The sequence below is a fragment of the Bradyrhizobium sp. SZCCHNR1093 genome, assembly GCF_032381175.1.
Lineage (GTDB): Bacteria > Pseudomonadota > Alphaproteobacteria > Rhizobiales > Xanthobacteraceae > Bradyrhizobium.
Genome location: NZ_JAUHJJ010000003.1, coordinates 687,637 through 745,307, shown reverse-complemented (window position 1 = coordinate 745,307; position 57,671 = coordinate 687,637). Strand labels below are relative to the sequence as shown.

At 65.5% G+C, this 57,671-nt stretch carries 46 protein-coding genes, 1 tRNA gene and 1 pseudogene (2 of these 48 only partly in view); 19 read left to right on the top strand and 29 right to left on the bottom strand.

The window, feature by feature from the left end:
* The 3 genes from QX070_RS14415 to QX070_RS14405 form a co-directional block, all read left to right on the top strand.
* Positions 1-543, top strand: partial view of a TRAP transporter substrate-binding protein gene (locus QX070_RS14415; protein ID WP_315737666.1) — the 3' portion only. It extends 459 nt beyond the left edge of the window; the window shows 543 of its 1,002 coding nt (coding positions 460-1,002); the start codon falls outside the window, past its left edge; it ends in the stop codon at positions 541-543.
* Entirely contained in the window at positions 536-1,141 is a 606-nt protein-coding gene (locus QX070_RS14410; RefSeq protein ID WP_315737665.1) for a TRAP transporter small permease, read from the top strand. Before QX070_RS14415 ends, QX070_RS14410 begins: the two co-directional genes overlap by 8 nt.
* Before the next feature lie 88 nt (positions 1,142-1,229).
* Positions 1,230-2,534, top strand: coding sequence for a TRAP transporter large permease subunit (locus tag QX070_RS14405; RefSeq protein WP_315737664.1), 1,305 nt, complete (start codon positions 1,230-1,232; stop codon positions 2,532-2,534).
* Between the two features lie 6 nt (positions 2,535-2,540).
* On the opposite strand, the gene QX070_RS14400 is transcribed toward QX070_RS14405, so the two are convergent.
* Positions 2,541-4,244 (bottom strand): methyl-accepting chemotaxis protein, encoded by a 1,704-nt coding sequence (locus tag QX070_RS14400; RefSeq protein ID WP_315737663.1) that lies wholly within the window; start codon positions 4,242-4,244, stop codon positions 2,541-2,543.
* A gap of 126 nt (positions 4,245-4,370) precedes the next feature.
* On the opposite strand from QX070_RS14400, the gene QX070_RS14395 reads away from it, so the two are divergent.
* Positions 4,371-5,816, top strand: a complete 1,446-nt coding sequence (locus QX070_RS14395) for a deoxyribodipyrimidine photo-lyase (RefSeq protein ID WP_315737662.1) — start codon at positions 4,371-4,373, stop codon at positions 5,814-5,816.
* Positions 5,817-5,888: 72 nt separating this feature from the next.
* Positions 5,889-6,182 carry a histone gene (locus QX070_RS14390; RefSeq protein WP_315737661.1) on the top strand — a complete coding sequence of 98 codons (294 nt, stop codon included), beginning with the start codon at positions 5,889-5,891 and terminating at the stop codon, positions 6,180-6,182.
* Positions 6,183-6,418: 236 nt separating this feature from the next.
* Here QX070_RS14390 and QX070_RS14385 read toward each other — a convergent pair whose 3' ends face one another.
* Positions 6,419-6,862 carry a hypothetical protein gene (locus QX070_RS14385; RefSeq protein WP_315737660.1) on the bottom strand — a complete coding sequence of 148 codons (444 nt, stop codon included), beginning with the start codon at positions 6,860-6,862 and terminating at the stop codon, positions 6,419-6,421.
* A gap of 224 nt (positions 6,863-7,086) precedes the next feature.
* Between QX070_RS14385 and QX070_RS14380 the strand changes: the two genes are divergently transcribed.
* Both QX070_RS14380 and QX070_RS14375 read left to right on the top strand, forming a co-directional pair.
* On the top strand, positions 7,087-7,347 hold the full coding sequence (locus QX070_RS14380; RefSeq protein WP_315737659.1) for a hypothetical protein: 261 nt from the start codon (positions 7,087-7,089) through the stop codon (positions 7,345-7,347).
* Positions 7,348-7,463: 116 nt separating this feature from the next.
* A tRNA-Arg gene (locus tag QX070_RS14375) sits at positions 7,464-7,540 on the top strand.
* Between the two features lie 110 nt (positions 7,541-7,650).
* Here the strand turns inward: QX070_RS14375 and QX070_RS14370 are convergent.
* From QX070_RS14370 to QX070_RS14350, 5 genes are all read right to left on the bottom strand, one after another.
* Positions 7,651-18,195 carry a LysM domain-containing protein gene (locus QX070_RS14370; protein WP_315737658.1) on the bottom strand — a complete coding sequence of 3,515 codons (10,545 nt, stop codon included), beginning with the start codon at positions 18,193-18,195 and terminating at the stop codon, positions 7,651-7,653.
* Between the two features lie 14 nt (positions 18,196-18,209).
* On the bottom strand, positions 18,210-19,625 hold the full coding sequence (locus QX070_RS14365; RefSeq protein ID WP_315737657.1) for a hypothetical protein: 1,416 nt from the start codon (positions 19,623-19,625) through the stop codon (positions 18,210-18,212).
* Positions 19,622-23,245: a hypothetical protein gene (locus QX070_RS14360; RefSeq protein ID WP_315737656.1), complete on the bottom strand. Its 3,624-nt coding sequence runs from the start codon at positions 23,243-23,245 to the stop codon at positions 19,622-19,624. Before QX070_RS14360 ends, QX070_RS14365 begins: the two co-directional genes overlap by 4 nt.
* 7 nt (positions 23,246-23,252) lie before the next feature.
* Complete coding sequence (locus QX070_RS14355; protein WP_315737655.1) at positions 23,253-24,005, bottom strand: hypothetical protein; 753 nt, start codon at positions 24,003-24,005, stop codon at positions 23,253-23,255.
* Between the two features lie 224 nt (positions 24,006-24,229).
* Positions 24,230-24,625, bottom strand: a complete 396-nt coding sequence (locus QX070_RS14350) for a hypothetical protein (RefSeq protein ID WP_315737654.1) — start codon at positions 24,623-24,625, stop codon at positions 24,230-24,232.
* Positions 24,626-24,978: 353 nt separating this feature from the next.
* On the opposite strand from QX070_RS14350, the gene QX070_RS14345 reads away from it, so the two are divergent.
* Complete coding sequence (locus QX070_RS14345) at positions 24,979-26,379, top strand: acyltransferase (RefSeq protein ID WP_315737736.1); 1,401 nt, start codon at positions 24,979-24,981, stop codon at positions 26,377-26,379.
* A gap of 204 nt (positions 26,380-26,583) precedes the next feature.
* Here QX070_RS14345 and QX070_RS33025 read toward each other — a convergent pair whose 3' ends face one another.
* A complete protein-coding gene (locus tag QX070_RS33025; protein WP_409999165.1) occupies positions 26,584-26,823 on the bottom strand; it encodes a hypothetical protein in 240 nt (79 codons plus the stop codon).
* A gap of 472 nt (positions 26,824-27,295) precedes the next feature.
* Here QX070_RS33025 and QX070_RS14340 point away from each other — a divergent pair, with 472 nt between their 5' ends.
* Positions 27,296-27,478, top strand: coding sequence for a hypothetical protein (locus QX070_RS14340; RefSeq protein WP_315737653.1), 183 nt, complete (start codon positions 27,296-27,298; stop codon positions 27,476-27,478).
* 163 nt (positions 27,479-27,641) lie between these two features.
* Complete coding sequence (locus tag QX070_RS14335) at positions 27,642-27,836, top strand: hypothetical protein (protein WP_315737652.1); 195 nt, start codon at positions 27,642-27,644, stop codon at positions 27,834-27,836.
* Between the two features lie 72 nt (positions 27,837-27,908).
* On the opposite strand, the gene QX070_RS14330 is transcribed toward QX070_RS14335, so the two are convergent.
* From QX070_RS14330 to QX070_RS14315, 4 genes are all read right to left on the bottom strand, one after another.
* Positions 27,909-28,355 (bottom strand): host attachment protein, encoded by a 447-nt coding sequence (locus QX070_RS14330; protein ID WP_315737651.1) that lies wholly within the window; start codon positions 28,353-28,355, stop codon positions 27,909-27,911.
* A gap of 67 nt (positions 28,356-28,422) precedes the next feature.
* The gene (locus QX070_RS14325) at positions 28,423-28,836 is read right to left on the bottom strand and encodes a DUF3775 domain-containing protein (RefSeq protein ID WP_315737650.1); all 414 of its coding nucleotides are present in this window, start codon (positions 28,834-28,836) and stop codon (positions 28,423-28,425) included.
* 204 nt (positions 28,837-29,040) lie between these two features.
* On the bottom strand, positions 29,041-29,505 hold the full coding sequence (locus QX070_RS14320; RefSeq protein WP_315737649.1) for a hypothetical protein: 465 nt from the start codon (positions 29,503-29,505) through the stop codon (positions 29,041-29,043).
* A 114-nt stretch (positions 29,506-29,619) separates the two neighbouring features.
* The gene (locus QX070_RS14315; RefSeq protein WP_315737648.1) at positions 29,620-30,324 is read right to left on the bottom strand and encodes a hypothetical protein; all 705 of its coding nucleotides are present in this window, start codon (positions 30,322-30,324) and stop codon (positions 29,620-29,622) included.
* Positions 30,325-30,546: 222 nt separating this feature from the next.
* Here QX070_RS14315 and QX070_RS14310 point away from each other — a divergent pair, with 222 nt between their 5' ends.
* The gene (locus tag QX070_RS14310) at positions 30,547-30,930 is read left to right on the top strand and encodes a VOC family protein (protein ID WP_315737647.1); all 384 of its coding nucleotides are present in this window, start codon (positions 30,547-30,549) and stop codon (positions 30,928-30,930) included.
* Positions 30,931-30,946: 16 nt separating this feature from the next.
* Here the strand turns inward: QX070_RS14310 and QX070_RS14305 are convergent, their stop codons facing one another.
* From QX070_RS14305 to QX070_RS14265, 9 genes are all read right to left on the bottom strand, one after another.
* Positions 30,947-31,408, bottom strand: a complete 462-nt coding sequence (locus QX070_RS14305; protein ID WP_409998103.1) for a hypothetical protein — start codon at positions 31,406-31,408, stop codon at positions 30,947-30,949.
* Between the two features lie 145 nt (positions 31,409-31,553).
* Positions 31,554-34,235, bottom strand: a complete 2,682-nt coding sequence (locus QX070_RS14300; RefSeq protein ID WP_315737646.1) for a PAS domain-containing protein — start codon at positions 34,233-34,235, stop codon at positions 31,554-31,556.
* A gap of 113 nt (positions 34,236-34,348) precedes the next feature.
* Positions 34,349-35,152: an NUDIX hydrolase gene (locus tag QX070_RS14295; protein WP_315737645.1), complete on the bottom strand. Its 804-nt coding sequence runs from the start codon at positions 35,150-35,152 to the stop codon at positions 34,349-34,351.
* A gap of 2 nt (positions 35,153-35,154) precedes the next feature.
* Complete coding sequence (locus QX070_RS14290; protein WP_315737644.1) at positions 35,155-36,108, bottom strand: dihydrodipicolinate synthase family protein; 954 nt, start codon at positions 36,106-36,108, stop codon at positions 35,155-35,157.
* 76 nt (positions 36,109-36,184) lie between these two features.
* On the bottom strand, positions 36,185-37,063 hold the full coding sequence (locus QX070_RS14285) for an SDR family oxidoreductase (RefSeq protein WP_315737643.1): 879 nt from the start codon (positions 37,061-37,063) through the stop codon (positions 36,185-36,187).
* Positions 37,064-37,203: 140 nt separating this feature from the next.
* Positions 37,204-38,064, bottom strand: coding sequence for a MaoC family dehydratase (locus QX070_RS14280; RefSeq protein ID WP_315737642.1), 861 nt, complete (start codon positions 38,062-38,064; stop codon positions 37,204-37,206).
* A 331-nt stretch (positions 38,065-38,395) separates the two neighbouring features.
* Positions 38,396-38,785 carry a Zn-ribbon domain-containing OB-fold protein gene (locus QX070_RS14275; RefSeq protein WP_315737641.1) on the bottom strand — a complete coding sequence of 130 codons (390 nt, stop codon included), beginning with the start codon at positions 38,783-38,785 and terminating at the stop codon, positions 38,396-38,398.
* Positions 38,785-39,933 (bottom strand): thiolase domain-containing protein, encoded by a 1,149-nt coding sequence (locus QX070_RS14270; RefSeq protein ID WP_315737640.1) that lies wholly within the window; start codon positions 39,931-39,933, stop codon positions 38,785-38,787. The genes QX070_RS14275 and QX070_RS14270 overlap by 1 nt, the downstream gene beginning before the upstream one ends.
* Positions 39,934-40,752: 819 nt before the next feature.
* On the bottom strand, positions 40,753-41,256 hold the full coding sequence (locus QX070_RS14265; RefSeq protein WP_315737639.1) for a DUF4262 domain-containing protein: 504 nt from the start codon (positions 41,254-41,256) through the stop codon (positions 40,753-40,755).
* A 182-nt stretch (positions 41,257-41,438) separates the two neighbouring features.
* On the opposite strand from QX070_RS14265, the gene QX070_RS14260 reads away from it, so the two are divergent.
* Positions 41,439-42,491, top strand: coding sequence for an alpha/beta hydrolase (locus QX070_RS14260; protein ID WP_315737638.1), 1,053 nt, complete (start codon positions 41,439-41,441; stop codon positions 42,489-42,491).
* 112 nt (positions 42,492-42,603) lie between these two features.
* Complete coding sequence (locus tag QX070_RS14255) at positions 42,604-43,581, top strand: sensor histidine kinase (RefSeq protein WP_315737734.1); 978 nt, start codon at positions 42,604-42,606, stop codon at positions 43,579-43,581.
* 38 nt (positions 43,582-43,619) lie between these two features.
* Here the strand turns inward: QX070_RS14255 and QX070_RS14250 are convergent, their stop codons facing one another.
* The 3 genes from QX070_RS14250 to QX070_RS14240 form a co-directional block, all read right to left on the bottom strand.
* Complete coding sequence (locus QX070_RS14250; protein ID WP_315737637.1) at positions 43,620-44,099, bottom strand: hypothetical protein; 480 nt, start codon at positions 44,097-44,099, stop codon at positions 43,620-43,622.
* A 534-nt stretch (positions 44,100-44,633) separates the two neighbouring features.
* On the bottom strand, positions 44,634-48,125 hold the full coding sequence (locus QX070_RS14245) for an indolepyruvate ferredoxin oxidoreductase family protein (RefSeq protein ID WP_315737636.1): 3,492 nt from the start codon (positions 48,123-48,125) through the stop codon (positions 44,634-44,636).
* 317 nt (positions 48,126-48,442) lie between these two features.
* On the bottom strand, positions 48,443-49,087 hold the full coding sequence (locus tag QX070_RS14240; protein ID WP_315737635.1) for a trimeric intracellular cation channel family protein: 645 nt from the start codon (positions 49,085-49,087) through the stop codon (positions 48,443-48,445).
* A 155-nt stretch (positions 49,088-49,242) separates the two neighbouring features.
* Here QX070_RS14240 and QX070_RS14235 point away from each other — a divergent pair, with 155 nt between their 5' ends.
* Positions 49,243-49,647 carry a hypothetical protein gene (locus QX070_RS14235; RefSeq protein ID WP_315737634.1) on the top strand — a complete coding sequence of 135 codons (405 nt, stop codon included), beginning with the start codon at positions 49,243-49,245 and terminating at the stop codon, positions 49,645-49,647.
* Positions 49,648-49,819: 172 nt separating this feature from the next.
* Complete coding sequence (locus tag QX070_RS14230) at positions 49,820-50,137, top strand: hypothetical protein (protein WP_315714522.1); 318 nt, start codon at positions 49,820-49,822, stop codon at positions 50,135-50,137.
* A gap of 103 nt (positions 50,138-50,240) precedes the next feature.
* On the opposite strand, the gene QX070_RS14225 is transcribed toward QX070_RS14230, so the two are convergent.
* The gene (locus tag QX070_RS14225; RefSeq protein ID WP_315737633.1) at positions 50,241-51,059 is read right to left on the bottom strand and encodes an isocitrate lyase/phosphoenolpyruvate mutase family protein; all 819 of its coding nucleotides are present in this window, start codon (positions 51,057-51,059) and stop codon (positions 50,241-50,243) included.
* A 48-nt stretch (positions 51,060-51,107) separates the two neighbouring features.
* A complete protein-coding gene (locus QX070_RS14220) occupies positions 51,108-51,422 on the bottom strand; it encodes an NIPSNAP family protein (RefSeq protein ID WP_315737632.1) in 315 nt (104 codons plus the stop codon).
* Positions 51,423-51,497: 75 nt separating this feature from the next.
* Between QX070_RS14220 and QX070_RS14215 the strand changes: the two genes are divergently transcribed.
* Positions 51,498-52,196, top strand: coding sequence for a winged helix-turn-helix domain-containing protein (locus tag QX070_RS14215; RefSeq protein WP_315737631.1), 699 nt, complete (start codon positions 51,498-51,500; stop codon positions 52,194-52,196).
* Positions 52,197-52,320: 124 nt separating this feature from the next.
* Positions 52,321-52,446, top strand: a pseudogene (locus QX070_RS14210) (alpha/beta hydrolase); the annotation flags it as partial.
* A 62-nt stretch (positions 52,447-52,508) separates the two neighbouring features.
* Here the strand turns inward: QX070_RS14210 and QX070_RS14205 are convergent.
* From QX070_RS14205 to QX070_RS14195, 3 genes are all read right to left on the bottom strand, one after another.
* The gene (locus QX070_RS14205; protein WP_315737630.1) at positions 52,509-52,868 is read right to left on the bottom strand and encodes a twin-arginine translocation signal domain-containing protein; all 360 of its coding nucleotides are present in this window, start codon (positions 52,866-52,868) and stop codon (positions 52,509-52,511) included.
* A 448-nt stretch (positions 52,869-53,316) separates the two neighbouring features.
* Positions 53,317-53,784: a hypothetical protein gene (locus QX070_RS14200; protein WP_315737629.1), complete on the bottom strand. Its 468-nt coding sequence runs from the start codon at positions 53,782-53,784 to the stop codon at positions 53,317-53,319.
* Between the two features lie 230 nt (positions 53,785-54,014).
* Positions 54,015-55,547 (bottom strand): acyl-CoA carboxylase subunit beta, encoded by a 1,533-nt coding sequence (locus QX070_RS14195; RefSeq protein WP_315737628.1) that lies wholly within the window; start codon positions 55,545-55,547, stop codon positions 54,015-54,017.
* A gap of 125 nt (positions 55,548-55,672) precedes the next feature.
* Here QX070_RS14195 and QX070_RS14190 point away from each other — a divergent pair, with 125 nt between their 5' ends.
* The gene (locus QX070_RS14190) at positions 55,673-56,110 is read left to right on the top strand and encodes a DUF4260 domain-containing protein (protein ID WP_409998844.1); all 438 of its coding nucleotides are present in this window, start codon (positions 55,673-55,675) and stop codon (positions 56,108-56,110) included.
* Between the two features lie 42 nt (positions 56,111-56,152).
* A protein-coding gene (locus tag QX070_RS14185; RefSeq protein WP_315737627.1) for an alkaline phosphatase D family protein crosses the window boundary here: on the top strand, positions 56,153-57,671 show its 5' portion. It continues 83 nt past the right edge of the window; only the first 1,519 of its 1,602 coding nucleotides appear in the window; its start codon is at positions 56,153-56,155; its stop codon lies off the right edge, out of view.

Here is a 57,671-nt window from a genome sequence, read left to right as displayed (position 1 = left end):
CACCTCAAGGCCAAGGTTTCCGACGTCGCCGGGCTGAAGAACATCAAGATCCGCGTGCCCGACAAGAACGCGGTCGACATGCTCAACGCCATCGGCATGGCCGCTGTCATGATCCCCTGGGGCGAGACGATCCCGGCGCTGGCCTCGGGCGCCGTCGCCGGCGTCTCGACCTCGTCGGTATCGGGTGTCGACGGCAAGTTCTGGGAGTTCCTCAAATACGTCTACCCGACCAACCATGTGTGGTCGTCGCAGATGCTCAACGTGAACCTGGATTCCTGGAAGGCGCTGGCGCCCGAGCAGCAGACAATCATCACCGACGTCGCCGCGAAGATGGAGCCGACCTTCTGGGCCAACTCGGTCAAGGCCGACGTCGACAGCCTCAACCGGCTCAAGGAAGGCGGCATGGAAGTCGTTGCGGTCTCCGACGCCATGATGACGGAAATCCGGACCAAGACCGCGCCGCTGATGGACGCCTTCCTCAAGCGCGTGCCCGCCGCCGAAGTGCCGGTGAAGGCCTATCTCGCCGAGATGAAGCGTGGCTGAGGGCCTCGTGGAGCCGTCGCCGGGCCAGACGGCGAGCCTCAACGCAGCGGCGCCGGCGCCGCTGCGCATCCTGCTCGACGTCATCGACCGGCTCGGCCGGCTCGATGGCTGGATCGGCGGCGGTTGCCTGCTGACGCTGACGTTGCTGATGCTTGCCGAGGTCACGACGCGGGCACTGTCGAACGTGCTGCCGTTCTTCCCGCCGACGATCTCGATCGCCTGGGAATACTCGTCCTACCTGATGGCGGCCTCGTTCACCTTCGGCGCCGCCATGACGCTCCGCGTCGGCGGCCACATCCGCGTCGTGCTGCTCCTGAAGAACGTGCCGGCACCGCTGCAGCGCGCGATGGAGGTGCTGGCGGCAGCCGCCGGCTTCGCCTTCATGGCGTTCCTGACCTGGGCGATGACGAAGTTCGCCTTTGGCTCGTTCATGCGCGGCCAGGTCTCGACCTCGAGCGACACGCCGCTGTGGTTTCCGCAGGCCGTCGTCACCTTCGGCATGCTGCTGCTGACCCTGCAATTCCTCGCGCGTGCAATCCAGGCCGCGCTGGGGCTGCCCGTGGAGGATCACCGGATGAAGGCCTCGCCGGTCGAATGAAAACGTCCTCCCTCCGTCATGCCCGGGCTTGTCCCGGGCATCCATGTCCCTCCCCGCCCGCCCCACTCACCGCGGACTCCGTCGCCTCATGACCATCGAAGTCATCGCCCTGTTCGCCATCCTGTTCGCGCTGCTCGCCGGCGGCCTGTGGATCGGGCTCACGCTCGCGCTCACAGCGACCTTGCTGCTGGCGATGTTCCGCTCGATCCCGCTCGACAAGCTGCTTCCGCAATATGCCTGGAACATCCTGACCACCCAGGAGCTGCTGGCGCTGCCGCTGTTCATCCTGATGGGCGAATTGCTGTTCCGCACTCGGCTGTCGCGCTCGCTGTTCCAGGGCCTGGCGCCGTGGGCCGGCCTGCTGCCGGGCCGCCTGCTCCACGTCAACGTCATCGGCTGCACCATCTTCGCCGCGATCTCCGGCTCGTCGGCGGCGACGACGCAGGTGATCGGCCGGATGTCGCTCAACGAGCTGCTGCGCCGCGGCTATTCGCGCGACATCGCGATCGGCTCGCTCGCCGGCGCCGGCACGCTCGGCTTCCTGATCCCGCCGTCGAACATCATGATCATCTATGGCGTGCTCGGCGACGTCTCGATCCTCAAGCTGTTCACCGCCGGCGTGCTGCCGGGGCTGCTGCTGGCCGGCACCTTCATGGGCTGGGTGATGCTGCATACGACGCTGAGGCCCGCCATGGTGCCAAAGGCGGAGGCGCTGCTGTCGCAGGTGCCGTGGGCGGAGCGCTTCGCCGCGCTGAAGGACCTCGCCCCTGCCCTGTTCCTGATCGCCTGCGTGCTCGGCTCGATGTATGGCGGCCTCGCCACGCCGTCGGAGGCCGCCGCCGTCGGCGTGCTCGGCGCGGCGCTGGTCGCCTATTTTCAGGGGTCGATGTCGCTGCAGGTGGTGCGCGACGTGATGATCGGCTCGGTCATCACCTGCTCGATGATCGCTCTGATCGTGCTCGGCGCGTCGATCCTGGGCAATGCCGCGGCCTTCCTCGGCATCCCGCAAGCCGTGGCCACCTTCGTGAAGGGGCTCGGCCTGTCACCGTTCATGCTGATCGCCGTCCTGATCGTGTTCTACCTGATCCTCGGCTGCTTTCTCGACGGCTTCTCGATGATCGTGATGACGCTCCCGATCGTGCTGCCGATCGTGAAGGGCGCCGGCTTCGACGAGGTCTGGTTCGGGATCTTCCTGGTGCTTGCCGTCGAGATGGCCCAGATCACGCCGCCGGTCGGCTTCAACCTGTTCGTGATTCAGGGACTGACGGAGGACGGTCTCGGCTACATCGCCCGCGTGACCGCCCCCTACCTCGTCATCATGATCGCCTTCGTGCTGCTGCTCACGCTGTTTCCGGGCATCGTGACCATCCTGCCACGATGGCTCTACGGGTAGCGCTTGTCAGGCCGCGCGCATCCCGTCGAGGAACTTCTGCACCTCGGCCTTCAGCCGCAGGCTCTCGCTGGACAGCGCCTGGGCCGAGGCGAACATCCGGTTGGAGCTTTCGCCGGTCTCGCCTGCCCCACGCGCCGCGCTGCGGATGTTCTCGACGACCTCTGCGGTGCCGGTCGCGGCCGAGCGGACGCTCTGGGTGATGTTCTGCGTGGCGGCGCGCTGCTGTTCGACGGCGGCCGAGATCGAGGCGGCGATCCCGTTGATGCGCTCGATGGTCGAGCCGATCGCCTTGATGGCGTCGACCGATTCCTGGGTCACGGTCTGCATGTTGGCGATCTGGCTGGAGATCTCCTCCGTCGCCTTGGCGGTCTGCCCGGCCAGGGTCTTGACCTCCTGAGCGACCACCGCGAAGCCGCGGCCAGCATCGCCGGCCCGGGCCGCCTCGATGGTGGCGTTGAGCGCCAGCAGGTTGGTCTGCTCGGCGATCGAGGTGATCAGCTTGACGACGTCGCCGATGCGGTTGCCGGCGTCGGACAGCTCCTTGATGCGCTGGTCGGTCGCGGTGGCTTGGTTGACTGCCTCGGCGGCGATGGCGTTGGACTCCTGCACGCGACGGATGATCTCGGCGATCGAGCCGGACAGCTCGTCCGAGGCAACGGCCGCGGTGCGGACGTGCTCGGAAGCGGTTTCCGAAGCGCCGGCCGAATGGCCGGACAGGTCGGCGGTGGTCCGCGCGGTCTGGGTGAGCTGGCGCGCCTCGCGCTCGAACTCGCCCGACGAGGTCAAGACGTTCTCGATGATGCCGCCGATGCTGGCCTGGAACGAATCGACGAAACGCTGCAGCTCGGCCTTGCGCTGCTCGACGGCCGCGGCGGCCGCAGCCGTCTGCTCCTCGCGCATCCGGCGCCGCTCACTCGCGGCACTGCGGAACACGACCAGGCTGCGGGCGATCTCACCGATCTCGTCGCTGCGGTCATCGGACTTGATCGCAACGTCCTCGCGGCCCTCGGCGATGGCGGTGAGCGCATCGGTCACCGCGGCGAGAGGCTTGGTGACGCGGCGCACCGCCAGCATGGTCAGGCCGAGCACCAGCAGCGCGGCGATCGCAGCGGCGACGACCATGGTCCGCATCGCCTGCGACAGCATGGCGTCGAGCTCGGCCATGGGCACGCCGACATACAGAATGCCGATCACCTTTCCAGCCGGATTGGTGACGGGAAAATAAGCGGTCATGAACGACTTGCCGAACAGCGTCGCGGGGCCCTTGTAAGCCTCGCCGCGGCGCAGCAGCGCCTGCGCCGGATGATCCGCGGCAAGCTGGGTGCCCACGGCGCGGTCGCCATTCTCCTTCTTCACGTTGGTCGAGCGGCGGACGAACTGGCCGCTGTCATCGACCACGAACAGCGTGGCGCTGCCGCCGACATAGGACACCGCGCGATCGACGATCGCGTGATCCTTGATCTCGGGAATCGCCGTAATCTCGATGCGCGTAACGACGCCGTTCTGCACGCTGACTTTCGCGTCCTTGAACGTTTCGGTGAACGTCAGCGCAAAGGTGCGCAGATTGCCTTCGATGTCGCGCTTGGCGCGGTCGGCGAAGTCAGAGGACAGCGACCAGTACGCTGCGCCGACGACCAGGGCGGTATTCAGGGCGATCACGACAACGGCGCCGATCAGCGCCTTGGTGCCGAGCTTCAATTTGACGGACACGTCATAAACCTTCCAGGGGAACTGCAACTGAATCTCAAAGTGCCCGTAGTTCGTTTCAAAGCAGTTATTTTCCGGAACGTAGAATACCGGAACTCTCTATAAAAACGGCAGTAAGATACCCTGATCATGTCCTCCTCCCCCATCATCGTGTGGTTTCGCGAGAGCCTGCGGCTCTCTGACCACCCCGCGTTGTATGAAGCAGCAAGGTCGGGCACTCGGATCGTTTGTAGTTACGTCCACGATCAGGAAAGCCCTGGGTTGCGTCCGCTCGGCGGCGCGACGCGCTGGTGGCTCGCGCAATCGTTGCGTGCACTCCAGGCCGAACTACATGCGCTCGGCGCCGGGCTCGTGATCCGCCGTGGAGCCGCGGCCGAGGTGCTCTGCGAACTGGCGCGTGAGACCAAGGCCGGCGCGGTGTACTGGAACGATGTCGCGCAGGCCGCTCCCCGCGCCGTGGCTGCCGATGTCGAAGCAGCACTCGCCGAGATCGGCGTCTCTTCACGCGTGTTTCCCGATGACCTTCTGGTCGATCCGGCCGAGTTGCGCGGCAAGGATGGACGCGGGCCGCGCGTGTTCACGCCGTTCTGGAAGCGCGTGCTCGCTCTGGGTGATCCGCCGAAGCCGCTGCCGCGGCCGGCCCGGCTGTCGCACGCCCCCGGCGGCGCGAGCTTGCCGATCGACGAGCTCGCGCTCGAGCCGCGCAAGCCCGACTGGGCGGGCGGCCTGCGCGCGTCATGGCAAGCCGGCGAGCGCGCGGCACAGGCGCGCCTCGCCAGCTTTCTCGAAACGGCCGTTCAGACCTATGCCGCCGATCGCGACCGGCCCGACATCGAGGCGACCTCCCGGCTCTCGCCGCATCTGCGCTTCGGCGAGATCAGCCCGCGCCAGGTCTGGCATGCGGCGCGATTTGCCGCCGCCGAACGTCCGGCTTCCGCCGCCGGCATCGACAAGTTCCTGAGCGAGCTCGGCTGGCGCGAGTTCAGCCGCCACCTGCTCTACAACAATCCCGACCTCGCAACCCGCAACCTGCAGCCGTCATTCGACGCCTTTCCCTGGGCTCAGGATGATGCAGCGCTGCAGGCCTGGCAGCGCGGGCGAACCGGATATCCGATCGTCGACGCCGGCATGCGCGAGCTCTGGCATACCGGAAGCATGCACAACCGCGTCCGTATGGTGGTCGCCTCGCTGCTCGTGAAGCACCTTCTGATCGACTGGCGGCTCGGCGAACAGTGGTTCTGGGACACGCTGGTCGACGCCGACCCGGGCAGCAATCCGGCAAGTTGGCAATGGGTTGCAGGATCGGGCGCCGACGCCGCGCCCTACTTCCGCGTCTTCAATCCCGTGCTGCAGGGCGAGAAGTTCGATTCTCACGGGACCTATGTCCGCCGCTGGGTGCCGGAGCTGGCGCGCCTGCCGGCCGCGCTGGTCCACCAGCCCTGGGCGGCAAAGCCGCTCGAGCTCGCGGAGGCCGGGGTTGCACTCGGCCGCACCTACCCGGCGCCGTTCGTGGATCACAAGCCCGGGCGGGAGCGCGCGCTGGCAGCCTACGCGAGCTTGCGCACAAGTGATTAGTTGGGGTGCGCTTTGACAGCACGGAGAATCCAGCTATCGTCGCAGGGTTTCCAACAAATCGGGGGACCCGATATGGACGACACTCCACTCTCTGATCCGACCGTGACCGAGACCAGCATGCCCGCCGAGGCGCCGAAGGATCCGGTGATCACGACGGCACCTAAGGCCCGGCGAGCGGCCAAGAAGACCGCGAAGAAGACCTCCAAGAAGGCTGCACCCAAGCGGGCCGCCGCCAAGGCCAAGAAGGTCGCGACCAAGAAGTCCGCCAAGAAGACTGTGAAGAAGGCGGCCAAGAAAGCTGCGAAGAAGACGGCCAAGAAGGCCACCAAGAAAGCGGCCAAGAAGACGAAGAAGGCCAAGCGCTGATTCTGCTCGGCCCGGCCTGAAGGCAGGCGATCGGCTTGCCCCGGCCGACTCGGCGAAACAATCCAGTGCCCGGTCGTGGGGACAATCTGGCGCTGGATTGTTTCGTGTGGTGTGGTCCGGATGCCGGCCCGGAACCACGATCCGGTGTCCAGGGCATAACGCAGCATACATGCTGCAACCCGGCGCGACGATCGGAGCCGTCGGAGAGGCCGGCGTCTCGAGGAGGAACGTCGTCCTCACCAGACGTCAGGACAGGGGTCGACGATCTTCCAGAGCTCGATGCCGTTCTTGATCCGCTTCATCTCGGTGGTGAGCCCGCCGTTGCGCCGGATCCAGTCCTTCACCGAATCGGGGTAATAGGACATCAGTTCGGACGTCCCCTCCACGCTGGTGACCTTGATGCCGAACGTGAACGCCTTGTCGTAATAGGCTTGGTGGAAGCCGAGGCTGGCCCTGGGCGTGACGCAGATCCTGTTGAGCGGCACCAAGCCGAAGACGAGCGTACAGGCCGAATTGCAGATGCCGTCGATGATGACGCGCTGATGCGTTTCCCGGATGTGCTTGTACTTGGCCTTGTACTCTTCGATGTAGCCACCATGATCGCGCGTAATGTGCAAATCCGCACGCACCGGGCTAGCGGCGACCAGCAGGAGCACGACGCTTGGGATCAGGCGATTCATGGATCGGACGGGCAAACCCGGTCTTTTCTGGCGCTGTCGCGACAACGCCTCGAGCCAAATGCACGACGGCACTTGCCGGACCTTGTCATGGTCTCCTTAAGCATGCGGAAAAGGCCAAAATTTTGACGAACTATCGCCTTTTGCGCACCCTTTCCGCCACTTCCGCGTTAGGCTACCGGCCAGACGGCCGGCCTTGACGTCGTTTTCCGGAGAAGAGAAAAGTCATGAGCAAGCTCGCATCCCTCGCCGCCGCCTTGATCGTGTCAACTGCCGCCCTGGTGCCCGCCACGTCCGAGGCACGCAGCCATCATCGGCATCATCGCCACCACTACGGGCTGCCCTACGCCATCAGCTTCCTGCACAATTATGGCCCCGGCCCGCTGCCCGGCACCTTTGCGTTCTATGACGGTCCTTCCACCAACCACTGCTACCAGAGCTCGGCCGCCTATATCGGCCAGGACCGACGCCGGCATCCCTGCTTCTGATGCCATCCGGGGACGCTGAGCCAGCTTCGGCGAACGACCATTCATGCGCGGCGGAGGCTGGCCTTGCCCATCCAAGTCTGGTATCCCGGTGACGCTGGAGATTTGGCCCGCACCGCGCGCTCGTAGCTCAGCTGGATAGAGCATCGGATTTCGATTCCGAGGGTCGGGAGTTCGAATCTCTCCGAGCGCGCCAGCCATCACCCGACCCAGCACTCGACCCTTGAGCCCGTACCACCCGACGCTGCGGGCGGCATGTCCAGATGATCTCCGGCGACGGCCGCAGTTTCGATGCCGGTACCGCCTTCAGGCGCTCGCGACGTCGTGAGTGAGCCGGCCGACCTGGATCAACGGCTGCGTCGCATCGCCGACGCCACCGAAGACCTTCAGCTCGATCTCGACGCGGGCATGGCCCGACGTCGTTGGCTTGGTCGTCGCCCGCCACGTATCGATCATCTGCGCGAACGGGGCCACGAAGGGCGGCTTCACGCCCGGATCGACCGCTGACGGGGTCGGCGTCAGCAGGTTGATCGGCAGCCGTACGCGCGGGATCGCCGGCTGGCCGGCTACGACCTCGTAGCTGTACATGCCCTGCATCGCGACCTCGTCGCTGGTGCTGCCATTGCCGTCAGCATAGAGTCCCGCGAAGAACTTGGTCAGGCGCGCGTCGAGGTCGCCGGAGGCGCCCGACATTGCGTCGAGCGAGAACGCCGTGTAGTTCAGCTGCGGGACCACCGTGGACGCGAAACGGACCTCGGGCGTCTGGAACAGGAATGCCGGATTGGTGCTGGTGGTCTTGAGATCTGCCAGCGGGAACAGCGCGAGATTGCGCTGCACGAACACCGACGCCCAGCCGCTCTGGTACAGCAGCACATCGAGCGGAGCGATCGACACCGTCCGCGCCGGCAGCCCGCGCGCCTCCGCTTCGCGGAGATAGACCGTCTTGCCGTCGACCTGACGCGTATAGACGTAGGCGATCTCTACACCAGGGGGGAGTTCCGCCGGAGGCACGGCTTGGGCCGTATAGAGCTCGGGCGCGATGATTGCGATCACGGGCGCCGGAAGCGTGGTGGTGCCGTTCGAGATCGTATTGGCCGCCGCATTCCAGCTCGCCGCCACGCCATCGATGGTGATGTTGACGAGATTGGTGCGCGCGTGCCCGTCGCTGGTGCTGTCGAGCGTCGACATAAACTTCACGATCACATGCGCCGGTGCGACCGCCAGCCTTGCAGGCCCGACCGTCTCCCGCGCATAGGCATCCGCGATCTGCCTGGTCTCAAGGGCAAAGGCAGCGGTCGCCTTGCGCGCGGCGGCCAGCGTCGCCGGATCCGGCTCGGCGCCATCGATGCCGACCAGATACTGGTTGAGGTCGCGCAGGATCGCCGGATAGTTGGTGACGAATTGCGCGAGCGCGGTGAACAGGTCGGGCTCGCCGCTCAACTTGGCCGAGCCGCGCAGCGTCGGCTCGGTCGGCCGGTTGAACTCCATCGTGCAGGACACTGCGTCGGCTGCCGCCTGCTGATAGAGATAGTCGAACGAATAACCCCAGGCGTTCAGCTTCGATGGATCGGTCGTGCCCTCGCCGGTGAGCTGCCGCGCCTGCTGCGCGGAGACCGTCGGCGGCGTCGGCAGATCGCGGTTGACCACCGGAATGTTGGTGACCTGCGTGCCCAGCGGATAGCTGAACGGCCCATTGACGAAGGCGAGCCATCGCGAATCGACATAGCCGTCGATACCGGGGACAGTCCGCCGCTCGAACTCGAGATGGGTGAGCGAGAGCGTGAGCTCGAGCGGCACATAGGCCTGGTCGACGACATTCTTGGTGGCGAACACGAAGGCCAGCCGCGGATCGTACCAGGTCTTGCTGGCGGAATCGTACACCTCGCCGAGCGGAATGCGCGTCGGGGTGAGCGTGAAATTCTGATTGTCCGCGACGCCCTTGATGCTGCCGCCCGGCTGACCGTAGAGGTTCGGCGGACCGGCCGGGTTGCTGTCACCTCCGCCGGTCACCTCGGTCAATCCGAACACGACGGCCGCACCGGCGCGATAGGCTGCGCCGAGCTGATTGAGCAGCTGCTGGCGCAGCTTCTCGCTGGCGGCGAATCCGGTTGAAGGATCGCCCGCGCTGGTCGACAGCACCGGCAGCGTCTTCAGGCCGATCGTATCGGCCAGGGATTCCTTGGCCGACAGCACGCTTCCCAGCGAACCGTCCTTGAGCGGATCGGTCACGCCGTCAATCCGGTCGAGGATGAAGGCGTGCGGCGCGTAGTCAGCCGACAGGAACTGATCGATTGCATCCAGCGCGCTCTGGAACCACTGGTTCAGGTCGACGCCGTCGAGATGCAGCGTGTCGGTGTCGCCGCTGTCATAGCGCGTGATCGTCGCATCGCCGCTGGCCAGCGCCTTGGCGATCGGCTTCGGCGCGAAATAGCTCGCTGACGTGCCCAGCTTGAAATGGATGCCCTGCCCTGCCGCCTTGCCGAAGCGCACCGCCCAGAGCTGCTGAGCGCCGTCGGCCGCATCCTCGCCGTCGCGGGACAGCCCCTGCCCGACCTTGAGATACCAGTCGGCAGTGGCGAACACGGCCTCGACCGCTTTGCTGAAGACCGTATAGGACACATTGCCGTCGCCATCGGCACGCGGCAGGATCGCCGCGGCCACGCCGCTGCCGCCCTGCAACGCCGCCACCGCCGGATCGACCAGCAGCGGATTGCGGCTGAACGCGAGTGTTACATCCAGCTCGAGGATGTTGCCGGCGGCGATCGCATTGACGTCGACCGGAAGCGACAGGGTCACAGCCGGGGCTGCGGGCACCTGGCCGCGCGTCACGAGCTTCAGATACAGCACGCAGGCGCGCACATAGCCGCGAATGATGTCCGCCTGCGGGTCGCTGAGGTCCACATCGGGCTTGGCCATCAGCGAATTCGATAGCCGCATTGCCACCGCGTTGCCGGAGACGCCCGGCACATGCACGGCGACATCGGCCGAATAGTCCTGATGCAGCTGATAATAGATCCGGGTGTAGAGCGAGAGATCGTCGGCGGCCCGGGCCGCGCCGTCCGGCCCAGCATAGGCGGCGGCGTTGAGGGAAAGAGCGAGCTTGAACGCGGCACCGGCCGTGCCGTCATAGCTGTAGCTGGCGTTGGTATTGATCCAGGACCCCAGCCCGATCAGCTCGTCGCGATACAGCATCGGCACCGCCGCGCCGTTGAGCGCGCCGCGGTACCCTTGCGGCGGTGCCTCGAACGGCGTCACCGTGGTGTTGCCGAAGATGTCGCGCCATTGCAGCGCGACCTGCGCCATGGTGCCGACGCCGAGATAGGGGTTGGCTGCCTTCGGCGGCAGATCCGGATCAGACGGGTCCGGCGCGGCGTTGACCAGCGCGAACTGCGCGCCGATGCCGATCGATTGGCGATAGTCGAAATCGGCGAGGGCAACCTGCGCCAACCGGTTGCCGCGCGTCCGCGCCGAGCGCGCATGGCTCTCGAACGCGCCGGACTGATCGTCGTCATGGTCCTGAGGACCGAACGGCATGCCCAGCGGAGTAGCCTTGTAGAAGACGTTGCCCGCGAGCCCCGCGGCCAGCGAGGTGTAGAGCTGATACATTGTCTTCTTGGCAAAGTCCGGCGCCGCTGGATCGTCCGGCGGCAGGCCGAGATTGTCGCGCGTCAACGAGAACCCGATGTTCTGCGGCGGCAGCTGGTCGCGCAGCGAGAACAGCTGCGGGTCGAGATCGAGCACGGCATTGACCGGGAACAGTCCGGGCGCTGCGCTGGCGCCACGGGCGATCAGGTCGACATCCAACCCGTAATAGGCGGCCATGCTGGCAAAGCTCATCCCGGGCGCGGCGGAGGAACTGACCTGATAGGTCAGCGGCGGGATGTAGAAGACGGCCGCGAGCGCAACAGCGACTTGCGGATTGAACGCGGCGATGTCCTGGCCGCTGATGGAGTGGATGGCGCCGGCAGAGAACAGCCTGGCGAGCTTGTCGAGGGTGGCCTGCGCGTCGATGGACCCGCCGGCACCGCGGACCAGATCCGCGTCGGTCAGTTGGCGCACCGCGCCCACGATCGGCACCAGCGCGCCCGCGGCGAGCGGCTTGGTCGCGTTGACCTCGGCGATCCGCCCGGGCCCAGGGCCGTAGGTCGCCGCGAGCGCATCGAGCGATGCCCCCGCCGCAACCGGCGCCGTCTGGCCTGTCGAGGCGAGCGACACCGTCTGTACCAGATCGCTCTGCGGATCGACGGCGTCGGTTGTCACGAAGGCGTTGACGAAATCGGGAAGCGTGGTGCCGAACGACTCGCTGCCTTTCGTAGCGAACGTCACGACCACCGTCACTACGCCCGAGCCGGAGGAATCGAAGACGGCGGCCGGCAAGCCCTCGCCGCTTTCGACGTTCTCGTAATAGAGATAGTAGCCGCCGCTGCGGACCGTGCTGAGCTCCCACATCAGGCGGATGAACTGCGCCGGGGAGTTGGCAATGCCGCGCGGCGGAGCGTCCTCGGTAGCCAGCGTCAGCCGGAGCGCCGCCGCCGGATTGGTCTCGGTCGAGAGGTTGGTCTGGGTGATGAAGGCGAGGAAGTTGGCATCCGCAGGCGTCACCAGCATCGGCGCGCCGGGTCCAGACTGGTTGTAGAGCAGGAAGACGGCGGAGGCGATGCCTTCGCCCAGGGCGTCCATGGCGGTCAGGATGCGCTGCAGTCGCACCGCATCCTCCGAGCTGGGGCCAACCAACTCATAGACGAACGGCAGCGACGGCGCGGACGCCGGACCGCTCGGCAGATCGCCTGCGCCCACGCCCTGCGCGGCCAGCGCCGCCGCGTCGGGCAGACGCTTGATCTGAACGTCGAGCCGCGTGCACCAGGCCCAACGTGCGATGTCGGCATAGTCGGTGCGTCCCGTAGCAGGATTGCTGCGGCCGGTCTGCGGCTGGAATTTCGGCAGCAGCGCGTAGGTCGAACGAAGATCCGGCATGACGGCGCGGATCGACTGCTCCCGCGTGGCGACCAGATTGGTCTGCGCCGGCGGCAGGCTCCACAGCGTCGGCTGCACCTGCGCGCCGGCATCGGCCGCCGCGGCCACGCCGCTGCGGTTCGTCAGGGCCAACAGGCTCGCGACGGAGCCGCTCGACCAGCGGGCGTAGCCGCTGGCGGTAAACGGCCGCGGCTGGCGCTCGGCGAGCGGCAGCGCCGCGAATGTCGGGCTCGGGACGAAATTGCCCGGCCCCCTGGCCCAGCTGACGACCACATCGAGCGCCGCATAGGCCTGGCTCAGATCAACCTCCATGCTGAGGTCGGTGCCGTCGTTCAGCAAGATGAAATCGAGCGGGACGCCGTGGCTCTGAGTCTCGCGTGCGAAGCCGACCTTGTAGCTCGTGGCAGAACTGGGTGTCGGAAACTGCTGGCCGGTGAGCTGATAGACTCCATAGGCCGACTGCGTCCTCGGATAGAGGAACGCATTGGACAGCGTCAATCCGTCCTGGACCGGCAGCCGCAACCCATAGACCAGGAAGCGCGAGACCATGCCGGCGGTCTGCCCGACCTGACCCGTGGCCGCGATGGCCGACCACAGCGCGCCAACCGACAGAGCCTGAAGATTGGCGACCGTGAGCAGGCCGCGCTCCGCCTGCACGGAGAACAGGCCGGCGACGCCGCGATTGGCGTCCGCAACCGCAACGGCGGTGGTCTGGAAGAGGCTCGCCACCGTCGCCAGCGTATCGGATGACGGGCCGGATGTCCCTGCGGTCTTGTAGGCGATCGGCCAGATCGCGAGCGGCAAGGTCGGCTGCAGCAGACCGGCGACGCCGTAGAGCACGCTCTGTGCAGCGAGCGCGTCGATCGAGATCGCGCCGAGTTGCAGCGCGACGTCGTCGAAACTGTCGCCCTGCCGCGTCACATAGATCTGCTCCTGACCCTGGCTGTTGATGAGCAGCAGGACGACGCCGCCCTGCAGCATGTGGCGGGACCGGTTGGCCACGATCAGGCGGTCTGGCGTCGTGGTCCAGCGCGGAGGCGACGCCGCATCGGAATAGCGGCCAGCGATGCCTTGCAGCGTGTCCCCGCTCTGCACCACATATTCGAGGCCGTCGACATGCAGCGACAGCCCGGCCCCCAAGGCATGATCGACGTTGGGCTGCACGATATCGGCAATCGTCAAGGCATTGCCGGCGATCCCGTTCAGCTCATCCAGGATACCACCGACGTTGCTCGTCGGGGTCAGCGGATAGGCATAGCTCTGCAGCGCGTCGGCCGCGGCCTGGAGCAGTTGGCGCGCGATCAGCGTGAAGGTGTCGACGAACACCAGGGCCGCCATCGACTCCGCCGAGCTCGTATCGGTCTCCGCGGCAAGCCGGCGCGTTTCCTTGTTCTGGGCCTCGATGTTCGCGGCGACCTGCGCGAATATCTTGCTGACCGTGGTCGCGTAGCCGGACGTGGCCGTGGTGTAGGTCTCGAACGCGATCGGGGACGTCTGGCCACCCGACATGCCGGGGACCTGCAGCTTCAATCCGTCGAACACCGGAAACAGCACCGAACCGGCATCGAGCTTGGTCTTCAGCCCCGACGATTGCGCCGTCGCCGGATTGAAGATGTCGAGCGTGAATCCGTCGGCCAGGAACTGCAGCAGGCCCTTGATCGACAGGAACGGATCGGCCGTGTCGGCGAGACGCGCGACATAGGCCTCGAGCTGGGTGAGCGTCACCGACATGGCCAGCGTCTCGCCGAGCTCGGCCGCATCCCCGCTCTCGTTCCCCAGTGCGTCGATGATCCAGGGGAAGTAGACCTCGGCCAGCACGTCGAAGGACGTCTTGGTGGCGGACGGCGCGCTCGCCGCGGCATCCGGCGCGTCCATTGCGAGCAGGAGCACAAATGCCCCCTGGTTCGAGGCTGCGTCGGTGGCTGCCTCCGGAGCAAGCACGGTGTACTGCGCGCCCGCCATCAGCGACAGTCTCGGCTTGTCGCCGGCGGTGGCGGCAAGTCCCATGCGATGAGCGGCGGCCGGCGCCAGCCGCTTCGGCCGCGGCTTCAGGCTGCGCGCCAGCCGCATGGCCGCGTCCGGTCCGCGTGCATGGGCTCGCTGCATCAGCAAGGCATCCGCGCGCGCCCCCTGGACCTCCCACGGCGCCGTACTGGTCTGTCCGATCACGAAGGTCGCGGAGACTTGAGCCGAGAACGACAGGCTGATCGAAATCGAGAACAGGCCGAGGTTGATCTTGACCTTGAGGCTGATCGTCACGCTCGCGCTGGCGATCACTGGAATCTCGCGATAGCTCTCATAGGTGAGCTGGATCGACAGCACAATCTTGACGTTGACCGAGGCCGAAATGATCGCGAAATCGACGCTGCCGTACAGCAGGCCGATGATGCCGACCGTTCCCGACAGCTTGAAATAATAGTCGCTCTGCAGCGCACCGCTGCTGGCGCGCGATGCCAGCGTGCGCGCGGGATTGTAGGGATGCCACGGCGCCACGACGCCTTCGACGATGCCGAACACCGTGAGCGCGAAGCCCGCCTTCAGAGGCCCCTTCTCGAAATTGTAGCCCAGGCCGAGCTGCAGTCCGATGCCGAACTCGATGACGGGATCGAAAGTGCCGAGGTTGGTCTTCGGGATCTTGGTCGATGTCGCATTGGAGAGCTTGCCGATGTAGAAGCCACCGGCGCCCAGCACCGGCACGCCGTACACGATCACCGAGATCGAGAAGGAGCGGCGGAAATCGAGATTGTACGGGAAGCCGATGTCGATGAAGAAATCGCCGTTGGTGTAGACTTTGATCCCGAGCTGCGGCAGCGTGATCGACACCGCGCCGAAATTGAGGTTGCGGATGATGTCCGGGAAGGTGAAATCGATCTGGTAGACGCCGATGTCGTCGGTGATCTTCTTGTAGAGGATGTCGACGACGAGATTGGCGAGCCCGCCCATCTTCTCGCCGGCAAGCGCCAGCCGCAGGCCGTAGAGATTGGGGTCGTTGAACACCAGCATGGCATCGATCGACCAGGCGCCGGCCACTTTCATCAGGCCGAGATGCCCGGCAATGAGCCAGTTGTTCGACTGGTCGTAATAGGGCAGCCCCGGCGCGCCGCCCTCGTCCGCATTGGGATCCACCGGATTCATCTTGCCCGTAGTGCTTGGGACGGACTGCAGCGCGCAGATCACCTCCTTGGTGCTGTTGAAGCTGGAATGGCCGGTGATTCCGATGCGCTGCCCGAGCACCAGCAGGAACAGCTTGAACCATTCCTCGCCCCGGCCGGGCACCGACGGCAGGTTCTGCACGTCCTGCCCCTTGGCGGGATCGAGCAGATTCTTGAATGCCGGATCATCGGCGACGAGCGGGCTCGAGCCCTCGATGGCGAGGGTCACCTTGCCGTCGGTGCCGCGGCGGAAGGTCAGCGCCGTGATGCTGATGAAGCCGAGATTGATCGGGCTCGACAGCTCGTAGCTGGCCGAAAGGCGTTGCGAGAAGCTCTCGCCGCTCTTGAGCGAGACGTTGACACGGAGCGCATCGAGCGAAATCTGGTTGAGCAGGTCCCATGGCGAATCCAGCGTGAAGTAGGGATTGCCGAGCGTACGCACCAGCGCCTGCACCAGCGACCCGATGCTCCAGCCCTTGAGGCTGAAGGTGACCAGCTCCTTGCCGCTCTCCCAATCCGCGCGGAATCCTTCCCACTCGACGAACAGGATGTTGTTGGAGCCCGCCTCCGTCGTCTTGAACTCATAGCCCATCGTGAGCTTGAGGTTGATCGCCGAATAGACCCAGGTTCCCTGCGCGAAGCCGGAGAACTGTTGCTGGGCCGGCTTCTGGCCGTCATAGCTGACGCCGAGCCGCGCCGGATCGATGCCGACGGTCTGATCGCCGAAGGTGAACGTCCAGCTGAAACCGACGGTGATGTCGTAGCTCGTCTTCAGCTCGCCCTGCTCGGCCGGAATGGTCGCGGTGATCGCAAATTCGGAGATTATGAGATCTCCGGGCAGGAAGCTGGGGAATCCATAGGCGCTGCCGGGCGAAAAGAACTGGTTGATCAGTTCCGAGACCTCGAGCGGCTCCTCCAGCGAGGCGGCGAGGTCCCACCGCTTCGGCGTTTCGAACCCGTCATAGGTCACGCTGACCTTGGTGTGCAACGGCCCGACATCGAGGAAGCCTCCGACGCTCGACTTCCATTGCGTCTGCGAGGCGGTCTGCAGCGCGACCACTCGCGAGGTCCGGAGCATCGGCAGCGGCGCCGCGCGCAACAGCGTCGTCGCATTGCCCCCGTCTGGCGTCTGCGTCGGAGTCTGCGCCGCGATTGAGACCGTTCCCTCCCGCACGGCAAGGATCGGCTGGTTGTTGATCTTGAGCAGATTGAGCGTCAGGCTGAAGCCAGCATCGAACTGAAAGCTCTGCGCGCCGTAATCGACCGCGACCGCGATGTCGCCAAGTTCGAAATCGCCGACATTCTCGACGTCGAGCACGACGGCACCGCCGGACAGGGCCGTCAGGAAGTCGCTCAGCTTCGCGGTCCCGGCGAAGGACGCGAAGAACTGCTTCGCGGAGGTGAACTGGACGGTGAACACGCCGTCGCCCTCGCCGTCCGGCCCCTTGAAGACGCTGGGCGCCAGTACGAACTCGGTCGTGAAGTCGTAGGTCTGCTGCCGCTTCGTGCCGTCGAACGGATAGGCCATCGACCATTGCAGCGCGAAGCTCGTGATCTTGAAGTCGAGGACGCCGGTCGGCGGCAGGACCTGCCAGCTCGTATCCTTCGAGCTGCCGATCTCGATCGAGACCGCCGTGATCGTCGGCGAGCGGCCGAGCGTGCCGGCGATCGAGAAGCCGTTGAGACCGACGAAGGCGAGGAACTGCTGCAGCACGTCCGGAGTCGCGGCGAGATAGCCGCCATTGCCGCCCATCACCTCGATCACCGTGGCCGGCGTCAGCGGCGCGCCGCCTTCGACGACCGCGAGCGCCACCGAATAGCTGGTGTCCGCGCCGGGCGTGATCTCGACGTCGAGCTGATAGGAGCCGGTGCTACCGACGTCGAACTGCGAGGAGATCGCGAGCGTCGGCGCCTGATCGCCGGCATCCGGATCGGCGGGATCGGCCAGCACCAGCACGCCATCGACCTCGTTCGCGCCATCGGGCGCGGGAATGGTCAGAGCCAGGCTCGGATCCTTGACCGTGAACTGCGACGCGAGCTTGAATGTGCCGTCCTGAATCGCGGCCCGCAACTGCCCCGGCGGGAACAGCACGGTCTCGCCGTTGAAGATGCCCATGTTGAGCGCGCCGCTCAGCAGCAGATCGCCGGCCGGCGCGGTGAGGCCAGGAAACAGCAGCAGGAACGGCTTGGCGACATCCGGCAGAGCGACCTTGGCAACGAAATTCTGCACCGCGCCGCCGCTCACGGCACGCCCTGCGGAGTCACCATACGGGTAGGTGCCGGTCGCCGTCGAGAACACGAAGCTGACGTTCTTCAGCGTGCCGAACTGATTGAACGGGAAGCCCCCCATGAAGGCGAAGCTGCTGGTCCAGGTCCAGTTCGACGGCGTCGCCTCGGCCTGCACGATCAGTTGGTCGCCGTCCACGGTGAACACGAGCGTGGCCTTCGCGGCCAGCGGGGTCGCGGCGCCGATGAAGGGGATCGTCGCCGACTGCACCGTGAACGCCGTCCCCTCGACCGGGCCGACGTCGGATTTTGCCACCGTCACCTTGAAGTCGGCCGCGGCCTTGAGGAAAAAGGCCTGGCTCAGCCAAGTGTCGTAGTCGGCGGGAACCTTCACGGCGGGATCGGCGAGGCCTGCCGTCAGGAACGCTGCATCGAGCGCGAAGGCGGTGTCGCCGGCGGCGGCCTCGACAGCGGCGCGAAGATTGTCGATAGCGCTCATGAGCCGGCGCTCCCTCAGATGTCGGCAGAGATGCCGAAGTGATCGCTGGTGTTGCGAACGCGCCCGTAATTGCTCCAGCCGGTCAGATTTCCGGCGCCGCCGATCCCGGGATAGTTCGCCGCCGTCGGCGCGCCCGGCCACCCCATCGGCGCCGCGGTGAACTGGTGGGCCAGCGCAACCGCGCCCGGGGGAGGATTGTCCGGCGGCGCCATGACCGCGTTCATCGGCGTGCCGGTCACCGTGTTCATGATCGTGGTCTGATAGTTGTGCATGCCGTTGTGCGGCCAGACCAGGATGTTGTCGATCGAGTAGAACGGCGCAGCGACGAAGTTGGAGCCGACATAGCCGTAGCCGGGATAAAAGCTCTGCCCCGGGCCGCCGCCGTTGGACCAGAGGAATTTGGAGGCCGCCGTCTTGTCCTTGCCGCGGATATGGGTGGAGAAATAGCCCTTATACTGGTCGAGATTGACAGGAACTCCCACCGCCGTCGGACTGACGAGCAGCGTGTAGGCACCGGGCCCCCCGGTGAGCGGATTATAGAGGCCCGAGGCCGTGCCGTTGACGGCGAACAGATTGACGTTGAAATCGCCGCCGATCACCCGCGTCTCATTCACTCCCAGGGCGCCGACGATATCGTTGATCGTCGACAGCGTGGTGATGTAGTTCGCCGCCGCGGGATTGTTCGGCGGGGAATGGATGCCGAAGATGGTGAGGTCTCGCTGCACTACGCCGAGATTATCGGTCTCGGTGAACGTTGCCATGAACGGCTCGCGCAATCCGCCAAAGGCAACGGGCGCACCGAGCGTGGTCGTGAAGGCGATGCGCGCGGCGACGACGTCCTCATTGAGGCCGCCATTGTGCTGGGCGCCCGCAGGAATCTGGCGCACGCCGCCAAGCCCCGGCGGCACCAGCATTCCGTTGACGTTCACGGCACCGATAGGCACCACCATGCCATTGTACGGCGCGGCGGCGCCGCCGCCCGGCGGCACCGACAGGCCGCCATGACCGCCGGTCCAGATGTTGGGCCCGGTGAAATAGCGACGGAGGTTGCCTGCAGTGTCGGTGCGGCGATAGAGAATGCCGACCGTTTCGGCGCGCCCGCCGGTCCCGGTGTAGAGCGGCGGCACGGCGTTCCAGCCGCCTGCCACCATCGTGGCGGGGTTGTTGAGCCCGAACTGCACCATGGCGAGTGCATTGATGCCGCCGGTCTGGCTCGCCAGCGCGTTGGGCGCATTGTCGCCGGAGCTCACCTCGATGATGACGATGATGTCCGGCTGCGTGGCCGTCAGCACGGCATTGATCACCGCGCGGCGCTGGATCGCGCTCTGCATGTCGTTGAGGCCGCCATGGCCGCGCTGCCGCTTGATCGACGCGGAAAAGATCTTGTTGACCGAGAAGCTCTCGATATTCCAGAACAGGATCCGCGTCATGATGACGGCTCCTGCAGCTCGGGCTTGCGTGTGGCGAATGCGAGCGACTGCTCGCAGCCCGGATTGTCGTCGGCGACATAGGCCGCGTACCAGCCGAGGCTGCCGGTGTTGTCGGGATCGCCGAACAGGAAGAACTGGATGTTGGCGGACGGCGGCAGCTTGGCGATGCCGAAGATCTTGATGGCGATATCGTCGATCCGCAGGCAGTAGAACCACTTCGGACCGTCATCAGACAGCTTGCGTCCCGATGCGGTCGGGACCGGCTGGCGCAGGATCGAGATCGCACCGACCGCAACCTTGATGACGCCCTGGATGCTGAACAGGCTGGCGCCGGGCGCCGCGCCCGGCAGGCTCATGCCGATGAAGACCGCATGCTGCGCATCCGAGCCGGTGGTGATCGGTGACCATGCCGCGAGCAGCTGCGACTGGAAGCCGACGCCCGAGGCGAGCGCCCCCGGACCGCCCAGCGTGATGTCATAGACGACGCCGAACCAGGGCCCCTCGAGTTCGGTCAGGTTGAGCTGCGACGTCACCGGCAGGAAGCCGAGATCGGACGGCTTCTGATCGCCGGTCGCGTTGACGAAGCTCTTCAGCTGCAGCGCGAAGCCGCGGAACAGGCTGGTGTCGCGCATCGTCGAGCCGTTGAGATTCCAGGCCAGGTTGCCGGTCGCGACCTCGAACCGCTTGGCGCCAGGCGTCGCCTGCGGATAGGTCATTCCGACGGCGAGACCGGAGAAGGCGAGGCCGACGCCGAGCGCCGCCTCTGGCGTGTCCGGCGGACTGCCGAACGACAACAGGTCGAGCGTCTCTTCGGCGGTGCTCTGAAGCGCCGTGAAATCGAGCCGCCCCCAGACGAGGAAGTTGCTCGCCACCGTGGCGCCCTGGTCCTGGGTGCCGATCGTGTTGAACTGCACGCGGTCGAAGGCGACGGCAGGCAGCACGTTCGACGGGCTGGTCAGCACGTTGGTCGTGTTCTGCTCGAAGACATAGGCGCCGCGGCCGCCCTGATCGACATAGCTGCCCTTGAGCACGATTCCCGTGAAGGGCTGTGGCTTGCCGCGCGAGTACAGCCGCGACACCGGCGCGCCGAACAGCGCGGCGACCGAGAGCTGGACGTGGCTGTCGAACCGCGTCAGCCTGGCGTTCTCGAACAGCGACTGCAGCTGCAGCACGGTGAAGTCGAACTCGCCGCTCATCTGCACCGCCACGGGCACGTCGGGCGCAACGCCGCTCGAGACGTTCGCCGCATAGCGCGGATCTTCGTAGTCGATCAGGCCGAACAGGCTCGAGCTGCCCGAGGGCATCGTGATCCGGCCGCTCCGGCCGTCGACCGTGACGCGACTGACAGTGAAGCCGAAATGATGGGCATTAAAGCGCGTGAAGTCGATGCCGGCGGCAAGACCCGCAATCTCCGGCGGCATGTCGCGCTGGCCGAGATCGGCCGCGAGCACGATGACGCCGGTCCAGTTCGGGTCCTGGGCAATGCGCGCGAAATTCTCATAGAATGGGCCCGACGCTCCCTTCGAGCGTGCGATAGCGTCCGCAATGTAGTCCTGCAGCCATTGCGACAGGCCGGTGTAGGACAGCGCGGCGGTGACCGGCGGTGTGCCGGGCAACAGCGAGAACTGCTCCGCGGACGTCCAACGATTGGCATTCGTGACCCGCTCCAGCAACGAGCCGGAGCAGAACTTCATGATCATCACGTTGCGGTAGGCGGTCGCCGACGCGCCGGCGCCGACCGCCGCGGTCATGGTCCAGCCCGCAATGTTGACGGTGTTGGCGAACTGGGCGCCGGTGCCGAACGGCTCCGGATTGACGGCGACCAGAAAGAGCTGGTTGGTCTGCAAGGCGTCCTGCATCGCCTGGGTTGGAGCAGATAGCGCGAATGGCAGGGTATTGCCGTCGCGGTCGAGCGATTGCGCCATGCTGACCTTCAGATAGGCCCCCGTCGCCGGATCGCGCTCGATGATGAAGCCCTGAGGCGTCGTCCCATCGGTGCTGGGGCCATCCGCCAGCGTGCCGTGCAACGCATGAGCTCGCGCCGCCTGCACCCGCGCCGACCACGTCTTGCTGCCATAGCCCGAGATCAGCGACTTGCGGGTTGCGGCCACGATCTGGCTCTCGAACTGGACGAGCGTCGCGCCATCGAGGCCGCTGCTCGCAGCAGCACCATAAGGCGCCAGCGGGAACGTCTTGTCGCTGCCCTGGGCGAGCGGCATGAACGGCGGCGCGGATTGGAGTATCTCCGCATTCGCGGCGCCGGCCGCGGCCGCACCGTAGATCGCGCTGCCTTCGGGCTCGGCCAGATAGTCGACGGTCCCGCTGCCGGCGACGATGGTCACCCAGGAGGTCTGGTGGTCGTCGGTCAGGCGCGGCGCAACGGCGCCGCTCGCGGGACGGTTGAGATCCGCCGTCTCGAACGGGAACACCGGCGCGTAGCCTGGTTTCGAGGGGATCGCGTTGAGGCGATCGTTTTGTGTTGCAGGCAGGCTGACGTCGTACGCCTTGAAGCTGAGCGCTTCCGATCCGAACAGTCCGCCCATCAGCTTCGCGACCTGGCCGGCGGCGCTGCCGTCGGCACTGAGCGCATAGTGGCCGGCCAGGCTCAGATAGGCAGTGCCGGTGTCGGTCTTGGCCGATCTCGCGACACTGGTGGCAAAGGCGAAGCCCCCGGCGCCGAGCGCCGGCGCCGTATCTCCGCTGCCAGCCCCGAGCGGTGTCAGTTGCACGACACGCCCGCCGGTCGTGCGGAATTCGCTGGTCAGCGCAGGCGCCCCCTTTATGGCAAAACCGGAACGCAGATAGCCCTGTTCGAGCTGCTCTCGGCTGATCACGCGGTTGGCCGGATCGCCGAGGTCGAAAGCGCCCGCGATCGAAAGCTGCGATGGCAACGCCGCCACCGTCATGGCTGCATACTGCGCAGCTTGCAGCGACGCCGTCGCATTGTTGTTGATGACGTAGCGGACGCCCTGCCCCAAGCCCTGGCTGACGAACGCCTGTTTCGAATCGAGCAGCCCATCAAAGGTCACGCAGCCGGTGTTGGCGCCGCCGAAGGGCACGTAGGCGTAGATGCGATTATTGGAGGCCGGCGCAAGCCGAATGCCGAGCGGGTTGTCGCCCTTGCCCGCGAAGCCGATGAACGGAGGTGAACTCAGCGCCGAGCCCGACAGGCGCAGCGCCCCACCGTCAATATCGATCCGGCTCTGATCGAGGATGTAGAATTTGGCGTTGCTGGCGAACCAGAGGTTCATGTTGCCCGAGACCTGGTAGACCGGCGGCAGATTGATGAAGGAGACGCCATAGCGCTCGAAGTCGCCAAACACGACCGGATTGGCCGAGGCAAGCCAGACGACGGCGCGATTGCGCGTCGCCTTGCTGATATAGGTCCGTGCACGCTCGGCGAACCCGCCGGGATCCCGATCGAGATCGGCGGGCCGCTGTGTCGCGAACAGATAACTGCCACCGTACTTCTTCAGCGAGTCATCGTAGTTGATGAACGGTGGCAGCGACGAGCCCGCGCCGAGAAGGTAGCCGGCCCAGCCAACCGAGCCGGCAACCCTGGTCTCGTAGATCGCGGAGGAGTCGACCTGCTCGAACTGCGCTGACGCGGACGCGTCCATGCTCGTATCACCCGATCGGGAAGATGCCGAGCAAGGTGCCCGCCAGTGAATAGAGGGCGCGATCGTCGATGATGTCGCCCTTGATGATGGTCACCGTATATTGCGTCGAGCCCAGCGCCGCATATTGCACCGTGATGCCCGCCTTCCACGTCGTCGCCCCGATCGTGATATCAGCACCGAGGACCGCAGTGATCTGCGACTGCGAGACGATCGGCGTCCAGACCGGGATTCGGCCCTGATACTGGAACGAGACGTAGGTCGTGTTGTTGGTGTCGCCGCTCGGCGTCGTCACCACGTTGCTGTTCGGACTGGTCGGGGTGTTCACCGTCGGCAGCGCCGTGAAGGCCGCGCGCGGATACTCTTCGGTCCGCGTCGCCGCGGGCGCCGCTGACTTGACGGACGAACTGATCGGGAAGATGCCGAGCGTCACGCCCTGGAGCGAGTAGAGCCCACGATCGTCCACGATCTCGCCCGAGATGATGGTCACGGTGTACTGGGTCGATCCCAGCGCCGCATACTGGACCGTGATGCCCTTGCGCCAAGTCGTTGCGCCGATCGTGATGTCGGCCCCCAAGACGACTTGAGGTTGAGCCTGCGAAACCACCGGCGTCCAGACCGGAATGCGGCCCTGATACTCGAAGACGAGCTGCGTCGTGTTGTTGGGATCGCCCGTCGGCGTCGCGACGACATCGGTGTTGGGACTCGTGGGGGTTTTTACGACGGCGGGAGCGGTGAAACGAATACCTTCACGATCAGACATGACTATCTCCTTTTGTAAAACACAGGTCGAAACCTGCAGCGCGCAGCTGCTGAGCGCAGCTGAGGCGAGTCGAAAATCAATAAACTACCAATGATCGAAATCTATCAGAGGTTGCATCGTGTAACAGAGTTCGCAGGGGCGGTCAATCGGGCCAGATCACAGTCCTGCCCCCCACGCCCGATAACATTCTGGTGTTTACATTTCACGCGAAGCCGGGCCGGCCCTCAGCGGCTGCCTTGTCTCCGAAGCATTTGCATCGCACGCTTCATCGCTGCGGACCGGGTGAACGAGCCGAGCACGATTCCGGTAAAGCTGCTCTCCTTTCCGGAATCGACGATCGCTCCTGTCATCGTGACCGTGTAGTAGGGACCCATGGGGTTCATGGTCACGGTCAGCCCCTTGCACAGGACAATGCCGGCAACAGCGACATCCTCGGCCAGCGTGACCTTCACCTCGCCAATCGACACGAGCGTCCTCCAGCACGGGATCGTACCGTTGACGAAGAAGGTCACCCAGGTGCTGTCGTTGGTGTCGAACGTTGCGGCCACCTGCGCATTGCAATTCGTCGTCAGCTGGGTGTCGACGGTTTGATCGGTGAGCTGAGATGGCGCAGCGGGCAAGGCGGCTTCCGTCCTCGTTCAAACGCTCAGCGTCATGCAAGATGACCAGCCGGAGGTGACAAATAACTAGCCGCCGTCGGTTTGCGAGTCCATTTGCAATCCGGCCGGGGCTCCGCATCCCACGCAGGTGCGACCAAGGCCCCGGCCGTAACCTCCCGCTGGCCAAGATTCCCGGCGGGGTTTCGCAACAGGCACGATCCGCTGCAAAAGCTGCTCTTCCCGGATTTCTTCAAACCTACCAGCCTGTTGCCCGCCCCTCCCGCCGATCGCATGCCGCACCGGGAAACGCCTCGTCCCTTGGATGGGACGCCGCCGATGCCAAGGCTGATTTCTCTTTATTTTTCAGCTCGTTGGTGTTGACAGCAACGTGGGACGCCGCCGCATCGGACGCCGCAAACGGCAGACGCCGGACCGATCGGGCGCAGAGTCATCTCCGGCCTGAACGCCAGAGCGTCGCTCGAGCGGGCGGCAATCCCGTCTCCGGCGGCCTGCGTCGGGTTGCCTCCGGACCCTGCTGTTTCTACAACAGCCGGAGCGCCTCCCAAGTATCAGGACCATCCCTCAAAGTGAACGAGCAACGCTTCATCGGCTCGCTGACCGGCTTACGCTTCGTCGCGGCCGCAACGGTCGCCATCGGCCACGGCGCCCCGTCGTTGGCGCAAGGCCTGCTGCCGGAGCTCATCGCTCAGGTCAGCAGCATCGGAATGACGATGTTCTTCGTGCTGAGCGGATTCGTCCTGTGGCTCAACTATGCCGCGCGCTTCCAGTCGCAACCGTTCGGAAACGCTCTTCGCGAATTTGCCATCGCGCGATTCGCCCGGCTCTACCCGATGTACGCCGTGATTGTGCTCGCGGTCGTCGCATACGTCGTGATCGCGCGAGACCTCTCCGCGCCCTCGCTCGGCTTCATCCTCACGATGACGCAAGCCTGGTTTCCCGTGCAGAACGGCACCATGCTGGTCGCGGTCGTGCCGTCGCTGCAGCACCTCTGGTCCATCAGCGTCGAGCTGTTCTTCTACCTGCTGTTTCCGTTCGTCTGCCTGCTGTTTGCAGGCGTCGCCAGGCTGCCCACGATCATCTGGATCGCGCTTGCGAACATCGTGACTTTCGCGCTGACGATCGCCGCCGCTTTCACCTTTGGCGATGCGTTGTTGCGGGCCGCCGCGCCAAGCCTCACGCAAAACGGGATGCAGTGGCTCACCTACTACTCTCCCTATCTTCACATCGCTCAGTTCCTGGCCGGCTGCCTTGCCGCCATGATCTACAAGAACCGCGCCGATGCCAGCATCGGTGACGGGGAGCGACGCTGCGTGAGGCTCCTGTTCTGGCTTGCGCTGGTGAGCCTCATCTGTGCGCCTGTCCTGCTGTTTCTGCAGCCTCGTCTGCCCGGCTGGTCGTTCGTGATCGAACTTGCCGTACGTCTCATCGAGATCTCGGGATTTTCGATCGTCTTCGTCGCCGCCAGTCGGTACGGCCATGCCGCTTGGCTGTCGTCCAGAGCCCTGATCATTGGTGGCGAATGCAGCTATTCGATCTATCTGCTGCATCCCTTTCTCATTCGGCTTGTGATGATCGGAAAGTCAGATGCTCCCGGCGCTCTCGAGCTCGCACTGCGGCTCGGTCTGTTCGTTGCGATTGCGACGGCGGTGGCCTGGGTCACCTACATGCTTATCGAGGCGCCCTCGCGAACATGGTTACGGAGAGCCTTCCGCACCAGCGCACCGCGCGACGTGATCCATGCGACGCCGGTCTGAGGGCCGTGTCACCGGCCGTCCGTGCTTCGCGGTGCGCCTCTACCAGCGGCTTATCCGGAGCCTTGCCGTGCCTTGAATCAGGAGCCAGACGAAGCTGCCGCCGCTAACGACAGGGCGCGACGTCCAACGTGAACAGTCGCTGATCCCTCGCGGCAGCCGGCAGCCCGATGCACCCTCCCGCGGCGATGATCAGCCATCGCATATTCACCTACTGACACAGGCCCTCGCCTGTCTGCTCCATTTGAACGCGGTTCCGCATGGCGGCCTTGGCCGAGCGCCCGCAGGGCATTCGTTCCACACCGGCGCTCCCACCTCCCAGCCATTCACGACGCAGCCGCCATTGGGCGCGACGCGGCACCCTGGGCCGCAGGACTCATTGGCGACCGACCGGCCGCCTCCTGCCGCAAGGCCAGTCAGCAGCACAACCCAAAACATCAGCCTCATCGCTTTGCTCCATTGACTCCGAGGCGACGAGCCCTTGCGACCGCGCCCCAGCGGAAACCATGAACGTATCAAACCGTTCCCCCGTTGATCGCAGCCTGCTCGCGCTGAGATCTCGTCGGAGATGGTCGCCGCCAGCCTGTGACGAAACATCGCGCCGCCACCACACTCTAGCCCTACTACGCGCACGACCGCGCCATATCCGTGCACGGAAATGGGAAACCATCGTAGCGAGAAGGTTTTCACCATGTTGGGCGATGATTGCGCAGCCTGTGCGAGCGGTAAGCGGAAAAATCACCTCTCCACGCCAATTTGATCGTGGTGAGCCAGCAAGGCGTTGGGGCGCGCGCGCTCAGAAACGTGACAAGCCGAACAACATCAGGAGCCGGCGGCACGAACTGCCGGCCAGCCTTGGATCGTCCGGATGCGCGCCGGACGAGCCCGTGGCGAATGCAGGGAGCGATAGATCGACATCATGACACGAAAGCTTTCAGTCCGCGAAGTCATTGCCAGATCCTATCCCAGCTGGGACTATGCCATGGCCGACCGGTTGATCGCATGGCTCGATCATTGTGGGTACGAGATCGTGGAGAAGAAGCCGGAGCGCACCTCGGCTCCCGTGACCGACGACGCGCAGCCACACGTGGTCAGCGCTTGATGAATTCAGCCCCGTTTCGCCGGGGCGCTGCGAATGATCAGCGCTCCTCAAGCGGCAGCGCTCGGGCGCCACAGGAACCGCGCATCGCGTTCTGGGGTTCAAGATGACAAGACCAGACGCTCGACGTCTCATCGAGCACCATGAGATCGGGGAAGGATCACCAATGTCTCGCAAGCTCACGCCACGCCAGGTCATCGCACGCTCCTACCCGACCTGGGATTACGCCATGGCCGATCGCCTGATCGCCTGGCTGGATGATTGCGGCTACGAGATCGTCGAAAAAGGAGCCGCGCACCTGGACACAAGTCTGGTGCCTGCTGCGCCGGAATCGACACCGTCGCATGAAAGCACACATTGATCCCGTCGATCCCGTCGCGGTCGAAACCGCGAACGGGGCCTCCGGGCGCTCATTGGTCTGAGAAAGCCGGCCTCAGGCGAGCAGCTGCTTCTCGATTTCGTAGACCGGAAGCTTGACCAGATCCTTGTGGACCTCGCCATGCAGCACCTTTCGTACCGCGTCGGAATAGTCGGCGCGGATGATCCCGAGCGCGCGCGGCGACGCCACCATCGTGACGGCTTTGGTTTCGCCCGACAGGACAGCCTGATGCAGGCGATCAGCAAGCTGCTTGAGAAAGGCGCGCTCAGCCTGATCATGCCAATCCGTCTGATCCACCGAACTCCGAGCATTGCCAAATGACTGCTGCACCGAGCCGGGCGCATCAGTGCCCTGAGCGCTCGTGCGGTCGTTCTCCTGCTCACGGACCTCTTTGGTGTGCAGGTTCGGAAACATGCTGTCACCGACGTTCTCGAGGATCAGTGCCTTGCGGCCGTCGCACACGACGATCCAATCACCGGTTCCGACCTTCAGCTTGTCCATGAGATTACTCCATCATCCGAATTGCAACGAAGAACGTGCTGGGAATCCATCGGGAGACGCCGCCCAGCTATATGCCTTCTTCGAAGTCTTCCAAGGAAAGGCCGAACTCCGAGAGAGCCTCCTCCAGATAGTCGCCAAGCATCGGAGTTTCGATCAGGTACGTCGCGGTGCGATTGTTGTGCGCCTGAGCGGCCTGCGCACGAAGCTCATCCCAATTGTCCAGCGAGCCGTCACCCCGGCCCAGCCACATCAGCGTGACCAGATCGATCTGTTCGTCGACATTGAGGCCCCTGATGAAGCTGACGAGCTCCGACCTGTCCGTGTTCAAACCTCGCCCACCGGTACCGGGCGCCGCGTCGTCATCCGCCAAATCTGCCAGCAATTCGGGTTCGGCCGCTTCCATTTCATGCTTGTGGATCTTGGTCACGACGAAGGCGACCTTCTCCGGCGAGATCGAGAGGGTGGGCGTGGTAGTCGTCATTCAGCGTCTCCTGGGTCCCCGGGCAAACGCTCCCAGGTCCCATGCAAGGGACGCTAGGCGTTCCGGAAGGAGCGCACTTTGCGCAAGATCAAGGCAGCGCGGCGGCGTGAAAAACGGCGCAGCAGCCCACGTCAGTTCGACCGCCCCCGGCGCGCGATTGCACCGGGACTGCTTGGATCGACCAGGGACTGCGGGCAATCGATACTACCAGGTCCAAGCGAAAGGGCCGACATGCGGCTGCTGCGCGACCAGGATCATCGGTCTGCCCAGATGAGCTCTTGCGACCTTTCGCTTCTTCGCCTTGCTCGTGTCGGCAATCCGCGTCGCGCGAGGCTTCTCGGCGGCCTTCACGGCCGCAACCTGCGGGTTGGCTTCGACGGCGCTCATCTGCGCGAAGGCGTCGCGGAGACCGTTCTTGGCCACTTCTCCCGCAGGTTCTGCCGGAGGCTGCTCCGCCTTCGCGAGCTTCACCGGAGTTGGCGTGGCGATCGAGGTGTCCATCACGATCCGCTCCGGCCACTTTCGCGTCGACTGAATGCGCACCGGGGGAAGATCCGACGCAGACGACAGGCTTGCAGGCAATGGCACGCTGGGAAGCACGGCATCCGCCAGGACGAGCAGCGCCAGCAGAGTTCCACCGACGAAAAGAAAGTAACGGAGAATGGGCATAATTTACCGCTCCGTCGGCACCTGCGCCGACATCCACCTAACGGAGGATCATGACAGTATGTTCCCGCGTCGAACGCTCGGGTTCAAAGACCGTGGGAGACTAGCGCGACATAATTAGATTTTGGTCGCTGCAACCAGCGCGCATTTGGCCGCGCTGACGTTAACGTTGACGAATCCGACATGGACCGCCGCGAAGGTCTTGCGGCCGCGCGACCCGACTTGGCCGGGCACGATCCGTCGGCGGTCGGTGACGTGACTGCCGTCGCGCCGGCTGAAGGCGCAGCTGATTTCGACGTCCTTGACTGCGAAACTGTTGGCATTCCGTAGCGTGAAGGTCACCAGCGCCTTCGATCCAAGCCCGCCGCGCCGCCAGGACTGGGAACTGATCCGCAGGCCGGACAGAGCGGCCGGGTCGAGCGCAGTGGATGACGCAGGTAGCATCGTCGGCGACAGACTGGCATGCGCGTCCATGACGTTCCGGCCGGAGCCGACGACCGCGGACGAATCGGGGTGCGCATTGGACCCCAGACTGGGCACCACGGACGAGAGCCCATGCGATGGCTCCGTCCCGTCTTCATCTCCTTCATACCGGCCGCTCGGGGAGGCCGATGTGACTTGCGCAAGGCGGAGGTCGGCCATCTCCTCCTCTTCGACCGACATGATCAGCCACCCGACTGCGCCGAACATGATCAGCGCGAGGATCGCCAACCCCGACACGGCGGCTCCCAAAGGGATGGACGCTCCGCCGCTTCGGCGCACGGCCAGCGACGCCGCGGCATCGGGCTTGCGTCCCAGCAAACGAGAGAGACCCGCGCTCATGTCTGCACCATCGGCTGCCCGGCGGGGGCATCTGGAAGCTTCAATCGGCAAACATCGATAGGGTTGCATGCAAAGCCGACAATTGGAGGGCAGGCCCGGATACCGGTCGGGCAGCCGGGCTGGCGCGGCCGGCGACGGGCCGGTAAACATCCGCTCCGCTGCCGACGCCTCAAGGAACGCCGCCGCGCCGCAAGCGGTTCACTCTTTCGAAAGATCTCGACGATGTTGAATGTCACGTGGGACCATATCCATCTGCGCAGCCCTGACCCGGAAGCCACCGCCAACTGGCTTCACGACATTCTCGGCGGCGAGATCGTCCGCAATCCCGGCCGCATCGACGTCAAGCTCGGCGGCGCCAGCGTGTTCATCGCCAAGGTCGAGCCGGGCGACGGAGTGAACGAGCCGCCGGTGCCCCCGCACCAGGGCCTCGATCATTTCGGCCTCACCGTGAAGGACATTGACGCCGCGGCCGCCGAGCTCAAGGCCAAGGGCGTCACCTTCACGACCGAGCCGACCACGATCCGCCCCGGTGTTCGCATCTGCTTCATCCGCGGGCCCCAGGGCATTTCCATCGAGCTCCTGGAGCGCGACAAGAAATACGTCTGAGCGCCGCCCCGCTCGTCTACGTCATGCTGCCCGGCATGAAGCAGCGGATCGAGAGGCCCTGATAGCCGCGCATCGGCCACACCATGGTGCGCCCGACGCGGTTGGGCTCGGTGATGACCGCCTCGTCGGGAACGTCGAGCCATTCCCCCTCGATGCGGACGCGGTAGTGACCGCCCCTGCTCTCCCAGTCGACATCGCTGACGGCGCTGCCGTCGGCATCCGAGCAGCACGGGCCCTTGCCGCTGCGCAGGCCGTCGAACCATGCCTTGATCTCCGGCGACGAGTTCGCATACTGGCCGCGATCACGCGCCAGTGACGGTGGCGCGGCGAGTGCGATCAGCAGCGCCGCACCGCCGACCTGGATAGGCGGCTTCCATGGAGCGACCGCCGGTCGCCTCGAACCCGTGTTGCTGATGTCGGCACGATCAGCTCGATGCGGCTCATGGCCGCGGGACACGATCCATTTGCTCATTTCCATCTGGTCCATCTGGCTCCTGCACCACCCCAGGGTGCACGGATAATGATGCATCAACTGGGCCAGATTTCGATTCGATCTCGGCTTCGTGAGAGTCAATCCGGAGTTTCACGCAGCGGCGCGGCATCCCCGCGCATTGCGGATCTCCCTACTCGGCCGCCTGCTCGAGAGGCGCGACCCGCGGCAGAATGATCTGGACGCGCGTGCCGGCGCCCGGCTCGGAGTCGAGATCAAGCCGGCCGCCGAGCCGGTTGGTCACGATGCTGTACACGATGTGCAGGCCGAGGCCGGTGCCGCCCTGGTCGCGGCGCGTCGTGAAAAAAGGATCGAAGGCGCGGCGGCGGACGTCGAGCGACATGCCGCAGCCATTGTCGGAAAAGATGATCTCAACATTGTCGCGCCCGGACTCCCGCGCCCTGATTTCGATCACACCGCTCCTGCCGTCCGGAAACGCGTGCGCGACCGCATTGAGGAAGAGATTGGTCAGAACCTGCCCATAAGGCCCGGGGTAGCTGTTCATCACCAGATCGGGCTGGCAATCCACATTCACCGTCAGGTTCTGTCTGCGCACGCCCGGGCGCAGACTCATCACCACCTGCTCGGTGAGGTCGGCGAGATCGAAGGTGCGCTTGTCGGAGTAGTTGCGGTCCGCTGCGACCTGCTTGAACGACTGGATCAGCTCGGCCGCGCGATTGAGATTTGCGACGAGCTGCCCAGCCGCACTGCGGCTCATCTCGATGAACTCGTTGAGGCTCGACCGCCGCAGTTCGCCCCGCGTGACCGCCTCGCTGAAGCGCTCGGTCTTGCGCTCGAGCGCGGAGGCGACCGTGAGGCTGATGCCGACGGGGTTGTTGACCTCATGGGCAACGCCGGCGACCATGCGCCCGAGCGCCGCGAGCTTCTCGGCTTCGATCAGCGAGGCCTGGGTCTCGCGCAGGTTCCGGAGCGCCGTCTCGGCGGCCTCCTTGGCCTTGCGCATCTCCAATTCGCTCTTCTTGCGCTCTCCAATGTCGAGCGCCACGGTGACGATCTTGTCGACCTCGCCGTCGGCGTCGAGAAGCGGCAGCTTGTTGACCAGCCATTGCCGCATGACGTTGCAAGAATCGAGGTATTCCTCCTCGTAGAACCCGAGGCCGGCCTTCGTCGCCAGCACGCGCTTGTCGTTCGAGTCCGTCTTGTTCGCACCGTAGCGCGACATCAGCTCGCCCGTGGTGCGGCCGAGCGCATCCTCGGGCTCGACGTTGAAGATGCCGGCCATGTAGCGGTTCATCAGGACATAGCGTAGCTCGCTATCCTTGACGTTGATCACCGCCGGCACGGTGTCGATGACCTGCTGCAGCAATCGCCGGCCTTCCGCGATTGCGTCCTCGGCGCGCTTCTGATCCGTGATGTCGCGGACCACGCCTTCGTAGCGAATTACCTCGCCGTTCTCATCCCGCACCACCGTGGCGCTGTCCGAAAGCCAGCGGATCTCACCGGTGCGCCGGCGCACCTGGTATTCGAACTCGCGCACCATGCCGTCGCGCCGCATCAGCCGCTGATAGCGTTCGCGCGCCAGGGGATGGACATAGATCGTATCCGCGATGTCGTTGACGCTCTGGATCAGCTCGCTCGCGGATTCGTAGCCCATGATGCGCGCGAGCGCCGGATTGGCATTGAGCACGAGACCACTCGGTGTGGTGACATAGATGCCGTCGATCGAAGCTTCGAACAGCTTGCGATAGCTCTCCTCGGCCAGCCGCTGCTCGGCCAGCGCGCGGACGGCCGCCTCGCGCGCCGCGTCGGCATCCTGCAAAGTCTGCCGAAAGACTTCTGCCGCCCGCGCGATATCGCCGATCTCGTTCTGAACGTCGGTCTGCGGGATCGACGCCGCTTTTTCGCCCGCCGCCAGCGCCCGGATCGAGCGTGCGATCGAGGCCAGCGGCTTCACCGTGCGGCGCACCACGAACGAGGCAGCAAAGATGCCGATCAGAACGCCCGCCGTGCCGAAGATGATGCTCTGCCATTTCGTCTCCGCCAGCGTGCGGGCGAAGTCGCGCGACAGCACCTTGCCCTGGCTGGCACTCAAGGCGCGCAGCAGCTCCGTGACCCGGCCGATCAGCCGCCCCTCGATGCCCAGCACCTCCTTGTCGAGGCGTGCGATCTCGTCCTCGGTGCCGGCAATGGCGATGATCGCCTCGGCGTAGCGGTCCGCTGCCGCGCGCAGGGCGCTGTCCTCGATCGGCATTGCGCGCATGCTGCGGGCGGCCTGCTCGGCGCCAGCCGGGTCGCGCGCCAGCAGCGCCGCGCCGACCTGGTTCTGCACTTGGAACAAGGCTCGCGCCGTGGCGCGATCCGTCAGGCCGGCGATGGCGTCTTCGAAGCTCTCGCGCGCCGCCGGCAAACCCGACAGCAGCTCGGCACGCCGGGCGATCAGCGCGCTGATGCGGTCGATGCCTTCGCGGTAATTGGCGAGCCGCTGGGCAACGCCATCGATGGTCGCCTGCTGCTCCGGTGCGAGCTGCAGGCGCGTCTTCTTCAGGAGCGCGCTGAGCTCGGTCGCCGCCTCCATGGCACGGTCGGAGCGGGAGCCGGGGTCGGTGACGAAATCGCGCGCCGCGAGCCGCAGCTCGTTCATGCGCTGGTCGATCTCCTCGGCGAGATCGCCGACGCCCTGCAGCCGCTGCAACTCGGCAAAGGTCGAATCGATGTGGCGGATGGCGATCACGCTCGCCATGCTGGTCGCGGTGATCACGGCAAGCAGCAGCAAAAAGCTGCCAAAGATCATCCGCCCGATCGTCATCGATCGGAGGCTGCTGCAGGCCGTGTCGAGGTCCGGTAATCTACTCATGGGATCCGATGGTCGGAACCGCACTATATACGAGCCGCCGGGCGGCCAAATGAACATATAGAGAACAATTCTCGTCCGCGCATCATCCGCCGGACGAAAAATAGCCTGTGCGGTTAACCGGCCGCACCGAACTCGAACACCTCGCCATCATAGCCCGCCTCGCGCGGAATGCGCAGCTGGCGACCGCCCTCGGCGGTCTTGGTCATGACCGGCATCACGGTGACGACGTCCATGTTCCGCGCCGCCGCCAGGGCGTCGGCCACCGCGGGCTGCTTGCCGAGCCGGATCAGGTTGCGCGTGGTCGGGAACGGCAGCTTGAAGCGGCCATCCTCGCCGCCGGCCAGCGCCTCGCGCGGCGAGACCCAGACGGAGTCGGTCGATTCCCGGCCGTCATGGGCGCCGAGCTGGTCCGGCGGCGCCGCCGCCAGAAAGAACCAGGTGTCGAAGCGCTTGGGCATGCCTTCGGGCGTGATCCAATGGGCGTAGGGAACGAGCGCATCGAGCGCGAGCACGAGGCCGTGAGCTTCGAGGACCTGGAAAAAGCTGATCTTGCCCTCGCACAGCGCCAGACGATGCGCAGCCTCGATCTCTCGGGCGGCAGCGGCATCGATCAGCGCGTCCGATCGGCCCGGCCGCGCCAGCAGGATGCCGCTCTCCTCGAACGTTTCGCGCACCCCGGCGATGCGGAAGCCGAGCGCCTCGGCCTCCAGGCCCTCATCGCCGGCATAGAGCTCCGGCCTGCCGGCGATCTCCTGATCGCCTCTGTCGACGCTGCCGCCAGGAAACACCAGGGCGCCCGAGTTGAACTCAATCTGATGGTGACGCACCATCATGAACACCTCGATCTCGCGTGCGGCTGCGCTGTCGCGCAGCAGCAGCACGGTCGAGGCGGGACGGACGGCGGCGGCGTCAGCCATAGTCACTCCGCGGCGGTGGCACGAGGTTGCAGGTTGGCGCGGGCATCATAGCGCGCCACGCGCGACAAGAGATAGTCGACCTCGGCCTTGGCCGCGGCCGTGATGCCGGAGGCCGGCTTGCGCTGCGCGCTGGAGGCGATCGCGCCGCGCTTCTGCAGCACGTATTTGCGCACGGCAAGCCCCGCCCCCGGCTGCTGCTCGTAGCGCACGAGCGGCAGATGCGCGTCGAACAGGTCATGCGCGGCATCGCGTTTTCCGGCCTGCGACAGCTTGACGACATCGACCAGCATTTCCGGGAAGGCATAGCCGGTCATGGCGCCGTCGGCGCCGCGCTCCATCTCGAAGTCGAGGAACAGGCCGCCATTGCCGCACAGGATCGACAGCGGCCGCAGCGAGCCATCCTTCTGGAACGCGCGCAGCGTCGAGATCTTCTCCAGGCCCGGCCAGTCCTCATGCTTGAGCATCACGCAGGAGGGGCTGTCCATGACGATCTTGCGGATCACAGCCGGCGTGAACTGGACGCTCAGCGTCAGCGGGTAATCCTGCAGCACCCAGGGAATGTCCTCGCCGATGGCTTCCTGCGCCTGCTTGAAATAGCCCGTGATCTGATCGTCGGTGCGGAGCGACGGCGGCGGCGCGATCATCACGCCAGCGGCGCCAGCATCCATGGTGGCGCGGGCCAGCGCGCGCATGGTGGCAAAGCCCGGCGACGAGACTCCGACGATGATCTGCATGTTTCTCGCGCGCTTGATGAAGCGGATCGCGACCTCGGCGGATTCAGCCGCATCCAGCTTCGGCGCCTCGCCCATGATGCCCAGCACGGTGATGCCGTCACAGCCGGCCGCGGCATAGAAATCGACCAGGCGGTCGATCGAGGCCTCGTCGATGCGGCCGTCATCAAGGAACGGCGTCGGCGCAATCGCGAAGGTGCCTTTGGCGGCAGCGGTGAGCTTCATCGTCTGGTCTCCAATCTCTCTGGCGTCATTTCGGGATGCGCCGAGGCGGCATGTCCGAAATGACGCCCTGAATACATCAAAACCGCCGTGCGGACTTGGCTATATCGGCCTTCGAAAAGAATATCTCCTCTGCGTGCGCGGCGATGTCCTGGGCGTTCCAAGCCGAGGACGGTGGCTTCCAGCCCTCCATCTCCATCATCCGCATCTCACGGACGCCGCGCGCGGCGGAGACGCCGAGCACCTTGCCGGTCTGGTCGCCGGACAGACCGCTGACCATGTAGAGCACCGCCGGCGCGATGCCCTCGGGTGTCAACGCCGCGTCCGGGTTCTCCTTGTAGCGCGGCAGGTCCGCGGTCATGCGGGTCAGCGCGCCCGGCGCGAGTGTCCACACCCGGATGTTGTACTTGCGGCCCTCGATCGCCAGCACGTTGGACAGGCCCCAGATACCGCCCTTGGCGGCGCCGTAGTTGGACTGGCCGAAATTGCCGATCAGGCCCGAGGTCGAGGAGGTGTTGACGATGACGCCGCCGCCGTTGTCGCGCATCCAGCGGAACACCGGCAAGGTGCAGCAGAACGTGCCCTTGAGGTGCACCTGGATCACCTTGTCCCAGTCGGCCTCGCTCGACTTGGCGAAGGTCTGGTCGCGCAGGATGCCGGCATTGTTGATGAGGATGTCGGCGCGGCCGAAATGGCGGATGGCGTCGTCGAACACCGATTGCCCACCGGCCATGGTCGAGATGTCGGCGCCGTTGGCGACCGCGCGCCCGCCCTCGGCCTCGATCGCGGCAACCACCTGCTCGGCCATCGACAGGTCCGAACCGGAGCCGTCGCGCGGCCCACCAAGGTCGTTGACGACGACCGCCGCGCCCTCGCGCGCGAACAGTCTTGCGTAGGCCTCGCCGAGACCGCCACCTGCGCCGGTGATCAGCGCCACCTTGCCGTCGAGCAGTCCCATGTGTGCCTCCTCCGCTGTCTTCTTTGCTCTTGTTCGTCATGGCCGGGCTTGACCCGGCCATCCATCTTCGGAAGCGGATGGATGCCCGGGTCAAGCCCGGGCATGACGACAACGAACAGACGTGTCTCACATGGCAAGTATCAACCCAGCACCGTCTTGCCGTTCTTGATCACGGTGACGTTGCGCGCGGTGACCCGCGCCTCGAACGAGATCACGTCGCCGTCCTTCCAGAGATCGACCGTCACGGTCTCGCCGGGAAACACCGGCGAGGAGAACCGCGCGGCGTGCTGGCGGAACGCTGACGCATCGTAGTCGGCATAGGTCTGCAGCACGGCGCGGCAGGTGAGACCGTAGGTGCACATGCCGTGCAGGATCGGGCGCGGGAAACCGGCGCGGCGCGCGAATTCGGGGTCCGAATGCAGCGGATTGCGGTCACCGCACAGGCGGTAGATCAGCGCCTGGTCCGGCCGCGTGGAAATGTCGACGCTGCGATCGGGCGCGCGCGACGGCACCGGATGCGGCTCGGGGATGCCCCCGGACGGGCCGCCGAAGCCGCCGTCGCCCCGGGCGAAACGGGAGGCGACCAGGCTCGCCAACGGCGCGCCGCTCTCGTCGCGCAGGATCGTCTGATGACGAATGACGGCGCCCTTGTCCTTGCCCTTGTCGGACACCGCGAGCACGGAGGAGTCTGCCGTGATCTTCGCGGCCGTCGCCAGCGGCTGGTGAAAGGTGATGTCGCGCTCGCCGTCGACAACCAGCACCCGGTTGAGCTTCATGTCGCCAGGGCCCGAGCCCCACGCGGCGACGGAGGCAAAGGTCGGCACAACCTTCAGCGGCCGCGGTTCGGCGGTGGCCTCGTTGACGAAGGCGAGCTCCCTCTCGTCCATCGGATCGGCGCCCATGCCGATGCCATAGGCGTACAGCATCACCTCGCGATCGCTATAGGCATAGGGCTGCCCGATCGCCTTCATCGCCATCAGCTCATCGTAGTTGATCGGCATATCGTTGGTGTCCTCCCCGAAACGCGTTCCTTGTAGGGTGGGCAAAGCGAAGCGTGCCCACCGCCTTTTCGTCTGGCAACGGTGGGCACGGCGCTCCGCGCCTTTGCCCACCCTACGCGCCTGTCGTTGCGCGGCGCCCATTGCTGCGCCCTCTCCCCCAAGCGAAGCGGAGCTTCGCAAGGGCGGGAGAGGGCTCCGCCGACGTCTGCCCCACACTCACTCGGTCGTCATTGCGAGGAGCGCAGCGACGAAGCAATCCAGAGTCTTGGAAATAGCCCTGGATTGCTTCGCTTCGCTCGCAATGACGTCCACCGGCATTGTTGCTCCTCAACTACACCGGCGTGAAGAACGGCAACGGGGCGCCGTCGGTCGGCTTGAACACCACCTTCACCTTCTGGCCAATCTTCAACGCGTCGAAATCGCAGTCGACGAAATTTGTCTGCAGCGATGGGCCTTCCTTCAACGTGACGTAGCCGATCGCGTAAGGGCCGGTCGGCGACTTTCGCATGATCGAGAACGTGTAGATCTCGCCCTCGCCCGCGCTCTGCTCCCACACCGTCTGGTCCGAGAAGCAGAACGGGCAGATCGAGCGCGGAAAATAATGCGCCTCGCCGCAGGCGGTGCAGCGCTTGATCATGAACTTGCCCTCGGCGGCGGCATCCCAGAACGCCTTGGTCTCGGGATTGGTGACGGGGGCCGGCAGCTTTTTCGCTTCAGACATCACACGCGCTCCAGAATGCAGGTCGAGGCGGCGTGGCGCACGCCGAGCAGGCCGCCGGTGCCATGGGCAATCGCGAGATCGCAGTTTGGCACCTGGACCTTGGGATGTGCCTCGCCGCGCAATTGGCGCACCGCCTCGATCACCTTGGTCATGCCACCGCGGTTGACAGGATGGTTGCTGCACAGGCCGCCGCCATCGGTGTTGAACGGCAGCTTGCCGACACCGGAGATGAGATTGCCGTCGGCGACAAACTTGCCGCCCTCACCCTTCTTGCAGAAGCCGAGATCCTCGAGCTGCATCAGCACGGTGATGGTGAAGCTGTCATAGATCGAGGCGTACTTGATGTCCTTTGGCGTTACGCCCGCTTCCTCGAAGGCGCGCGGGCCGGACCACACGCCGGCGGAATAAGTGAGATCGAGGTCCTTGCCGCCACGCGGCCCCTTCATCGCCTCGCCATGGCCGATCAGGCGCACCAGCGGCTTCTTCAGGCTCCTGGCAATCTCCGGCGTGGTCACGATCAGCGCGCCGCCCCCGTCGGTGACCACGCAGCAATCCATGCGATGCAAGGGATCGGAGATCATCGGCGAGTTGATGACGTCCTCGACGGTGACGACCTCCTTCAGCATCGCGTGCGGATTGTACTGCGCGTGATGCGAGGCCGCGACCTTGATCCAGGCGAGCTGCTCACTCGTGGTGCCGTAGTCGTGCATGTGGCGCATGGCGCACATGCCATAGGCGTTGTGCGTGGTGGCGCCATAGGCCATCTCGAAATCGGCCTCTGCGCCGGCGGCGCGCGGCGGCATCGGGCCGGTGCGTGGCTTGCCGGCCAAGGTGATCAGCGCGATGGAGCATTTGCCGGCGGCGATGGCCTCGGCGGCGTGGCCGACATGAATCAGATAGGAGCAGCCGCCGGTCTCGGTGGAATCGATGTGCCGCACCTTCAGGCCGAGATAGTCGACCATCGGCCAGGCGCCGCCGGGCGCATCGCCGGCGCAGAAATAGCCGTCGACATCCCGCACGCTGAGCCCGGCATCCTCGAGCGCACCCTTGGCGACCTCGGCATGCAGCTGCGCCGTGGATTTGTCCGGTGCATGCCGGGTCGGATGCTCGTAGATCCCGGCAATGTAGGCCTTGCCCTTGATGGTCAATTCCGTCTCCGCTGCTCGTCGTTTCGTCCCGAATGGTTGGAGATTTTCTGGACCGTTGCATGAGGGTTGGCAAGCGTGGAAAATATTCCGCGAGGTGGAGATGAGCCGTGGTCTTGCCCTTCACTCCGCTGTCGTCCCGGGCTTGACCCGGGACCCATACCCACCGGCCAATGTTGTTAAGCGCGATGGTCGACCAGCGTGCGCGACAACTTCTCCCTGTGGATATGGGTCCCGGGTCAAGCCCGGGACGACAGCGGTGATGACGCGCGATCGTGCCCATATCGAACTACGCACGACATCGCATTCCCGCGGCAGACACTGCCCGGGTGATGCTGGTCTCGCTCACCCTCATCAAGTCGGAGGGCGCAGGGAAGGCCAGGCGTCGGCTGACGCCTGCGGCCCGCCTGCGAAAAAAATGCAGGCGGCAGGTACCACAGGTGCAGCCGGAAAACGCCCGGCCTTCCCTGCGCGATGGTCTTCACGCTTATACGCAGTCTGCCTGGTGCACCGGGCTTGTTGGCCACCATGCGCACAATGCGCTTCAAGCACATTGTGCGGGACACCAGCATCGGGGTGTCAGCACGCTGCGACTTCACGTCCACGCCATGCCGTTCGTCCGCGCATCCGTGAGGACACGCTGCGGCACGTCGCGGCCACCGCTCCCCGCCTCGCGTGTCGTGACGATCGCGCGCAACGCCCCTCCGAAGTGAGGCGGGATGCGCTCATCAAATCACAATTTCTGAATTTCGTAAAGATAAATCTGCCTGACGGGCATTCTGCGCATGGCGCCCATGCCGCGAGTCTTGCCGACGGCTCCCGCTAGCGAGCGCAGAGGCCGAACCAATTGCCCTCGGTGAGATCGGGCTGGGCCGCCCGGATGTCGATCGATATCTGGGGCGACCATGGAAAGTGTCCATCACGATCGGGATAGAGCAACTGCAGACATTCGAAACGATCACCGCCATAGAACCAGCGGCTCCACCCGAGGTGATCGCGATAGTGCCGTTGGGCGACCGGGAGCAGCACGGCAGGTGCATTCTCGAAGACATCGCCCGTCTCGCTGCCGACAGGCATCCGCCGTCCAGCTTGGAGCTCGCGATACAGATGCCAGAACGTGTCATGCGCGGTCTGCCCGGGCAGCGAGAAAACGATCAACTCAGGATGACCGAACTTCAACCAGAACCCGGTCGTATAAGCGAACCCCGGTCCCTCATCGTCCGCTGCGATAGAGGTCGTGGCCCAGCCGTGCTGACGAATCCTGGCAACGAACGTCCGGTCTCCGTCGTCGAGCTTCTCCGGATCAGCGTCGAGCGCCGTGTACATAGGTCGTGCGTCCTCCATCCCATCAATCGCGATATCACGGAATACTCTTCCTGGTCATCCACGAGCGCTCATACCATGCGACCGGCGCAACGGAACGAACCGCGTGACCGGCCGTTACCCCTGCGCTGCATCATTTCTCGGATCCTCCGGTTGTCGTGCACGCCTTTCCATGAGGGCAGATGATGACCGCAGCCCGGACCGCAGCGCGCGCGCTCGCCGCCTCAACGCCCAGCCGCCTGACCAGCCTGACACCGTCCCTCGAGCCCGTGGCGCGACGCGGCCGGTCGTTGGCGAAGACGCATCCTTTTCTGCTGGCGGCAGCGGCGGCCACGGCCGTCCTGGCCATCACGGCGCTCGTCAATCGCCGCCTCGCCAAGTCGGCCGAACGCGCCAATCCCCCCGCCGGCCAGTTCATGGACGTCGACGGCGTCCGGCTGCACTATGTCGAGCGCGGCACCGGCGTGCCGCTGGTGCTGCTGCACGGCAACGGCAGCATGATCCAGGACTTCGCCTCCAGCGGCCTGATCGATCTGGCGGCGCAGAACTACCGTGTCATTGCGTTTGACCGGCCGGGCTTCGGCCACAGCGACCGGCCGCGCAACGTCGTGTGGACGCCGATGGCGCAGGCCGGGCTGATCAAGAGCGCGCTCGATCGCCTGGGCGTATCGGAGGCCTTCGTCCTGGGTCATTCCTGGGGCGCATCCGTTGCCGTCGCGCTCGCCCTCGAACATCCGGCCATGGTCAAGGGCATGGTGCTCGCCTCCGGCTATTACTATCCGACCTTCCGGTCCGACGTGGTGGCCGGATCGGCTCCGGCCATTCCCTTGCTGGGCGATATCCTGCGCTACACCATCTCCCCTCTGATCAGCCGGATGATGTGGCCGCTGCTGATGGCCAAGCTGTTCGGCCCACGATCGGTTCCGGCGAAGTTTGCCGGCTTCCCCAAGGAAATGGCGGTTCGCCCGTCGCAGATCCGCGCCTCCGCCGCGGAGGCCGCGCTGATGATTCCCGATGCTTTCCGCTTCAGGAGAGCGTACGGTGAGCTGAAGATGCCGGTCGTGATCGTTGCCGGCGATCAGGATCGCCTGATCGACATCGACGCGCAGTCCAGACGGCTTCATCACGACGTCCGCCAGAGCACCTTCCGCCGCGTGCGCGGCGCTGGGCACATGGTGCATCAGACGGCGACCGACGCGGTCATGTCCTCGATCGACGAAGTCGCCGCGGCTGCCTGAACGGCGGAACGCAGACATGGCTGCCGATGCGGGACACGCGAGGTCAAACCGGGCGGAGCAGCGATGAGGGGATACGATGCCTGCCGATACGATGCCTGCCGAGGAAGCCCGCATGCCGATCTGGCAGGAAAAGCATCTGCGCGCCGCAACCAAGGCGGCCGGCGTCGCCTTGTGGTCATGGAACGTCGACACCGACGCCATCACGATGGACGAGCGCGCCTATGAGCTGTGGGAGGTTTCCAAGACCCACACCAGGATCACATTCGAGGTGCTGTCCCGGAACATTCACCCGGCCGACCTGGAACGGGTGAGATCGGCGTTTTCAGCGACGCGGGCGATCGTCGGCCCGTATGAGATCGATTTTCGCATTCTCGCTGATGGCGAAATCCGCTGGATTTCCGCCCGCGGCCAAGGCGACGACGCCGACATCGCCGAGCGGCTGATGTTCGGCATCTTCCTCGACGTGACCCAGCGCAAGCAGGCCGAAGAAGCCAACGAGCTGCTGGCGGGCGAGATGAGCCATCGGGTCAAGAACCTGCTGACGATCGCCACCGCGCTGACGCAGATGACGTCGCGCACGGCGGCGACAAAGGAGGACATGGCCCACGAGCTCGCCAGCCGGCTGATCGCGCTGGGCCGTGCCCAGGACCTGATCCGTCCACGGCCAGGCGGGGCGAGCGAAGCGGCCCTGCTCGGCGATCTCGTCTCCGTGCTGCTTGCCCCCTACGACGAGAAAGGCGCCAGCGTCCGCATCCGTGTGTCGGTGCCCAAGATGAATGTCGGAGAGCGCTCGAGCACGACATTGGCGCTTGTCATCCACGAGCTCGCGACCAACTCGGCGAAATACGGCTCGCTGTCGGTTTCGAGCGGCACGCTGGACGTGTCGTGCAGCGCGCATGACGACGAAGTGGTGATCATGTGGACCGAGCGCGGCGGGCCGCCGAAGTCGGCCGACACCACCGAAGGCTTCGGCAGCAAACTGATCCATCGCAGCATGAACGCCCAGCTCGGCGGCACCATCGCCTTCGACTGGTCCGCCGAAGGCCTGGTCGTGACGCTGCGCATGAGCCGCGAGCGGATGGCGAACTGACGCCCCTGGCCGCCCGTGTCGCTTCGTTCACGTGGGCACTATATGCAATCCTCCCAGGACATGACCGCCGGCAAGATTCCCGTCCTCCAGTAGATCACCTTATCATCCCGGGTCTCGAAAATGATCGCTCTCTTGGCATCCGGGCTCTTGGCGATCACCCAATGATTGGGTGCGGGTGGCGGCTCCGTGACACCCTGCTTCAGCCGCTCGGCCTTGTCTTCCTCGGTCTCCTCGCTCTCGTATGGCGCGAATGTCCGCTCCGTCGCTCCATAGGCACCCGCGATGTCGGCCTCCGTCGACCCCACTCCAACTCCGTTCGCGTCGACGATCTTCGGATCTGGTCGACGCCCATCGTCGAGAAAGAGGTAGATCACGGCAATCCTGCCATCGACGATCACGTAGGACAGCGCTTCGTCCTTGCCGTCGGCGCGACTGGCGACATAGCACTCCTTCGTGTACGGCGGCTCCATCGGACCAAGCTTTGCGTTCAACGCACGCTCGGCCTCGGCAACGGTCATGCCCAGGTCGACCGGCCCCACGCCACGCCAGGACATGACCTCGGCGTGGCTCGAGGTCGATATCGCCGCGATAGCCGCGAACAAGAAAACCAGAACTCGCATGGATCACCCCTATCGACGCCTCCATGCATATAGCAACATGTAGTGAATACGGCAGATTTATGCGACATCCGCACGAGTGGGTGAACGGGAGTCATCCAGAGTTGGGCAAGGACGCTAGATTGCTTCGCTACGCTCGCAATGACGGTGGTGTGAGCGCACGACACACTCCCAGGCGTCATTCCGGGGCAGACCGCTCGACAAAATAGCGGAGCCATTTGACGTGAGAGCTGAGCGCGGGTTCCAGAGCCACGACGGGCCGCTGCGACGACGAAAGCGAAAATCTCGCGCAATGATCCCGTCTGTGGTTATGGATTCCCGGCTCGCGCAGGCGCGCACGAGCGCCCCGGAATGACGAGAGGTATACAGATCGCATGATGGTGGGCACGGCGCTCGCGCGCCTTTGCCCACCCTACGGCACGTCGCCTGGAGTGCCTACTCCGCCGCCATCTGCCGTGGCGCCGGCGGCGGGCTGGCGAGGTCGGCGGCGAGTTGCGCATAACGCACTTTCGCGTCATTCACCGCCTTCTCCTTGACGGGGCCGTAGCCGCGGATCTTGTCGGGCAGCGACAGCAGCTCGACGGCGATCTCGGCATTGGCCGGCGACAACAAGTTCAGCACCGTCGCGACGTCCTTCTCATAGCCCGCGATCAGGTCGCGCTCCATCCGGCGCTCGGCCGCATAGCCGAAGATGTCGAGCGGCGTGCCGCGCAGGCCCTTGAGCTTCGCCAGCAGCCGGAACAGCTTCATCATGCCCGGGCCGAAGCTGCGCTTCTTCGGCCTCCCTTGCGGATCGAGGCCGGAATTGAGGATGGGCGGCGCGAGGTTGAAGCTGATCTTGTAGTCGCCCTCGAACGCGTCATGGAGCTGCTTCTCGAACGTGCCGTCGGAGAACAACCGCGCCACCTCGTACTCGTCCTTGTAGGCGAGCAGCTTGGCATAATTGATCGCCACTGCGCGCGGCAGCGCCTCGCCGTACCCGCCCTTGTCGGCGGCCTCTCGCACCTGATCGACCAGCTTGCGGTAGCGCTTGGCGAGCCGCGCATTCTGATAGCCGGTGAGCAAGGCCATGCGATGGGCGATGATCTCGTCGAGCGTCATCGCCTCGAGCGACTTCGGCGGCACCGTCTCGTCCTTGCCGGTCATCATGTCGGCGAGCCGCTCCGGGTTGACCACCGCGAGGCGGCCGAGCCGGAACGCCTCGGTGTTCATCTTGATCGCGACGCCGTTGATCGCGATCGCCTTCTCGATCGCCTCCGCCGACAGCGGCAGAAGGCCCTTCTGATAGGCATACCCCATCATCATCATGTTGGTGGCGATGCTGTCGCCGAGCAGCGCCTCGGCCGGCTTGGTGAAATCGAGGAAGCTCGAGTCCTTGTGCAGCGCCGTTTCCAGCAGGCTCGTCACCTTGCGGTTCTGGAAGTTGAAGTCGCGGTTGAGCACGAAATCGGCGGTCGGGATCAGATGGCTGTTGATGACGCCATGGGTGCGCGCGCTGTCGCACAGCGTGATCGTCTCCTTGGCGCCCGCCACCACCTCGTCGGCGGCGATGACGAGATCGGCGGTGCCCGTGACGATGCGCGAGCAGGTCACGTCGGCGGTGTTCTCCGACAGGCGCACGTGGCTGAGCACCGCGCCGCCCTTCTGCGCGAGGCCGGACATGTCGAGGATCATCGAGGCCTTGCCCTCGATATGGGCGGCCATGCCGAGCAGCGCGCCGATCGTCAGCACGCCGGTGCCGCCGACGCCGCCGACCGCGACGTTGTAGGGCCGCTCCAGCGACGGCTTGGTCAGGGGCTCCGGCATCACGCCGATGTCGCCGAGTTCGGCTGGGGCGCGGCTGCGCGGCTTGCCGCCGTCGATCGTGACGAAGGACGGGCAGAAGCCCTTCACGCAGGAATAGTCCTTGTTGCAGGAGGACTGGTTGATGACGCGCTTGCGCCCGAGCTCAGTCTCCAGCGGCTCGACCGAGATGCAGTTCGACTGCACCGAGCAGTCGCCGCAGCCTTCGCAGACGGCCGGATTGATGAACACGCGGCGCTGCGGGTCCTCCATCGTGCCACGTTTGCGGCGGCGGCGCTTCTCGGCGGCGCAGGTCTGCACGAACACGATCGCCGAGGCGCCCTTGGTCTCGCGCAGCGTCTTCATGACGTTCTCGAGCTCGTCGCGATGCGCCAGCTTGACGCCGGGCGCGATGCTGTCGGCCGGATAGGCGTCGGGATTTTCCGAGACCAGATAGATCTCGCGGATGCCCTCGGCATGGAGCTGGAAGGTGATCTGCTGCGGCGACAAATCGCCGTCATGGCGCTGGCCGCCGGTCATCGCGACCGCGTCGTTGTAGAGGATCTTGTAGGTGATGTTGGCCTTGGAGGCGATCGACTGGCGGATCGCGAGGCTGCCGGAGTGGAAATAGGTACCGTCGCCGAGATTGGCGAAGATGTGCTTCTCGTCGGTGAACGGTGCGATGCCGACCCATGGCACGCCCTCGCCGCCCATATGGGTGAAGGTCTCGGTGTTGCGGTTCATCCACAACGACATGAAGTGGCAGCCGATGCCGGCGAGCGCGCGGCTGCCCTCGGGCACCTTGGTCGAGGTGTTGTGCGGGCAGCCCGAGCAGAAATACGGCGTGCGCGCCACCGGCGAGATCAGCTGCATCTGCGAGGCGTCGCGGCCGTTGAACCAGTCGGCCTTGGCGCGCAGCATCGCCTTGATCTCGGGGTTGAGGTCGAGGCGGAGAAGACGCTCGGTGAGCGATGTCGCGAGCGAGGCGACGGAGAGCTCGGTGGCAAACGGCAGGAAGCGCTTGTCGTGGTCGTCCATCTTGCCGACGATGCGCGGGCGGACGTCGTCGCGCCAGTTGAACAGCTCCTGCTTGACCTGGTTCTCGACGATCTCGCGACGCTCCTCGATGATGAAGATCTCCTCGAGGCCGACCGCGAACTGCCGCACGCCTTCCGGCTCCAGTGGCCAGGGCATGCCGATCTTGTAGAGGCGAAGCCCGATCCTGGCGGCGACCTCCTCGGTGATCCCGAGCTCGCGTAGCGCCTGGCGGATGTCCTCGTAGCTCTTGCCCGACGCCATGATGCCGTAGCGGGCGTTCGGTGAGTCCATCGTGATGCGGTTGACCTTGTTGGCGCGGGCAAAGGCGATCGCGGCAAAGCCCTTGTAGTCCTGCAGCCGCCGGTCCTGCTCGAAGCGGTCATCCGGCCAGCGCAGATTGAGGCCGCCCGGCGGCATCTCGAAATCGGCGGGGATGACGAACGGCGTCATCTCGTCGTTGAGGTTGATCTCGGCGGTGGTCTCCACCGTCTCGGTGATCACCTTCATGCCGACCCAGCAGCCGGAATAGCGCGACATCGCAATGCCGAGCAGGCCCATCTCGATCATCTCGTGGATCGAGGACGGGTAGAGATAGGGCATCAGCGCCGAGATGAAGGCATGGTCGGACTGATGCGGCACGGTCGAGGATTTGGCGCCGTGGTCGTCGCCGGCGAGACAGAGCACGCCGCCGTTCTTGGCGGAGCCGGCCGCATTGCCGTGGCGAAACACGTCGCCGCAGCGGTCGACGCCGGGGCCCTTGCCGTACCAGATGCCGACGACGCCGTCATACCTGCCGCCGGGCGACAGTGCGAGCTGCTGCGAACCCCAGATCGCGGTCGCCGCGAGGTCCTCGTTCACGCCGGGCTGGAACTTGATGTTGTACTGCTCGAGATGCTTGCGGGCGGAGAACAGCTGCTGGTCGTAGCCGCCGAGCGGCGAGCCGCGATAGCCGGAGATGAAACCGGCGGTGTTGAGGCCGGCGGCGCGGTCGCGCCGGATCTGGGCCATCGGCAGCCGCACCAGCGCCTGGATGCCGGTCAGGAAGATGTGGCCGGAGCTTGCGGTGTATTTCTGGTCGAGATTGATCTCGCTCTCGTTGAGTCCCATTCCGCCCTCTTGCCGTGCCTTGTCGGGGTGCGCGGCTGCCGCCGGCCGGCGGAAGCGCGCGTTCTGCCAATCATTTATGTCTGCTTTTGAAGAATGCGCATCACAAATCTCGTTTGCGCAGGGCAGCCAACCGAAATCGCAATTTCGTGGCGGGAGCCGGCCGCGGCTTTTGCGGTTTGTGTCGAAAACCCCCGCCGCCGCGAAATGGGATGATGCGTGCCATGGCTTTGGCGGCTCGGCGGACGGTTACTGAAGCGTTGTGGCCGGCGCGATTCCGGCACCAGACGAATTGTGCGATGCGACAAGACCGCCGCCGTTCATCCCCGATCGTCGCCCGCAAATACGAAGCGCGGCATGTTCCATTTGTAGCGGATCGCGAGCAGCCGGAACGACAGTCCGAGCGCGAAGGTCAGCGCCGTCCACCATCCGCTGGCGATGCCGAGCGACAAGCCGGTCGCATAGACCAGGCCCGTGACGAGGGACACGCTGGCGTAGAGCTCGGCGCGAAACAGCAATGGCACGTCATTGCACAGGATGTCGCGCAGCACGCCGCCGGCGCAGCCCGTGATCATCCCAGCGACGATGACGATGCCGATCGGCACGTTCATCTGCCAGGCGATGTCGCAGCCCGTCATCGTGAACACGACGAGGCCGACCGCATCGAGAACGAGGAACGCCATGGTCAGCCTGTGAACCAGGCGCGCCATCGCGATCGTCACGAACGGCGCCAGCACGGTCAGCAGCAGCAAAGACGGGCGCTCGACCCAGGCGAGCGGATAATGGCCGAGCAATACGTCGCGCAAGGTGCCGCCGCCGAGCGCGGTGATCGCCCCCAACAAGCAGACGCCCATCCAGTCCATGCTGCGGCGTCCCGCCGCCAGCGCAGCCGTCATCGCCTGCGCCGCCAGCGCCACCCAGGTCAACAGATGCAACACGCTGTCACCGGGCGGCAGGTTCCACATGAGGTGAGCTCCAGAAGTTCCAATAGAACGAGAATCGCAATGCTCGCGAGGAACCTTAGCGCGCCGTGCAACGATACAAATTGGGATTCGCGCAGGTTTCGCGGAACGGCCCGGAGCCGCCCTGGTTGTCAGGTGACAATCACCAGGAGGATGAGATGGCCAACGAACGGCTTCCCAACGAACGTTATCCCGACGGCATGAACCGTCCCGACATGTCCACACGTCCCGACATCACTGGGGCTGGAATGACGGGAACAGATTATGAGCGCACGCCGCCAGTGGACAACCGGCTGCAGCCCGATCTCGAGCCGACGAACGCCCCCAGCTCGACGGGCCGCATCGCGGCCTATGCCCTGGGCATCGCGATCCTGCTCGGCGCGGTGTTCTACGGCCTGAACAACATGTCGATGCGCAACGACCAGACGAGCACCACACCGGCTTCGCAATCGGCCTCGACCACCAAAGATAACACCTCGACCGGCGTGACGACCGGCGCCGCGGGAGATCGCACCACACCGCCGCCGGCGGCCCCGAGCGACAAGCCCAACGCCGTCAAGTAGTCTCGCGGACGGCAATCAGCGGTCTCACTCCTGGGCGGCGGGTGAGCAATCATCCGCCGCCGCTTTTTTGGCGAGTCCTCCAACAAATTACGCGAAGTGTGCGAGGGCCGCCGTGGAACCATAGCAGCGCGAACCGATTGGCTCATTGACACTCTCACCCAGGAGATACGTAATGAAAGCTCTCTCCATAGCTATCGCAGCCGCGGCAAGCACGCTGGCCGTGACCGCCGCTTCGGCGGCACCGATCTCTCCCGCAGCCTCGGCGGTCCCGCAACGCGACATCCAGAACGTCCGGATGGTCTGTAACGAGGAAGGCCGCTGTTGGCGCGAGCGCAGTGAACGCCGCGTCATCATTCAAGGCGAAGATCGCGATTCCTACGCGTACGCTCCGCGCGAGCGCTACATCGAGCGGCGCGGCTATGAAGACCGCGGCGGCATCGGCTTCCGCGCTCCGGGCGTGAGCGTCGGCATCGGGACGGATCGCTACTAAGCGATTTCCGCGAACTCAGACTGAAAAGCCGCGGCAGAGTCCGCGGCTTTTCTACAGGCGGATGAGATCGGGATCTGCGGGAGGCCGGGCGCGCAGCCCGATCTCAACCGAAGATCCTGTTCAGCTCGCCGCCGGGATAGCCGTTGGCCAGTTCGGTGAAGGTGCCCTGCTCAGCCATCTCCTTGGCCGCCCGGATGAAGCCGGCCCAGGCCATCCGGGCCAGCGAACCGCCGACGCTGATGCGGCGCACGCCGAGCTCGGTGGCTTGCCCCAACGACAGGCCAGAAGCGCCGATCAGAAGGTTGACCGGCTTGGGCGCCACGGCTTTCACGACCGCAGTGATCTCCTCGATCGTCTTGATCCCGGGCGCGTAGAGACAATCCGCGCCCGCTTCGGCATAGGCTGCGAGGCGGTCGGTCACGAGCTTGAGGTCGGGCTTGCCCCAGAGAAACGCCTCGCAGCGGCCGGTCAACAGCACGTCGGCGCCGGTCGCATCGATGGCCTGCCGGGCCGCGCGGATACGCGCGATAGCGAGCGCGCGCTCATAGAGCGGATCATCCCTGTCGCCCGTGGAATCCTCGATCGACAGACCGGCCACGCCGGTCGCGACCGCGCGCGTGACGTTGGCCGCCACACCCTCCGGCGCATCGGCGAAGCCGCCCTCGAAATCGGCATTCACGGGAATGTCGATGGCGGCGCTGAGCGATTTCAAATGGGCGAGCACCTCATCCAGTTCGACCTTGGTGTCCGCCTTGCCAATCGACCACGCGAAGCCGGCGCTGGTGGAGGCGATCGCGTTGAAGCCGAGATGCTGCAGCATCTTCGCCGTGCCGACGTCGAACGGGTTCGGCAGCACGAAGCAGCCGGCCTCGTGCAACTTGCGAAAGGCTGCGCGCTTGTCCGCCGTGTTGGTCGCCGTCATGTCATCCTCCCATGCATCGTCGCGTTGTGTGGCAGCATAGAGCCGCGATCATTGCGCCGCCACGACATTGCGCAAGAATGTTCGCTCTTCGCCCAGAATGAGCTTGTGCTCCTCGGCCTGCGCGAAGTTCGCCCGGCCCTCGGCATCGCCGCGCAAGGTCGCGCGATAGCGCTCGTAAGCCGCGAGACTGTCGAATGAAATCAGGCCGTAGGCGATGTCGTTGGTGCCTTCGTGAGGCATGAAATAGCCGATCAGGTCGCCGCCACAGCGAGGAATGATCGACAGCCAGCGCTTGGCGTAGGCCTCGAACACGTCGCGCTTGAACGGATCGATGCGATAGCGGATGAAGACGGTGATGGTCATGACAACCTCCGGTGAGTTCTGTATCATCGACACTATCCGCTTGCCCGACGAGAATGCTTCGTCTAGCATCGAAGTATGAAATCAGGTCCGGACATTGCGATGGTGGCGGCGCTGGTCGGCGATCCCGCCCGCGCCAACATGCTGACTGCGCTGCTCTCGGGCCGTGCGCTGACCGCGACCGAGCTCGCCCAGGAGGCCGGCGTGACGCCGCAGACGGCGAGCTCGCATCTTGCCAAGCTCGAAGGCGGCGGCCTGATCGAGCCGGAGAAGCAGGGTCGTCACCGCTACTACCGGCTCGCCGATCCCGACGTCGCCGACGTGCTGGAGAAGCTGGCCGGCCTCGCCGCGCGCGCCGGCCACATGCGGGTGCGCACCGGACCAAAGGAGCCGGAGCTGCGGCGCGCGCGCATCTGCTACGACCACCTCGCCGGCGATCTCGGCGTGCAGATGCTCGACAGCATGACGAGGCAGAAGCTGGTGCGCCGGCGCAAGCAGGAGATCGTGCTGACCGAGGACGGCGAACACTTCCTGGCGCAGCATCTGCGGATCTCGCCGGAAATGCTGGCGCATCCCCGCCGGCCCGTCTGCAAGGCCTGTCTCGATTGGAGCGCGCGGCGGCATCATCTCGCGGGCACGCTTGGCGCAGCGTTGATGAAGCGCTTCACCGAGCTGAAATGGGCGGCGCGCGATGCCACCCCAGGCAGCCGCGTGGTGAATTTCAGCCGCGCCGGCGAAAAGCATTTCGCGGCGCTGTTCGGTCCGGCCGAAGACTGACGATCACGCGCTCTTTATCGCAGCGCCTTCCTGCCTTGCGGCCAAAACCAACACGGGGCACGGAACGACCATCTCATTCCCGTCTTTCCTGGAATCTCCATGTCCCGTTTCGCCGGGCGCGACAATCGCCGCGAAAGCGAGCACCGCATCGCAGAGGACGACGCCGCGCGAGCCCTACGGCATCAATCTCGAAGGCTTCCCTACCCCGTACCCGGTCAGCCTGCTGCCTCTGTTCAATGACGGCGAGCAGAACGCGCCGGAGGCCCCACTCGCGACGGAAGCAGCGCTTGTCGTGAGGCAGCTGTGCCGACATCACCAGTGGTGACGACGGTGCCAACGGCGGCGCCAGTGCCGATGATGGTGATGCCAGCCCCAATGACGGCGCCGCCAACCCCAATGCCGCCGGCGCCAGCCCCAATGATGGCCGTGACCATGGTGTCCGTGATGATGACCGTGATGCCCCCAGCGAACCTGCTCCGGCGCGAGCCGATCGGCCTCATCCTGCGAACCGACCGCGCGCTCGACGTGCTGATCCCTTGCTGAAGGCGCCGCTTCGTTCAGCGGCAACGGCGAGAGCGGCGCAGCGACCGCATCGGTGGTGCGGAGCACGGCGCCGGCCGCCGCCGCGCAGCCGAACCCGAATGCCAGCTTGAGGAAATTCCGTCGTTCCATCGCACGCCTCCATGATCCACGAGCCAGAGCATGTAGTGAGTATACGGCCGATCACCTGAACGTGAGCTGAACTGGCGCATGCCCGCGACACCACCATGGCTCTGCCACCTTCGCCGATCCTGGTACGCGCCGCCGGCCGATCACTCCTCGACCGCCTGCGCCAGCACGAAGCTCTCACGCGTCCGCGTCACGTACGACGAAGATGGCTGACGGCATCGAGTTTCCTCCGGTCCGTGTTGGTGTCGTCACGGAGCAGGATCAAAAACGCGACCTCGCCGTCGTCTCGATCATCGCCGCGCGATGACGGGAGACTATCAAAATCAACGAGGCCCGGAGTGCCTAGGAGTCCGGGCCTCGTCACCTCGCGACCTCGCGCGAGCGAAGCCGGTCGGTATTCAACGAAATCTAGCGCCCGTTCACACGGATCGCATTGAGCTGGCTCAAAACGTCAGTAGCAGCGCGTGATCGTGACGGAGTGATCGCCGCCGCGGCGGCCCGGTACCGTCACGGTCTGCATCGGACAGCTCGACACATAGGGGCGATCGGACGGCACGACATTCGGCGGATAGCGGTGAACCCAGTCCCACGGGACGTCATACGTATAAGTGTAGCGCACGTCCGCCGATGTGTGCTCGGGGATCTGCTGCGGCACGGGCTCGCCAGGGCCGCCATAGGCGAAAGCGCCGGCGGCCGGCAGATAGGAACGATAGCCGCGGTGGTGCTGACGGACAAAGGGCCGCGCGCCAAGCGCCGGCGGGACGACCTGGCTCGGCCCCGCCTGACCGGCGGCGACGGGCGCAGCCACCGCGGCGCCGGACTGGGCCGACGCGGCCTCGGAGGAGAACATCAGCGCGGCGGCTGCCGCGCAGACGACCAGAACTCTGGAATTCCGATATGCCGATGTTCCGACAGCCATGATACGCGACCCTACTCTTCTGACCCACCAGCGATCGATAAATGCTAGGCCAGCGGCCCAGTTCCCGCAAACCCATCGTTAAAGGTTAGTTAAGACACAGGCTTAACGCCAGGGGCGGAAACGGCGCAGATTGCCGCGCCGCTCCGGCGGCAGCGCGCTGCGGTCGCCGGACTTCGTCAAATACGAAGGCGACACGCCGGTGCGCTGCCCTCCCACTTCTTCACTCCCCCTCAGAGCGGCAGATTGTCGTGCTTCTTCGCCGGCATTTCCATCTTCTTGTCGCGGAGCATGGCGAGTGCACGCGCGATGCGGCGGCGGGTGGAGTGCGGCATGATGACGTCGTCGATGTAGCCGCGCTCGGCGGCGATGAACGGCGACAGGAAGCGGTCCTCGTATTCCTTGGTGCGCGCGGCGATCTTCTCCGGATCCGCCATGTCGGCGCGGAAGATGATCTCGACCGCGCCCTTGGCGCCCATGACCGCGATCTGCGCCGTCGGCCAGGCGTAGTTCATATCGGCGCCGATCTCCTTGGAGGCCATGACGTCGAAGGCGCCGCCATAGGCCTTGCGGGTGATGATCGTGACCAGCGGCACCGTGCACTGCGAATACGCGAACAACAGCTTGGCGCCGTGCTTGATCAGCCCGCCATATTCCTGCGCGGTGCCCGGCAGGAAGCCCGGCACGTCGACGAAGGTGACGATCGGGATGTTGAAGGCGTCGCAGAAGCGGACGAAGCGCGCGGCCTTGCGCGAGGCATCGCTGTCGAGCACGCCCGCCAGCACCATCGGCTGGTTGGCAACGAAGCCGACGGTGCGGCCGGCGATGCGGCCGAAGCCGGTGACGATGTTCTTGGCGAAGCCTTCCGCGATCTCGAAGAAGTCTCCCTCGTCGACGACCTTCAGGATCAGCTCCTTCATGTCGTAGGGCTTGTTCGGATTGTCCGGGATCAGCGTGTCGAGCGACATGTCGACGCGCTCGATGTCGTCGAAGCTCGGCCATTCCGGCACGCCGTCGCTGTTGTTCGACGGCAGGAAGTCGATCAGCCGGCGCATCTGCAACAGGGTCTCGACGTCGTTATCGAACGCGCCGTCGGCGATTGAGGAGCGCGTCGCGTGCACCGAGGCGCCGCCGAGCTCTTCCGCGGTCACGACCTCGTTGGTGACGGTCTTCACGACATCTGGGCCGGTCACGAACATGTAGCTCGTGTTCTTCACCATGAAGATGAAGTCGGTCATGGCCGGCGAATAGACGTCGCCGCCGGCGCACGGGCCCATGATGACGGAGATCTGCGGGATCACGCCGGAGGCCAGCACGTTGCGGCGGAACACATAGGAATAGCCCGCGAGCGCCGCGACGCCCTCCTGGATGCGGGCGCCGCCGGCGTCATAGAGGCCGATGATGGGCGCACGCGCCTTCATCGCCATGTCCTGCAGCTTGGTGATCTTCAGCGCGTGGGTCTCGGACAGCGAGCCGCCGAACACGGTGAAGTCCTTGGCGAACACGAAGGTCTTGCGGCCGTTGACAGTGCCCCAGCCGGTGACGACGCCGTCGCCCGGGACCTTGGTCTTCTCCATCCCGAACTCGGTCGAGCGGTGCTCGACGAACATGTCGAACTCCTCGAAGCTGCCCTTGTCGAGCAGCAGCTCGATCCGCTCGCGGGCCGTCAGCTTGCCGCGGGCATGCTGCGCCTCGATGCGCTTCTCGCCGCCGCCGAGCCGCGCGCCGGCGCGCCGCGTCTCCAAGGTGTCCAGGATGTCCTTCATGCGCGTCCCGCCCGTTCCCGATCTCGTGAGTGTTGGCGGCCTTCTAACACGGCTATTTCGGAGGCGAAAAGCGGCTTTCGGACGGGCCGCCCCTCCTCCCACAGTTCGGAATTGGAAGCAGAATCATGGATATGGCCGCTCGACCAAGCCTTGCCGATCCGGCTGACGACGCAGCCCGGGGCGCCGTGCGGGGCGGCGTCCGCCTGCTGTTGCGGCTCGAAGGGCTGGTGCTGGCGGCCGCGGCGATCGCCTTCTACGCCCATCGAGGGGACTCGTGGTGGCTGTTTGCGGCCCTCTTCCTGGGGCCCGACCTCAGCTTTGCCGGCTATCTCGGCGGCCCCCGGATCGGAGCGGCCGTGTACAACGCCGCGCATGCCACGCTGCTGCCGGCCGCCCTGCTCGCGGTCGGACTGGCGCTTGGCGTGCCGCTGGCGACCCAGCTCGCCACCATCTGGCTCGCCCATATCGGCGTCGACCGGCTGGTCGGCTACGGCCTGAAATACACCGACGGCTTCGGCTTCACCCATCTTGGCCGGATCGGGCCTGCCGCGCCGCGAGGCTGAACGCCGGATGCAGGGACCTGCCGCGACAGGTAGGATGCCGGCATGATCCGATTCCGAGACATGGCCGGCCTGGACCGGCGCAGCCTGCTGCGCGGCGCACTGCAGGCCGGACTGGTGACGCTCGGCACGCCGCTGGCGCGCACGGCGCTCGCCCAGGCTCCGCCGCTGAAATCCAACCCGTTCACGCTCGGCGTCGCCTCCGGCGATCCCAGCCCCGACGGCTTCGTGATCTGGACCCGGCTCGCGCCCGAGCCGCTGCAACCGCGCGGCGGCATGATCGCGCTGCCGCGCGAGGTGAGCTGGGAGGTCGCGACCGATCCGGCGATGACGACCATCGTGCAATCCGGCATTGCGATCGCCCGCATCGAGCTGGCGCACTCCGTCCATGTCGAGATCGAGGGCCTCGCTCCGGCCCGCGACTATTTCTATCGCTTCCGCCTGCCGGAGGCGGAGAGCCCGATCGGGCGTGCGAGGACCTTTCCCGCCGCCGGCGCCGACGTCGCGCAGATGCGGTTCGCTTCCGCCGGCTGCCAGGAATGGGACCGCGGCTTCTACACGGCGTGGCGTGCGATCGCGCAGGACCATCTCGACTTCGTCTTCCACTATGGCGACTACATCTACGAGAATGCGTACGCCGCCGAGTCCAAGGGCGTGGCGCTGCCGCGCACCATGCCGAAGCAATTCGCCACCTGCTACACGCTGCCGGAGTACCGGCAGCGCTATGCGCTCTACAAGACCGATCCCGACCTGCAGGCCGCGCACGCCGCCTGCCCGTTCCTGCCGAGCTTCGACGATCACGAGGTGATGGACAATTGGGCCGGCGATCGCGACAAGCGCGACACGCCGCCGGAGGCGTTCCTGTTCCGGCGTGCCGCCGCCTTCCAGGCCTGGTACGAGCACATGCCGGTGCGCCGCGCGCAGTTGCCGCGCGGACCCGACATCCTCGCTTTTCGCCGCCTCGCCTTTGGCAGGCTCGCCGACATCGCCGTGCTCGACACCAGGCAATACCGCTCGAAGCAGCCCTGCGGCGACGGCATCAAGGCCTGCCCCGAGGCCGACGAGCCGAGCCGCACCATGATGGGCGCGCAGCAGGAGCGGTGGTTCGCCGAGGGTCTGCGCGGCAGCCGCGCAACCTGGCAGGTGCTGGCACAGCAGGTGATGTTCGCCCCGCTCGACTGGCGCTCGTTTCCGTGGCTGCCGTCGTCGGACGTGCCGCTGCGCAGCCTCGACAAATGGGACGGCGCCAGCGCCGCGCGCGACCGCGTCATGCAGATGCTGCGCGAGGCCGGCATCACCAACACCGTCGTGCTGACCGGCGACCTGCACAAGGGCGTCGCGCTCGAGCTGAAGCAGGATTGGCGCGATCCGGCCTCGCAATGCGTCGGCGTCGAATTCCTGGCGACGTCGATCTCGTCGGACGGCGACGGCTTTGCGCGCTACGACAACGAGCCGACATTGTTCGCCAACAATCCGCATCTGAAGTTCTTCAGCAACCAGCGCGGCTACATCAGGCATGTCGTGACGCCGGCCCGCTGGCAGGCCGACTACCGCGTCGTCGACC

Excerpts from the sequence above, each read along its gene's own strand:
- QX070_RS14405 (WP_315737664.1), top strand. The coding sequence starts at position 1,230 with ATGACCATCGAAGTCATCGCCCTGTTCGCCATCCTGTTCGCGCTGCTC.
- QX070_RS14290 (WP_315737644.1), bottom strand. The coding sequence starts at position 36,108 with ATGAAGCTCACCGCTGCCGCCAAAGGCACCTTCGCGATTGCGCCGACG.
- QX070_RS14260 (WP_315737638.1), top strand. The coding sequence starts at position 41,439 with ATGACCGCAGCCCGGACCGCAGCGCGCGCGCTCGCCGCCTCAACGCCC.
- QX070_RS14230 (WP_315714522.1), top strand. The coding sequence starts at position 49,820 with ATGAAAGCTCTCTCCATAGCTATCGCAGCCGCGGCAAGCACGCTGGCC.
- QX070_RS14265 (WP_315737639.1), bottom strand. The coding sequence starts at position 41,256 with ATGTACACGGCGCTCGACGCTGATCCGGAGAAGCTCGACGACGGAGAC.
- QX070_RS14390 (WP_315737661.1), top strand. The coding sequence starts at position 5,889 with ATGGACGACACTCCACTCTCTGATCCGACCGTGACCGAGACCAGCATG.
- QX070_RS14190 (WP_409998844.1), top strand. The coding sequence starts at position 55,673 with ATGGATATGGCCGCTCGACCAAGCCTTGCCGATCCGGCTGACGACGCA.
- QX070_RS14395 (WP_315737662.1), top strand. The coding sequence starts at position 4,371 with ATGTCCTCCTCCCCCATCATCGTGTGGTTTCGCGAGAGCCTGCGGCTC.
- QX070_RS33025 (WP_409999165.1), bottom strand. The coding sequence starts at position 26,823 with ATGAGGCTGATGTTTTGGGTTGTGCTGCTGACTGGCCTTGCGGCAGGA.
- QX070_RS14255 (WP_315737734.1), top strand. The coding sequence starts at position 42,604 with ATGCCGATCTGGCAGGAAAAGCATCTGCGCGCCGCAACCAAGGCGGCC.
- QX070_RS14245 (WP_315737636.1), bottom strand. The coding sequence starts at position 48,125 with ATGGGACTCAACGAGAGCGAGATCAATCTCGACCAGAAATACACCGCA.
- QX070_RS14305 (WP_409998103.1), bottom strand. The coding sequence starts at position 31,408 with ATGGAAATGAGCAAATGGATCGTGTCCCGCGGCCATGAGCCGCATCGA.
- QX070_RS14360 (WP_315737656.1), bottom strand. The coding sequence starts at position 23,245 with ATGGACGCGTCCGCGTCAGCGCAGTTCGAGCAGGTCGACTCCTCCGCG.
- QX070_RS14320 (WP_315737649.1), bottom strand. The coding sequence starts at position 29,505 with ATGCCCATTCTCCGTTACTTTCTTTTCGTCGGTGGAACTCTGCTGGCG.
- QX070_RS14315 (WP_315737648.1), bottom strand. The coding sequence starts at position 30,324 with ATGAGCGCGGGTCTCTCTCGTTTGCTGGGACGCAAGCCCGATGCCGCG.
- QX070_RS14330 (WP_315737651.1), bottom strand. The coding sequence starts at position 28,355 with ATGGACAAGCTGAAGGTCGGAACCGGTGATTGGATCGTCGTGTGCGAC.
- QX070_RS14385 (WP_315737660.1), bottom strand. The coding sequence starts at position 6,862 with ATGAATCGCCTGATCCCAAGCGTCGTGCTCCTGCTGGTCGCCGCTAGC.
- QX070_RS14240 (WP_315737635.1), bottom strand. The coding sequence starts at position 49,087 with ATGTGGAACCTGCCGCCCGGTGACAGCGTGTTGCATCTGTTGACCTGG.
- QX070_RS14205 (WP_315737630.1), bottom strand. The coding sequence starts at position 52,868 with ATGGAACGACGGAATTTCCTCAAGCTGGCATTCGGGTTCGGCTGCGCG.
- QX070_RS14300 (WP_315737646.1), bottom strand. The coding sequence starts at position 34,235 with ATGAGTAGATTACCGGACCTCGACACGGCCTGCAGCAGCCTCCGATCG.
- QX070_RS14325 (WP_315737650.1), bottom strand. The coding sequence starts at position 28,836 with ATGACGACTACCACGCCCACCCTCTCGATCTCGCCGGAGAAGGTCGCC.
- QX070_RS14285 (WP_315737643.1), bottom strand. The coding sequence starts at position 37,063 with ATGGGACTGCTCGACGGCAAGGTGGCGCTGATCACCGGCGCAGGTGGC.
- QX070_RS14200 (WP_315737629.1), bottom strand. The coding sequence starts at position 53,784 with ATGGCTGTCGGAACATCGGCATATCGGAATTCCAGAGTTCTGGTCGTC.
- QX070_RS14335 (WP_315737652.1), top strand. The coding sequence starts at position 27,642 with ATGTCTCGCAAGCTCACGCCACGCCAGGTCATCGCACGCTCCTACCCG.
- QX070_RS14235 (WP_315737634.1), top strand. The coding sequence starts at position 49,243 with ATGGCCAACGAACGGCTTCCCAACGAACGTTATCCCGACGGCATGAAC.
- QX070_RS14370 (WP_315737658.1), bottom strand. The coding sequence starts at position 18,195 with ATGAGCGCTATCGACAATCTTCGCGCCGCTGTCGAGGCCGCCGCCGGC.
- QX070_RS14295 (WP_315737645.1), bottom strand. The coding sequence starts at position 35,152 with ATGGCTGACGCCGCCGCCGTCCGTCCCGCCTCGACCGTGCTGCTGCTG.
- QX070_RS14215 (WP_315737631.1), top strand. The coding sequence starts at position 51,498 with ATGAAATCAGGTCCGGACATTGCGATGGTGGCGGCGCTGGTCGGCGAT.
- QX070_RS14355 (WP_315737655.1), bottom strand. The coding sequence starts at position 24,005 with ATGTCTGATCGTGAAGGTATTCGTTTCACCGCTCCCGCCGTCGTAAAA.
- QX070_RS14340 (WP_315737653.1), top strand. The coding sequence starts at position 27,296 with ATGACACGAAAGCTTTCAGTCCGCGAAGTCATTGCCAGATCCTATCCC.
- QX070_RS14195 (WP_315737628.1), bottom strand. The coding sequence starts at position 55,547 with ATGAAGGACATCCTGGACACCTTGGAGACGCGGCGCGCCGGCGCGCGG.
- QX070_RS14225 (WP_315737633.1), bottom strand. The coding sequence starts at position 51,059 with ATGACGGCGACCAACACGGCGGACAAGCGCGCAGCCTTTCGCAAGTTG.
- QX070_RS14280 (WP_315737642.1), bottom strand. The coding sequence starts at position 38,064 with ATGCCGATCAACTACGATGAGCTGATGGCGATGAAGGCGATCGGGCAG.
- QX070_RS14365 (WP_315737657.1), bottom strand. The coding sequence starts at position 19,625 with ATGACGCGGATCCTGTTCTGGAATATCGAGAGCTTCTCGGTCAACAAG.
- QX070_RS14310 (WP_315737647.1), top strand. The coding sequence starts at position 30,547 with ATGTTGAATGTCACGTGGGACCATATCCATCTGCGCAGCCCTGACCCG.
- QX070_RS14275 (WP_315737641.1), bottom strand. The coding sequence starts at position 38,785 with ATGTCTGAAGCGAAAAAGCTGCCGGCCCCCGTCACCAATCCCGAGACC.
- QX070_RS14250 (WP_315737637.1), bottom strand. The coding sequence starts at position 44,099 with ATGACCGTTGCCGAGGCCGAGCGTGCGTTGAACGCAAAGCTTGGTCCG.
- QX070_RS14220 (WP_315737632.1), bottom strand. The coding sequence starts at position 51,422 with ATGACCATCACCGTCTTCATCCGCTATCGCATCGATCCGTTCAAGCGC.
- QX070_RS14380 (WP_315737659.1), top strand. The coding sequence starts at position 7,087 with ATGAGCAAGCTCGCATCCCTCGCCGCCGCCTTGATCGTGTCAACTGCC.